At 50.1% G+C, this 57,671-nt stretch carries 45 protein-coding genes (1 of these 45 running past the window's edge); 19 read left to right on the plus strand and 26 right to left on the minus strand.

Annotated features, from left to right (window positions below; all coding sequences use genetic code 11):
• Both ACO0LF_RS24180 and ACO0LF_RS24185 read right to left on the minus strand, forming a co-directional pair.
• On the minus strand, window positions 1-751 hold a 751-nt coding region (locus ACO0LF_RS24180), incomplete at its 3' end, for a DUF4214 domain-containing protein (RefSeq protein ID WP_423018685.1).
• 562 nt (window positions 752-1,313) lie between these two features.
• Window positions 1,314-2,723 (minus strand): FecR family protein, encoded by a 1,410-nt coding sequence (locus ACO0LF_RS24185; RefSeq protein ID WP_423018687.1) that lies wholly within the window; start codon window positions 2,721-2,723, stop codon window positions 1,314-1,316.
• Between the two features lie 457 nt (window positions 2,724-3,180).
• Between ACO0LF_RS24185 and ACO0LF_RS24190 the strand changes: the two genes are divergently transcribed.
• The 5 genes from ACO0LF_RS24190 (at window position 3,181) to ACO0LF_RS24210 (ending at window position 9,984) form a co-directional block, all read left to right on the plus strand.
• Window positions 3,181-5,070 carry a CHASE2 domain-containing protein gene (locus ACO0LF_RS24190; RefSeq protein WP_423018689.1) on the plus strand — a complete coding sequence of 630 codons (1,890 nt, stop codon included), beginning with the start codon at window positions 3,181-3,183 and terminating at the stop codon, window positions 5,068-5,070.
• On the plus strand, window positions 5,067-6,311 hold the full coding sequence (locus ACO0LF_RS24195; protein ID WP_423018691.1) for a tetratricopeptide repeat protein: 1,245 nt from the start codon (window positions 5,067-5,069) through the stop codon (window positions 6,309-6,311). Before ACO0LF_RS24190 ends, ACO0LF_RS24195 begins: the two co-directional genes overlap by 4 nt.
• A 296-nt stretch (window positions 6,312-6,607) precedes the next feature.
• Window positions 6,608-7,414 carry a Crp/Fnr family transcriptional regulator gene (locus ACO0LF_RS24200; RefSeq protein WP_423018693.1) on the plus strand — a complete coding sequence of 269 codons (807 nt, stop codon included), beginning with the start codon at window positions 6,608-6,610 and terminating at the stop codon, window positions 7,412-7,414.
• Window positions 7,415-7,449: 35 nt separating this feature from the next.
• A complete protein-coding gene (locus tag ACO0LF_RS24205; protein WP_423018695.1) occupies window positions 7,450-8,973 on the plus strand; it encodes an MBOAT family O-acyltransferase in 1,524 nt (507 codons plus the stop codon).
• A gap of 12 nt (window positions 8,974-8,985) precedes the next feature.
• Entirely contained in the window at window positions 8,986-9,984 is a 999-nt protein-coding gene (locus tag ACO0LF_RS24210) for a hypothetical protein (RefSeq protein WP_423018697.1), read from the plus strand.
• 25 nt (window positions 9,985-10,009) lie between these two features.
• Here the strand turns inward: ACO0LF_RS24210 and ACO0LF_RS24215 are convergent, their stop codons facing one another.
• A complete protein-coding gene (locus tag ACO0LF_RS24215; protein WP_423018699.1) occupies window positions 10,010-13,375 on the minus strand; it encodes a glycosyltransferase in 3,366 nt (1,121 codons plus the stop codon).
• A gap of 1 nt (window position 13,376) precedes the next feature.
• The gene (locus ACO0LF_RS24220; RefSeq protein WP_423018701.1) at window positions 13,377-14,717 is read right to left on the minus strand and encodes a class I SAM-dependent methyltransferase; all 1,341 of its coding nucleotides are present in this window, start codon (window positions 14,715-14,717) and stop codon (window positions 13,377-13,379) included.
• A gap of 416 nt (window positions 14,718-15,133) precedes the next feature.
• On the opposite strand from ACO0LF_RS24220, the gene ACO0LF_RS24225 reads away from it, so the two are divergent.
• From ACO0LF_RS24225 to ACO0LF_RS24235, 3 genes are read left to right on the plus strand one after another with little or no spacing between them, the layout of a single operon-like run.
• The gene (locus tag ACO0LF_RS24225) at window positions 15,134-16,588 is read left to right on the plus strand and encodes a mannose-1-phosphate guanylyltransferase/mannose-6-phosphate isomerase (protein WP_423018703.1); all 1,455 of its coding nucleotides are present in this window, start codon (window positions 15,134-15,136) and stop codon (window positions 16,586-16,588) included.
• Between the two features lie 23 nt (window positions 16,589-16,611).
• Complete coding sequence (locus ACO0LF_RS24230) at window positions 16,612-17,406, plus strand: ABC transporter permease (protein WP_423006848.1); 795 nt, start codon at window positions 16,612-16,614, stop codon at window positions 17,404-17,406.
• Entirely contained in the window at window positions 17,403-18,647 is a 1,245-nt protein-coding gene (locus ACO0LF_RS24235) for an ABC transporter ATP-binding protein (protein WP_423018705.1), read from the plus strand. Before ACO0LF_RS24230 ends, ACO0LF_RS24235 begins: the two co-directional genes overlap by 4 nt.
• A 25-nt stretch (window positions 18,648-18,672) precedes the next feature.
• Here the strand turns inward: ACO0LF_RS24235 and ACO0LF_RS24240 are convergent, their stop codons facing one another.
• From ACO0LF_RS24240 to ACO0LF_RS24270, 7 genes are all read right to left on the minus strand, one after another.
• A complete protein-coding gene (locus tag ACO0LF_RS24240; RefSeq protein ID WP_423018707.1) occupies window positions 18,673-19,797 on the minus strand; it encodes a glycosyltransferase family 4 protein in 1,125 nt (374 codons plus the stop codon).
• Window positions 19,798-19,808: 11 nt separating this feature from the next.
• A complete protein-coding gene (locus ACO0LF_RS24245) occupies window positions 19,809-20,999 on the minus strand; it encodes a glycosyltransferase family 4 protein (RefSeq protein WP_423018709.1) in 1,191 nt (396 codons plus the stop codon).
• Entirely contained in the window at window positions 20,996-21,928 is a 933-nt protein-coding gene (locus ACO0LF_RS24250; protein WP_423018711.1) for a GDP-mannose 4,6-dehydratase, read from the minus strand. The genes ACO0LF_RS24245 and ACO0LF_RS24250 overlap by 4 nt, the downstream gene beginning before the upstream one ends.
• Window positions 21,912-22,949, minus strand: coding sequence for a GDP-mannose 4,6-dehydratase (gene gmd / locus ACO0LF_RS24255; RefSeq protein ID WP_423018713.1), 1,038 nt, complete (start codon window positions 22,947-22,949; stop codon window positions 21,912-21,914). Before gmd ends, ACO0LF_RS24250 begins: the two co-directional genes overlap by 17 nt.
• 257 nt (window positions 22,950-23,206) lie before the next feature.
• Entirely contained in the window at window positions 23,207-23,875 is a 669-nt protein-coding gene (gene pyrE, locus ACO0LF_RS24260) for an orotate phosphoribosyltransferase (protein ID WP_423018715.1), read from the minus strand.
• 99 nt (window positions 23,876-23,974) lie between these two features.
• Complete coding sequence (locus ACO0LF_RS24265) at window positions 23,975-26,968, minus strand: glycosyltransferase (protein WP_423018717.1); 2,994 nt, start codon at window positions 26,966-26,968, stop codon at window positions 23,975-23,977.
• A gap of 12 nt (window positions 26,969-26,980) precedes the next feature.
• A complete protein-coding gene (locus ACO0LF_RS24270) occupies window positions 26,981-27,364 on the minus strand; it encodes a hypothetical protein (RefSeq protein ID WP_423018719.1) in 384 nt (127 codons plus the stop codon).
• A 137-nt stretch (window positions 27,365-27,501) separates the two neighbouring features.
• Here ACO0LF_RS24270 and ACO0LF_RS24275 point away from each other — a divergent pair, with 137 nt between their 5' ends.
• Complete coding sequence (locus ACO0LF_RS24275; protein WP_423018721.1) at window positions 27,502-28,275, plus strand: exodeoxyribonuclease III; 774 nt, start codon at window positions 27,502-27,504, stop codon at window positions 28,273-28,275.
• A gap of 66 nt (window positions 28,276-28,341) precedes the next feature.
• Here ACO0LF_RS24275 and ACO0LF_RS24280 read toward each other — a convergent pair whose 3' ends face one another.
• The 3 genes from ACO0LF_RS24280 to ACO0LF_RS24290 form a co-directional block, all read right to left on the minus strand.
• On the minus strand, window positions 28,342-30,030 hold the full coding sequence (locus ACO0LF_RS24280; protein ID WP_423018723.1) for a bifunctional metallophosphatase/5'-nucleotidase: 1,689 nt from the start codon (window positions 30,028-30,030) through the stop codon (window positions 28,342-28,344).
• A 110-nt stretch (window positions 30,031-30,140) separates the two neighbouring features.
• The gene (locus ACO0LF_RS24285; protein WP_423018725.1) at window positions 30,141-32,528 is read right to left on the minus strand and encodes a TonB-dependent receptor; all 2,388 of its coding nucleotides are present in this window, start codon (window positions 32,526-32,528) and stop codon (window positions 30,141-30,143) included.
• A gap of 531 nt (window positions 32,529-33,059) precedes the next feature.
• Window positions 33,060-33,962 carry a M48 family metallopeptidase gene (locus tag ACO0LF_RS24290; RefSeq protein WP_423018727.1) on the minus strand — a complete coding sequence of 301 codons (903 nt, stop codon included), beginning with the start codon at window positions 33,960-33,962 and terminating at the stop codon, window positions 33,060-33,062.
• A 241-nt stretch (window positions 33,963-34,203) separates the two neighbouring features.
• Here ACO0LF_RS24290 and ACO0LF_RS24295 point away from each other — a divergent pair, with 241 nt between their 5' ends.
• Window positions 34,204-35,376, plus strand: a complete 1,173-nt coding sequence (locus ACO0LF_RS24295) for an acyltransferase family protein (protein ID WP_423018729.1) — start codon at window positions 34,204-34,206, stop codon at window positions 35,374-35,376.
• Here ACO0LF_RS24295 and metW read toward each other — a convergent pair.
• The 10 genes from metW to ACO0LF_RS24345 all read right to left on the minus strand — a co-directional run bounded on the left by metW (window position 35,335) and on the right by ACO0LF_RS24345 (window position 44,491).
• Window positions 35,335-35,937, minus strand: coding sequence for a methionine biosynthesis protein MetW (metW, locus tag ACO0LF_RS24300; RefSeq protein WP_423018731.1), 603 nt, complete (start codon window positions 35,935-35,937; stop codon window positions 35,335-35,337). The genes ACO0LF_RS24295 and metW overlap by 42 nt on opposite strands.
• On the minus strand, window positions 35,934-37,097 hold the full coding sequence (gene metX / locus ACO0LF_RS24305) for a homoserine O-succinyltransferase MetX (RefSeq protein WP_423018733.1): 1,164 nt from the start codon (window positions 37,095-37,097) through the stop codon (window positions 35,934-35,936). Before metX ends, metW begins: the two co-directional genes overlap by 4 nt.
• A 229-nt stretch (window positions 37,098-37,326) precedes the next feature.
• Window positions 37,327-39,093 carry a phosphoenolpyruvate--protein phosphotransferase gene (gene ptsP / locus ACO0LF_RS24310; protein WP_423018735.1) on the minus strand — a complete coding sequence of 589 codons (1,767 nt, stop codon included), beginning with the start codon at window positions 39,091-39,093 and terminating at the stop codon, window positions 37,327-37,329.
• Window positions 39,094-39,489: 396 nt separating this feature from the next.
• Window positions 39,490-39,759: an HPr family phosphocarrier protein gene (locus tag ACO0LF_RS24315; RefSeq protein WP_110257606.1), complete on the minus strand. Its 270-nt coding sequence runs from the start codon at window positions 39,757-39,759 to the stop codon at window positions 39,490-39,492.
• An 18-nt stretch (window positions 39,760-39,777) separates the two neighbouring features.
• The gene (locus ACO0LF_RS24320; RefSeq protein ID WP_162061204.1) at window positions 39,778-40,185 is read right to left on the minus strand and encodes a PTS sugar transporter subunit IIA; all 408 of its coding nucleotides are present in this window, start codon (window positions 40,183-40,185) and stop codon (window positions 39,778-39,780) included.
• Between the two features lie 117 nt (window positions 40,186-40,302).
• Entirely contained in the window at window positions 40,303-41,247 is a 945-nt protein-coding gene (gene gshB / locus ACO0LF_RS24325; protein ID WP_423018738.1) for a glutathione synthase, read from the minus strand.
• 32 nt (window positions 41,248-41,279) lie between these two features.
• Window positions 41,280-42,578 (minus strand): glutamate--cysteine ligase, encoded by a 1,299-nt coding sequence (gene gshA / locus ACO0LF_RS24330; protein WP_110257603.1) that lies wholly within the window; start codon window positions 42,576-42,578, stop codon window positions 41,280-41,282.
• Window positions 42,579-42,712: 134 nt separating this feature from the next.
• On the minus strand, window positions 42,713-43,015 hold the full coding sequence (locus ACO0LF_RS24335) for an antibiotic biosynthesis monooxygenase family protein (protein ID WP_423018740.1): 303 nt from the start codon (window positions 43,013-43,015) through the stop codon (window positions 42,713-42,715).
• A gap of 61 nt (window positions 43,016-43,076) precedes the next feature.
• Complete coding sequence (locus ACO0LF_RS24340) at window positions 43,077-44,105, minus strand: AI-2E family transporter (protein WP_423018742.1); 1,029 nt, start codon at window positions 44,103-44,105, stop codon at window positions 43,077-43,079.
• On the minus strand, window positions 44,102-44,491 hold the full coding sequence (locus ACO0LF_RS24345; protein ID WP_423018744.1) for an MAPEG family protein: 390 nt from the start codon (window positions 44,489-44,491) through the stop codon (window positions 44,102-44,104). Before ACO0LF_RS24345 ends, ACO0LF_RS24340 begins: the two co-directional genes overlap by 4 nt.
• Window positions 44,492-44,825: 334 nt before the next feature.
• Here ACO0LF_RS24345 and ACO0LF_RS24350 point away from each other — a divergent pair, with 334 nt between their 5' ends.
• Window positions 44,826-45,383, plus strand: coding sequence for a glycine zipper 2TM domain-containing protein (locus ACO0LF_RS24350; protein WP_423018746.1), 558 nt, complete (start codon window positions 44,826-44,828; stop codon window positions 45,381-45,383).
• Between the two features lie 284 nt (window positions 45,384-45,667).
• Window positions 45,668-47,128: a sensor domain-containing diguanylate cyclase gene (locus ACO0LF_RS24355; protein ID WP_423018748.1), complete on the plus strand. Its 1,461-nt coding sequence runs from the start codon at window positions 45,668-45,670 to the stop codon at window positions 47,126-47,128.
• Here ACO0LF_RS24355 and ACO0LF_RS24360 read toward each other — a convergent pair.
• On the minus strand, window positions 47,113-47,949 hold the full coding sequence (locus tag ACO0LF_RS24360) for a Rossmann-like and DUF2520 domain-containing protein (protein ID WP_423018750.1): 837 nt from the start codon (window positions 47,947-47,949) through the stop codon (window positions 47,113-47,115). The genes ACO0LF_RS24355 and ACO0LF_RS24360 overlap by 16 nt on opposite strands.
• A 3-nt stretch (window positions 47,950-47,952) precedes the next feature.
• Entirely contained in the window at window positions 47,953-48,654 is a 702-nt protein-coding gene (locus ACO0LF_RS24365) for a Crp/Fnr family transcriptional regulator (RefSeq protein WP_423018752.1), read from the minus strand.
• Between the two features lie 314 nt (window positions 48,655-48,968).
• Here ACO0LF_RS24365 and ACO0LF_RS24370 point away from each other — a divergent pair, with 314 nt between their 5' ends.
• The 7 genes from ACO0LF_RS24370 to ACO0LF_RS24400 all read left to right on the plus strand — a co-directional run.
• Window positions 48,969-50,921: an AMP-dependent synthetase/ligase gene (locus ACO0LF_RS24370; RefSeq protein WP_423018754.1), complete on the plus strand. Its 1,953-nt coding sequence runs from the start codon at window positions 48,969-48,971 to the stop codon at window positions 50,919-50,921.
• Between the two features lie 12 nt (window positions 50,922-50,933).
• Window positions 50,934-51,722: an ABC transporter ATP-binding protein gene (locus tag ACO0LF_RS24375; protein ID WP_423018756.1), complete on the plus strand. Its 789-nt coding sequence runs from the start codon at window positions 50,934-50,936 to the stop codon at window positions 51,720-51,722.
• 194 nt (window positions 51,723-51,916) lie between these two features.
• Window positions 51,917-52,813 (plus strand): branched-chain amino acid ABC transporter permease, encoded by an 897-nt coding sequence (locus ACO0LF_RS24380; protein ID WP_423018979.1) that lies wholly within the window; start codon window positions 51,917-51,919, stop codon window positions 52,811-52,813.
• A gap of 47 nt (window positions 52,814-52,860) precedes the next feature.
• Window positions 52,861-53,919 carry a branched-chain amino acid ABC transporter permease gene (locus tag ACO0LF_RS24385; RefSeq protein WP_423018758.1) on the plus strand — a complete coding sequence of 353 codons (1,059 nt, stop codon included), beginning with the start codon at window positions 52,861-52,863 and terminating at the stop codon, window positions 53,917-53,919.
• 130 nt (window positions 53,920-54,049) lie between these two features.
• Window positions 54,050-55,351, plus strand: a complete 1,302-nt coding sequence (locus ACO0LF_RS24390; protein WP_423018760.1) for an ABC transporter substrate-binding protein — start codon at window positions 54,050-54,052, stop codon at window positions 55,349-55,351.
• A gap of 72 nt (window positions 55,352-55,423) precedes the next feature.
• On the plus strand, window positions 55,424-56,275 hold the full coding sequence (locus tag ACO0LF_RS24395; RefSeq protein WP_423018762.1) for an ABC transporter ATP-binding protein: 852 nt from the start codon (window positions 55,424-55,426) through the stop codon (window positions 56,273-56,275).
• A 217-nt stretch (window positions 56,276-56,492) separates the two neighbouring features.
• Window positions 56,493-57,671 carry the 5' portion of a phenylacetate--CoA ligase family protein gene (locus tag ACO0LF_RS24400; RefSeq protein ID WP_423018764.1) on the plus strand. It continues 69 nt past the right edge of the window, so the window shows 1,179 of its 1,248 coding nt (coding positions 1-1,179); the start codon lies at window positions 56,493-56,495; its stop codon lies off the right edge, out of view.

The raw sequence follows: 57,671 nt of genomic DNA on the forward strand, positions 1-57,671 counted from the left end.
TGTTTTTCAACGTTGGGGTGATGATAGGCGCGCCGTTGTCATTGGAGTTACCCAATGTAGCTGTCAGTTTGTTGTTGGCTGCAGCGGAGGTGTTGGAGCCTGTCAGTACGTCTTCGTCTTGCAGGGCGTTCACGCGGGCATTGCCTTGTGGTGTGTAGACCAGGCCTGCTGTGAAGTTTTCTGCTGTAGCGATGTCGGTATTGCTTGTCAGTGTGAAGTCTTTTTGACCGCCGCCTTGAACGATGGACAGGATGGTGGCATCTTGTGTCGCGATTTGGGAAGCTTGGGTCGCTGAGTCAACTACTTTGCTCAACCAGTCTTTAGCCAGGTTGGTGTTGGCTGGCAGGGAGTAGGCAACGATTTCGTCTGTTGTGTCTACTGCTGTCGTGAAGGAGGTTGCTGCTGCGACTTTGGAGTCAACGGCGACTTTGTCTGCACCAGTGGCGCCGCCCAGGATGGCGATCGCTGCTTGGCCCATGGTGACTTTGCCACCCAGCAATTGACCTACCCAGTAGTTCAAACCTGCGACGTCGGCTTTGTGGCCAAACAGGTTGTTGTACACGGTGTTGATGGTGTCTTCTGTTGTTTTGCCAGCAAATGCAGTAGCGTATTCTGGTTGCTTGGAGAACAAATCAGCGATCTGACCGATTGTCAGGTTTTGCGCTGCCCAGTAATTCAGACCATTTGGATCTGCTGGACGGTTGAAATAAGCGATGTAAAGCTTTTGGATATCAGCAGCTGTGTTAGCCATTTAGAGAACTCCTAATTTATGATTTAAAAAGTGCGAAGCTTGCTTTTTAGGCACCTACTCGCGTTACGGCAAGCAGATAATCGCAGAAGCACCCAATCGAAGATGTGACCGAAATCACATTTTCAAAAAAAAGCAATACTTAACAACATTTGGCTTTGCTATTCCAAGAATTTTCATTTGTTCTGCAGAAACAGCTTTCAAATGAAAAGCCTAGATATGACTTTGCCAACCTACAATTATACGACTTCCCCCGAAGTAAACCAAAATGAATATTTCGTTACATGAAATTACTAAATTATTTATTAACTTCAATGTGAAATGAGCGTTCTTATACAGATACACAAATGTCAATCAAAGTATTTATATTCCCAATTCTGCTATAGGGAGACTAGAAGTATTGATTACCTGGAGATTCACCCTACATTCTTTGCAAGAAGTAAAGTTTCATAAAAAATAAAGGGCTTCCGAAGAAGCCCTCTTTGATAAGGAAATAAACAATTGCTTACAGCATCAATCAGAATTTATGCATGCGCATCACTATTATCACTTACCCCAAATTACATCATTTCTTATTCCAGTAAGTAACGCCGTATATCATGCGCTTACCATCCTCATCCAGCTTGGATTGAAATACATAGGCCGCCGTACCACCCTTTTCTGCGGTAACCACCCCTTGCACTGACATATTTGCAGTGGGCAAATATTGATTCGCACCAAACAAGACACCATTACTGGTCACAGAACCCTCGCCCCGCAAGGCAAATTTTTCACTGCCTGCGATTACATCAAAACCTGTAGTGAAAGTTGCCTTGGCGAAATCCAACTGCAATTTGCCATTCTCCAGTTTTGCCGGCGTTTCCAGGTTCTTTACATTATCCTTCATTAAAGCCAGACTATCGTTCAGGGCGAAACCCATACTGCCTGTAGTCGGTATCTGCCATTCGGTATTTTTTACCTGGTTTACGCCGTAATAGATATTCATAAAACGCGTGGAGGAATCGTTTTGCTTGCTAATATCAAAATCCGCCTTTTGTCCAAATAATTCGTAATAGCGTCCCCAGATGATGGTATTTACCAGAGGTGCCTGACCACCGGAAGCCCCACTACCTGTGCCTGTGCCAGTACCCGTACCACTCCCAGTATTCGTGCCAGTGCTAGTGCCTGCACCCGCTCCGGCATCAATACCTGTTGACGGTTTATTACCATTGGACGCCAAGCTCTGTTTCACACTACCGGCCTTGTTTGGGTCAAGATTGGGATCCGATACGGCTGGTACATTGGATGAACTATTGACGCTTGCTGCCTTATTACCTGGTTCATCGGGTCTTGGAGGAACCACCGAATCAGGTGAAATACTCGGCGCTGACTGCAAGAGTTGAGGCTTACTTTGTCCTTTGTTGATTTGCAGCAACAAACCTTGTTGACGAGCAAACAACTCCGTTGCACTCAAACCTTCGCACGGCCCACCGCCTTGAGGCGAACAAGCGCCATCAAAACCACTGACCACAACACCGCCCTCAAGCACCACTACCCGCGTCACATCCTGTGTAGTTGATACGATAAAATCCGTGCCGCGTACACCAATGGCAGCAACGGGGGTATTAAAGCGGAAATTTTGCCTGGCCAGCTTGACTGCGCTACCTGAAACACTACGTGCCACCCCAGATATCAATTCAAGCTTGATGCGCGTATTTGAAGGGTCTTGTTTATCTACATGGTAGCTGACTATGCGAGCTTCACTATTAGGGCGCACGATCAATAAGCCATCGTCCATGGTTTTAAGATAAATATAACCATCGCTGCCAGTCTTGATACTGGTATTCTCAGAAATAAGGCTATCAATGACGGCTGCTTTGCCATTGATCTGCACATTTCCCCAGATTGCAGTCACTTTGGCCGCATCCTCTGCAAAAGCCAATGCGGGAAAGGCCAGTATGGATACCAGTATCCATCTGACAAATCTCTCTGACATATTATCTGCTCTTATCTTCATATTTCATCCTTGCCTGCTGATAATATCAGCATAATCCTTCACATCGCAGGCTCACATCGCCTCAGCAAATACTCATTTTCACAGTTAGCATTATCCACTGATAAATAAAAAATATTGTGACGACGGTCACAATTTACAAATTCCAGTTACTATAACATTTTTTTGCTAAGCCATTGATAACAGTAGGATTATGATGAATACGCAAGTATGACTGCCATTAATGAATCATGCTGAGCAAATAAGCATCTGCGTTAATTAATTGGCAAGATCTACTCCAACACCATAATATATGGTATTTAACTTGGGGTAAGATGCATAAAATCCAACATTTTTTTATGTTTCAGCTTATGATGCAGCCGAAATTATTTTGATCAATACGTTTTTTCAATTTGCCTCATTGCACAGTGAATAATCCAACGGACGCTATTAGGCCATCATGAGGCATGCTCTCGGGATTTTTTTGCGTACTCCGGCAAAAACCTATCTTTGGCTGTTGATTGCCACAGTTGCGGTCAGCCTGTGCGCAGTCAATCAATGGTTACCAGAAAACCAGCGTCTGTTCTCAGGTGACGAATGGTTGCGTGACCGTTATACCCAGTTGAGAGCCAGGGACTTGCCAGAAGAGCGTGTCGCCTTGATTGATATTGATGATCATAGCATTTCGGTGCTGGGCGCCACCCCCTGGCCCAGGGAACGTATCGCTGATTTGATAGAGAAACTGATCGTTGAGTTCAATGTTCGCGGCGTTGCCCTGGATATTTATTTTGAAAAGCAACAAGACACCATCGGTGATCAAAGGCTGGCGATGCTGGCAGCCCACGGGCCTGTGGTATTGGCACAAGCTTTTGATTTCCATAAAAATAAATTCACTCCTGCCCGCAATGGTCAATTGATCGGTGGCACTCCGGTCAGCAGCTTTAGCGAAGAGCATCTCGCCCATATGGCAAAGGCAACAGGATTTATTGCCAATCATGCTGGCCTGAATGCAGCAAGATATATAGGAAATATTGGCTTTGTACCCGATCCAGATGGAACTTTACGCCGGATTCCGGCTCAGACGCGCTTTGACAACAAGGTTTACGATGCCTTGTCGCGAGTATTGCAGCAATGCTGTTCAGGAAAAAAGACAGATAAAGTCTATCCAGGCACAAGCCGCTTTTCAGATGTAGATGAAAACGGTTTTGCACGGGTAGATTACAAGCGCACATTGGCCTCGTATGAAGTCATTCCGGCGCTCAGTGTATTGCAAGGAGAAGCGCCGCTAGAGTCATTGCAAGACAAATATATCATTATTGGTTCGTCGTCTTTGAGCCTGGCTGATCGTGTACCAACACCACTACTTTTTTCCACCAGCGGATTTCTGGTGCATGCGCAAGCCTTAAGCACCATGCTCGATGAACAGGAAGGACAGCACTATATAAAATGGCCGGGACGCTGGCTGGCCTTGTTATTTTCTGCGATCACCGCGGGTATGGCCGTATTTATGTTTCCCCGTTTTTCGGCTCTGTCGAATACCCTGATGCTGGGAGGGGGCTCGGTAATTTGGCTGGGCTTGGCTTACCTGATAGTCGACCACGATATGTGGTTCTCACCTGTCAGCCCTTTGATATCGAACTTTTTTTTACTGGCTGTAGCAGTCCCATTTGGTTGGCAGGCAACACAGCAAAAATCACGCAGGCTCCTGGGAACCCTGCAACAATATGTCGCCAAAGCTGTAGTACAAGAATTATTACGCAGTGATTTGAAAGATCCACTGGCTCCGCGCCAATTGCATGTGACGACCTTGATTGCTGATATGGAAGGGTATACCAGCCAGGTTGAAAACCTGCCCATGGAAGAAGCCGCCAGTTTGACGCGGGAATTTCTGGAATGCCTTACCGCACCAGTACTGGCAAAGGGAGGGACACTGGATAAATATACCGGCGACGGCCTGGTGGCATTTTGGGGTGCCCCTCTTCCAGTAGAAAACCATGCAGATCTGGCAGTCGATGCTGCCATAGAAATAGTCAGAAATGTTAGAAAATTAAGTAGCCAATATGAGCAACAAGGGAGAAAAAAGGTTAGAGTCAGAATCGGAATAGAAAGCGGTATCGCCATTGCCGGAGACTTTGGCAGTTCCTTCCGTAGCATCTACACTGCCGTTGGCGATAGTGTGAATACCGCTTCGCGCCTGGAAGATGCTGCCCGTCACTTTCCCTATGACATCATCATAGGGAAAGGCACAGTGGAAAGCTCCAACAGGCACAGCTTCGAACCATTAGGTGAGCGCTTACTTAAGGGCAAGGAAAAACCGACCACAATTTACACAGTTGAGGTTAGCGCATGAAGATAAGACGCAAGCATTTGCGCTTTCTGCCTCTCTTGCTGTTACTGGCATCATTTGCGCATGTCCGCGCTGAAACATCTGCAGAGCAAATCGATAGCGAAAACCTGTACATGGGGGCCTTGAAAGCCATCAGCGAAAAGCGCCATGATGAGGCCAAGGCCATGCTCGCCAATTTAATAGAAAAAATTCCCCAGCACGCAGGTGCCTGGTTGGAATTGGCTATGCTGCAATGTGAACTTGGCAACAAAGCAGAGGCTGATCGCCTGTTTATGAAGATGAAACAAAGTCTGCCTTTGTCTGAAGATCAGATTCATAAACTTGATCTTTTACAACCCAAGGAATGCTACATCAAGCCGCCAGAAAAACATATTTCAGTATCTCTGGAAGTCGGCTATGACACCAATGTCAACCAGGGTGCCAGCAATCCCAACTTTACGCTGGGGAGTGGTGCAAGCCAACAAAACATCATACTATTGCCGGAATACCAACCAAAAGCTGATCGCTATGCCACCATTGCCGTCAATCTGTCCAAAGATATCAGCAAGGATGGGGCACAAGGTTTCACCCAATTACGCGCACGCAGCTACGATACCCTGACCTCGTATAACACCATGGCCTTTGCCCTTGGTGTAGAGCAACCATGGAAATGGCGTGATTTCGCGCTCAAGGGCACAGCGATGGCCAGCGCCCTGACACTGGGTGGCAAACTGTACCAAAAACAGGAAATAGCACAATTACGCCTGACACCACCGATAAGCGCGTCAAGCCCATGGCGTTTCAGCACGATTGCCGCCTACACCAACGTGCAATACCCAACCCTGGCCAATTTTGATGGCCACACGTGGGAATTACGCGGCCTGGCAAGCTATGAAGCAGAAAAATTCGTGCTCCAGGGCGGCATTGCCTATCTGGCGGACCGGGCTCACTCCGATAGACAGGGCGGTCATCGTGAGGGTTACTATGCCAATCTGAGTGTGCGACGCCAATTATTACAGCAAACTGAGCTGGAACTGGGCTGTACCCAGCAATTGTGGCGAAGTGCGACAATTTATTCCCCCAACTTAATCGAAGTGGCAAGACGCCAGGAAATCCAGACATTAAAAGCAGCGCTTAACTGGTATGTCACCAACAATCAGGCCATACAGCTAGAATTCCGCATGACAAATAACAGAGAAAATATATCCCTCCTTCAATACAATGGCAAAACCGTGCAGCTAAACTGGCAGTGGCAAAATTTCTAAGTGAAATAAGGGGAAATCTGCGATTCAGTTCCTGCATTGCCAACAACATGAGGATATTTCAGACATAGTCATGTAGCAAGAAATGCAGCATATGGGATGAAAACGCCAAGAGACCGGTAAAATAGGCGAATCTGAACAAAAACGACACTCAAACCAATGACATCCACGTCTCTGATTTGAATTTTTGTCTGGCCGCCTCCATCTATCATCCAGCATGACACAGGAAAAATTGAGAACGAATGACCCGCTATTGCGCATACCAGCCCACAGGCCAGTCTTCAAAATTGGATTGACCAATGACAGTATCAAATAATGAAGTCGCAGTGATTCACAACAAGGCACCCAGCGCGGAGTCACAAGAGACTTCGCCTGGGCAATTGCAACTCAATATACCGATACAAACCAAGGTACAGGTCAAAGTCAACCAGATCACTGTCAATTTACGCAATATCCCCTTGTTGATGGGACTCAGTGACGAAGACATGGCCAAGGTCAAGGCGGATATGCGTGTACGTCACTTCAACAAGCGTGACGTGGTATTGCAAAAGGGTGGTATCGGTGACAGCCTGCTGTTTTTGCTGTCCGGGCAATTGCAAGTAGTTGACGTGACAGAAGATGGCCGCGCTATCGGATTGCGCATGCTCAAGGAAGGGGACTTTTTTGGTGAAATCGCCATCATCAATGGTACACCACGCTCCGCTTCCGTCGTCGCCCTGAGCAATGTACTAGTAGGTTTTTTACCGAGTGCCACGGCCCTGCATTTGTTTGCACACTCGCCTGCCATGGCAAATATGATGCTGCGTCACCTGGCAGAAAAAATACAGCGCGATTCTGAATTCCGCGCCTTGCTCAGTATCAGCAATACTTCCAGACGTATTTATGCCTTCATTGCCTTGTTCAAGAAAATCATGCCGGGTAATCTGGAAGTGATAGAAAACCTGCCTACCCATCAGGATATCGCCATGATGATCAATACCAGCCGGGAAACCGTCACCCGCGCACTCTTGCATCTGGCCCAGCAAGGCATAGTAGAAAAAGACTTGCACCGACTCATCATCCGTAAGCCTGACGAATTGCAAAAACTGGCTCTGGGCGCCACCTGAATCAGCTCGCCTGATACTGGGCCCACTACTTCATCATGCTATTTAATTCTTTTGGCTTCCTGTTTCTCTTCCTGCCCGTCACACTGGCGATATGGTGGTTATGCCAGAAAAAATTCGGTTTAAGACTGGCCCTGGCCTGGCTGGCCCTGGCTTCCTTAGTGTTTTACGCAGTCTGGGATATACGTTACCTGGTCGTCTTGCTAAGTTCCATCAGCATCAATTTCTGGCTCGGTGGCCGCATCCTGCAGGCCAAACAAGAACATAAAGATAAACTGGCCAGCCATTGGTTAAAAGCAGGCATAGGCTTTAATCTGCTGGTGCTGGGTGGATTTAAATACACTTACTTCTTGCTGGCCAATCTATTCGCCGTATTTCATGCCGCCCCTCCCATAGACCCTATCGTTTTACCGCTGGCCATCTCCTTTGTCACTTTCCAGAAAATCGCTTACCTGGTGGATTGCAGGCGTGGTGATGTGCGCAGACATACTGCGCTCGACTACCTGTTTTTCGTGTCCTTTTTCCCGCAACTGATCGCTGGCCCCATCGTCCATCACAAGCCCTTAATTGCGCAAACCAGGCCAGATGACAATCCCCTTTTTAAGCAAAAAGAAGCCGTCATCACTGGCCTGACATTTCTGGCGCTGGGTTTGTTTAAAAAGACCATATTGGCTGACAGCATGGCACGCTATGCCAGCCCGGTATTTGACTTAGCGAGACAGGCAACACCAGGGGGCGAAGCAGCCTGGCAAGCCATGCTGGCCTATACCCTGCAATTGTATTTTGATTTTTCTGCTTATTCTGATATGGCAATCGGACTGGCACTGATGTTTGGTTTTAAATTGCCCATCAATTTTTTATCCCCTTACAAGGCAGTGTCCATCATCGATTTTTGGCGGCGCTGGCATATGACACTATCGAGCTTCTTGCGCGATTACTTATATATCCCCCTGGGTGGAAATCGCCAGGGTCAATTCAAACGCTATCGCAATCTGTGGTTGACGATGTTACTCGCCGGCATATGGCATGGCGCTGGGTGGAACTTCTTTTTATGGGGAGCCCTGCATGGCAGCATGCTGTTGATCAATCATTTCTGGCAGCATGTTTTACAAGGCAGTACGGTGATCCGCAGGCTTTGGCACAAGCTGCCCAAGATAATCAGTATCGCCTTCACCTTCCTGCTGGTTGCTTTGGCCTGGGTGTTGTTCAGAGCGCCGGATATGACTAGTGCAACGCATATGTATAGCGCCCTGTTGCAACCCATGTCAGGTGCGCACCTGCCAGCGCTGCCATGGCAAAACATCGCACAAGTGGCAGAATCCTTGCTGAGTACTTCAGCAGATGCAGGCTGGCTGTGGGTAGGCATAGGCATGCTCATTGTCTGGTGTTTGCCCAATACGACAGAATTGCTGGCTTATGATCCACTCCCCAATGTCGCCATTCCACCCCTCAGTGAGCGCAGACAGATAATGCTTGGCCTGATCGCCGGTGCAGGTCTGTGGTTTGCCTTGAAATGGATGGCGGTCAGGCCAGCCACAGAATTTTTATATTTTAATTTTTAAGCGAGCCAGAATATGAAAAAATTCTTGTTCGCCACGATGGGCAGTTTCCTGGCACTCAGCATACTGTGGATAATAGGTATCAAATATCAGCTTGGTGTCGCGACCGGCAGTTCACGCTGGGTCTACGATGCTTATCAATTGAAAATACATGCAGCACAAGAGGTCAAAACACCTCGTGTACTTATTGTTGCCGGTTCCAATGCCATGTTCGGCCTGGACTCTGGCATGCTGGAAAATTTCTGGCACAAACCCGTCATCAATCTGGCGGTCAATGCCGGCCTGGGCCTGCCCTATATACTGGACGTGTCGCGTCGCGTCGCCCATCCCGGTGACACCATCTTCATGCCCCTGGAATATGCGCTCTACCTTGACGAAGGCAAAGCCAATGCGCAAGTCATCGACTATGTCATGGCCAGGGATCTTGATTACTGGCGCAGCCTGTCTCGCCTTAGCCAATTGAAGTTTGCAGCAGGCCTGGGGCCTGAGCGCTGGCTGCAAGGCCTGCGGCATTTACCCGATGGACCGGTCACCAGCGGCACCTACGGTGCCCATCACCTGGATGCCAGAGGTGACCAGACGCATTCCAGTCCGGCCGAACGCAGTCCCGGAGATATTGCCTCTGTCAAGGCCGCCAAAGCCTGGGATTATGGGCACAGGGCTGCGACAGAAACCGGTGGCTGGAAACTCATGGAAGACTATGCGCGCTGGGCTAAAGACCAGCATATCTGCCTGATCGCCGTACCTACGGTTTTACTGCATCATGCCAAATACGATAGCGATGCGGAAGACCAGGTTTTTTATGCAAGCTTGCCGCAGCGACTCAACAAGCTGGGGATAACTTATCTGGGAAAACCCCAAGATTTCATGTACCCGGATACCTGGTTTTTCGATACCGACCATCACCTGCAAGACTGGGCCAGGAAAGAACATACCGCCAGCCTGATCAAGCTCCTGCAGTCCCGCACCGATCTCAGCTGTGGACATGAGGGTAAGCTGACAAAAGCTGACTAAATCAGCTCTCGTCATGCATACTCATCTATATTCGCCCGGTATCAGTGTCGAGCGCATTGGCGATGCCGTCGATAACGTTCAGCAGGCGCTGCGACAAAGCTGGCCACTGCCTGGTTTCTGTCCATGCCTTTGCCTGCACTGCCTTTTCTTTCAATACCTGAGTATCTTGTAAAATCGCAGTGATCCCTGCAGCTATCGCATCAGGGTCGGTTCCAGGCAAGACATGCACGGCATCTTTAACATCATCAAAAATCGACAGTGGAGTGACTGCCACGGGACGGCCCGATGCCAAGCCCATGCGTACCGCAGCACTGGATGACTCTTGTGTCTTCTGATAAGGATAGACAATCAGATCAGCCTGTTGCAGCCAGGATTGACTGACTTCATCGGTCAAATATTCAGACAGGAAAGTCACATGTGCTTCCAGATTGGATTCATACATGAGACGACGACACAGATGATATTCGCCTTCCGACAAACCAACCGGATACAGCGAAGTCACCAGCAGCAAATGATACTGCTCGCCGTCTTCCTGTTCACGCAATTTGCCGAAGGCCTTGATCAAGGCTTGTATGCCTTTGTGAGGCAACAGAAAACCATAAGCGGCAATCACGGTTTTCCCTTGCAGATGACGGGCATCGACACGGTTCACTGCATTCGCCAGGGTAGGCATTAATCCCTGCGGGAAAAATAGCAGATTGTCGGTCACACCATATCCCTTGAGCCTGTTCATGTCATCAATGCCATGTACAAACAGGCGATCTGCCAATTGCAATTCCCTGGTGATCGTCGTCAGGGAAATCAAGCCATCATCATGCAGCACATCGGCGGTGGAATGAAAGAAGACATACACTGCTTTACCGGCCTCTTTCATGCGACAGATCAAATCCGCCAATGCCCTCAATGAAAAGAAACCAAAATTATATTGAATGACAATCGCATCCAGTTCTTGCTCTTGTATGTTCAGATGGACGTATTCCAGGTCTTCATCCAAACTCGCATCCCAGGCCCGGATCACGTTATGGCCATCACGCGCAGTTCTTTCAGGGATATGGCTACTCAGATAAACGATTCTGTCAGCAGGAATACTGGCCGTTAAAAATGCAGAATACGAAGCCACACCACAACGCGCATTCCAGGTACTGATCCAGCCTATGCGCGGCTCCTTACGCAACAAGGGCTGCTGCTCCAGTGCCGCGATTGCTGAACGCGATCTGCTGGCCACATCTGACCAGGCATAGTTCGCCGAGATATAGGCATGGGCGGCGGCTGTCCTGGCCGCAATCACCTCTACCGGACTGGTGTGGACTTCTTTCATCAGGCTGGCCAGATGCGCTATATCAGGATTGACCCAGGCTGAATGCATGGTGCTGAAGTGGGAGCCGGATTTGGCAAAATGATAGTCACACAACCACACCCTGCTGGCATCGCAAAAGTCCATTTGTCCGCTCCATGCCGTGGTAATCACCGGCAATTTGAGCAGCATGGCTTCCGCAACAGGCAAGTTAAAACCTTCACCACGGCTAGGTGCCACTACAGCATCACTGATCTCGTACAAACCACGCATTTGCGCCTGCGTATAATCATCCATGATGATATGTACATGCGGAAAATGTGCATCATCTGCCTGCAACGCAGCGAGTTGTGCGACCACATCATTATGCGGGTTAGGAAAGGTCTTGATGACGAGACTGACATCATCGCTATCCCGAAATGCCTGACCATACGCCGCCAGCAAGGCATCTGCTCCCTTGCGTGGGAAGCAGGAAGAGACATGCAAGAAACGATAGGTCTTCACGCTACTCAATACGCTGGCAGGAACAGGGATGGCGGCGTCTCTCAATACATGATCAACACCATTGCCCACGGCCGCAATCGGTATGCGCACGCCATTGTCGCGCAAGACCTTGCCAACAAAGCGCGACACCACCAGAACCAGATCCAGCTTGCGGTTGAACTCATTGACAAAATCCTGAGGAAAACCAGTTTCTTCCCAACCATAAGAATTGACGACCCTGACACGGGCAGGCATATCATCCAGTGTCGGTGGATAGCAATTACGCAAAACCACGTCCGGCATTTGCGTAGCTTGCATAGCCGTCGTTTGCATGCTGGCAAGATCTGGATTGCTAGCCAAAAATTCTGCTGATGCAGGAAAATCCCCGTGACCTTCACGACTACGCAAACCCAGTTGCAGCTCAGGTATATCAAGTGACGCCAGGCCTCGTACCAATTCACGATTGACGATAGCCAGGCTATAACTGGAATCGAAAGGCCCTTCCAGCTGCCACAATGCAGCTTGCGCTTCAGTTGCAAAAACGGGCGCTTGAGGTAGTTGCACACCCAGGTCTTGCAGAAATGCTTGCAGGCTTGCCTGTATCTGCTCACGTGAGAAGCGCTGAATATTTTGCCGCTGGCTGGCAATGATGCGACGACGCAGCGCTGGCTCACTCAATACCATCTGCACATGGGCAGCGCAAGTCGCAGGACTGACACTGGCATCCAGCAAAATACCGGCCTGCCCCATGGTAGCGCTGACACCTTCCGTGGCTCGGGCAATCACGGGCACGTCATGCAGCATAGCCTCGATCAATGGCATGCCAAAACCTTCATGTTCACTCAGGCTGACATAGACATCGGCACTACGGTACAGGGCCAGCAAGTCTTCTTCAGTAACCTTGCCTGTCATTAGCACCTGCCCATCCAGTTTCATGGCCGTGATGCGTGCACGTACTTCTGCCTCATAAGGCAGGCTGGTCACACCGCCTGCCAGTATCAGGCGCACTGGTTGCCTGGATAAATAGCGTAATTCCTCAAACATCTCCAGCAATTGCAATTGATGTTTATGCTCGCATAAGCGGCCGACAAATAAAATATTTTGCGCATCGCGCAAGCTGGCGATGAGCTGGCTGTTATAGCTGTGTTGTTGCCAGCGCCTGACATCCACCAGCAAAGGGATAGTTGTCACCCTGGCGTAATTGGCAGTACGTAATTCAGAACTATTCAATTCTGAATCTCCTATCGCCGCCTCGAAATCCTGCGCCCACGATACCAATTGCCTGGTCCCCAATAAACTCAATTCGGGCAAGCCATTATCTGGCAAAAACTGTGGTGGTGTAATATTGTGATAGACCAGTACCTTGCGCGCCTTGATCTCTTTCAGCCAGGCCGAGTTTTCATAACCCAGGCTATGATGCACCAGCAAAACATCCTCACTGGAGAGCTGCAGTTCCTTGATAGACAAGACTTCATCACGCACCTCGTCTTGTACCAGATCACAATAAATGTCCGATGAAAAACCCATTTCCCGTAACAGCTTACGAGTAAAGAACATGCCATTACTGACGCCGTCACCCCGGCCGCAAGAGGGGCTGAATTGATGTATCTGCATCTTATTTACGACCTATGACTGCATAATCCTGGGGACCAAATAATTCCTTATTCAGCAAGGCTTCGACTTCCGTATCACCATGCAGCAAATGGTCATCTGGATAAGGGTGCAGGCGTAAAATCTCGGTATGTGCAAAGCCGCGCTGCCTTGCCATGAATTCTGCCACTTGCGGAACTATGGGATGCAAATGGGTAGGGTCGAAATAAAAATTGCAGGCACCAACCTTGAGATTTTCTGGATTGGGTGTTTCAAAAATAATCACGCCACCTGGGCACAGGGCATGATGAGCAGCATCAAACAGCGCTATCAATTGCTCAAACGGTAAATGTTCTATGATCTGGAAGCCAGTCACTGCACCCACGCTACCTGCGGGCTGCTCACGCAGATAAGCGATCGCATCAGCATGACGCACCAGAAAACCTTGATCCAGGCAGGCATTCACCATGGAGATATTCATATCCACCCCCATGGCAGGAATACCTTGCTCATCCAGCAATTCCAGCCACTCTCCACGACCACAGCCAACATCAATGACCATTTTGCGGGCGTCTTTGGCTTGCTCGCTGATATGTGACAGATATGGCAGATACGCCTGCAAGCGCTGTTTGATATCTGCACGCGAACCACGGAACAAGGCTTCAAATTCCAGGTAAAATTGATCTTGGTCGAAACTGCTGGCGGGACGCGGTATGACTGTTGCGGCCAGTGTTGCTGGCGCCTGGACCAGGCCATTGTCCGGCCCCTGGTTCGCACTTGCGGACGAGCTACCAGATGCACTCGCAACTTGCAGGCTATTACGCATCATCAAATTGACCGAACGCAATTGCCTTGCGATTTGCAAACGATCCAGTTGCATCAGGCGCTCACCAATATCGAGCGCATCATACTGATCCAGACGCATACCCAGCTTGGGTGCTTCCAATGCTGCGATTCTTTGTTCTTGCAGATGCTGTTGCTGTTGCAAAGCCTGATGCCTATGCAATTGCTCAAGAGATTGCTGGTGTAATTGCAACTCCAGCTGCTGTTGCAAATCAACTAATTTTCCTTGCAAACCGTCGATAGACCATTGTAAACGGGCCAGGGCCTGCTCGGTTTGCACGCGTGTGCGCGGCAGGCGCCATAAGGCATTGCACCATGCCAATGCATAACCCAGTCCTGGTATACGGCGAATTTTTTGTTTCCATCCATTTGCCGATGGCACAGCAAGCGCTTCCTCTACTGGCTGTGGCGTTTGCACAGAGACTGCCGCCTGAGGTGGGATTGCTTCCTGATGCTCTGAATTGACGATAGCCTCACTTGCCCTTGGCTGTTCCACCACCATTTGTTCTGTCTGTTCTGTCATAGTGTGTACAGGATAGGAATGTCTTCTGTGATGCTGTATGACACTGGCCTTTTCAGCTAACTGCTTGCTTTCAGATTCGGATTTATTCTGTATCGCCATATAATCAGGGTAATTTATTCATAATTGGCGGCAAAGGATCAGTTTTTGAACCGCAAAAAGGGGTGGAAGTATAAATGATGATGTAAACTGCGACGGTTTTATTACTGCCAGCAGTATTTCTACAAAATGTCAGTTCCGCTGCAAGTTTCATGTTCTGTCTGCCAGACTATCGAGTAGCTCCCGGATGCCGCAAGTTTAGCCTATTCAGCGCCAGCACACATCCGCCACACTCTGAACGGACAACATAGGCTGCAAATTGCAAAAGATTTATATTTTATAATTATCTGCCAAACGGCAAAGAAAACAAGAAAGTTAACATGTTATTACAGCCCGTCATTCTCTCCGGGGGTTCCGGAACCAGGTTGTGGCCGCTATCGCGTGAAAAACACCCAAAACAATTACTCGCCCTGATAGGCGAAGAAACCATGTTGCAGGCAACAGCCACACGTGTACGGGATTTTTCGGGCAGCATAGGCGTTGCCCAGAAGATGATCGTGGTCTGCAATGAGGAATACCGCTTCATCACGGCAGAACAACTGCGTGTCGCAGGGTTTAGTGATTGCAGCTTGTTACTGGAACCTAGTGGCCGCAATACTGCACCTGCCCTGACACTGGCAGCCTTGTCTGCCGTTGCCAGCGCTGGCGACGCTGTCTTGCTGGTCATGCCAGCCGACCATGTCATCAATGACAAGCAGGGTTTCCATCAAGCCATACAACATGGCCTGCAACAGGCGATGGATGGTGCCATGGTGACTTTTGGTATCGTCCCCGACAGGCCGGAAACTGGCTATGGCTACATACAGACCGGTGAACAATTGCCCGGCACCGCTGTGCTTGAGTTACAAGCCTTTGTAGAAAAGCCGGTACTCGAGGTGGCGCAGCAATATCTCGAAGGTGGACGTCATTTGTGGAATAGCGGCATTTTCATGATGCGCGCCACCACCTGGCTGAAAGCCATTGCTCATTTCCACCCAGCCATGTATGCCGCCTGCCAGCAAGCCATGGACAAGGCAAGTATAGACTGTGACTTTGTGCGGGTAGACAAGGATGCATTCTTGTCCTGCCCTTCAGATTCCATTGATTATGCTGTCATGGAAAAGCTGGCCAAGGATAGCGACTTGTCTATTCCTGGCTATGTCATCCCCCTCAATGCCGGCTGGTCCGACGTCGGTGCCTGGGATGCAGTCTGGCAAGTATCTGACAAGGATGCTAACGGTAACACCACCCATGGCGATGTCCTGCTGGAAGATTCACGCAATTGCCTGGTGATCTCTGACAGCCGCCTGGTCGCCTGCCTGGGGCTGGAAGATGTCATCGTCGTCGAAACGCCGGATGCAGTGCTGGTCACCAATAAAGCCAATACCCAGAACATCAAGCGTGTAGTCACCCGTCTCAAGGATGAAAACTATACCCAGACAGATAACCACCGCAAAGTCTACCGCCCCTGGGGTCATTATGATTCTGTTGATAGCGGTGAACATTTCCAAGTCAAGCGCATCGTCGTTAAACCTGGGGGCCGCCTGTCCATGCAAATGCATAATCACAGGGCCGAACACTGGATAGTTGTCAGTGGCACTGCCCTGGTTACGCGTGGTGAAGACGTCATGACGCTGGTTGCCAATCAGTCCACCTATATTCCTTTGGGCGTCAAGCACAGGCTGGAAAATCCGGGACAGACTGATTTGGAATTAATAGAAGTACAATCTGGTGCCTATCTTGGCGAAGACGACATCGTCCGTTTTGACGATATATATGGTCGTGTCGCAAACTGATACCGCACTAAAGAAAGCAAGATTTGAAAGCTGTACTTATTTCCCTGTGGCATTACCGCCATTTTATCCTGTCGTCCATCAAGGCCGAGTTCTCCGGTCGCTTTGCCCGCAGCAAGCTCGGTGCCTTGTGGATGATTTTGAATCCCCTGGCACAGGCGACCATCTTTGCCATCGTCTTGTCTGAGGTGCTGGCCAGTAAAATGCCAAACACAGACAGCAAATCCGCCTATGCCATTTACCTGATGGCAGGCATGTCCGCCTGGGGTTTGTTTTCCGAAATCATCACACGCTGTACCACGGTATTTATCGACTATTCAAATACCCTGAAAAAGATTGCCTTCCCACGCCTGTGCCTGCCTCTGATCGTCGGTGGCAGCGCCTTGTTGAATCACTTGCTCTTGCTGGCAGCGATCGCGGTGGTCTTTTTGTTCTTTGGCCACATGCCCACGCTGGCCTGGCTGATACTGCCGATAGGCATGCTGCTCATCGTCATGTTTGCTTTTGGTCTGGGTATCGTGCTTGGTTTATTGAATGTGTTTTCACGCGACGTTGGCCAGGTCATGGGCATCGTCCTGCAACTCTGGTTCTGGTTCACGCCCGTGGTGTATCAAAGCAATGCCCTGCCTAAACAATTTACAGCAATGCTGAGTTTGAATCCCATGACCGCACTGGTCAAGATTTACCAAAATGCCATGCTGTACGGTACCACGCCAGTCTGGGCCGATCTGTTGACTCCCTTCCTGCTGTCAGCAGGCTTGTTTATATTTTCTTTTTGGATCTTCCGGCGTGCCAGTGCGGATCTGGTGGATGCGCTATGAGTCAGATTGTATTAAGTGTAGAAGGCGTAGGAAAATGCTATTCCAAGTTTAATGGCTTGCTGGCCAGGCTCATGCACTGGGCTGGCTTGCCAGTCAAACCAGCCTATGAATACTGGGCCAACCGGGATATTAGTTTTCAAGTACCTGCCGGACAAGCTGTTGCCATCATAGGTCAGAATGGCGCAGGTAAAAGTACCCTGCTAAAAATGATTACCGGTACGGTACGACCCACCAAAGGCCATATCGCCGTACATGGCCGTGTCAGTGCCATGCTGGAATTGGGGCTGGGGTTCAACCCGGAATTCTCAGGCAGGCAAAATGCCTACATGGCTGGTGGCCTGATGGGACTCAGTGGTCAGCAACTAGACCAACTCATGCCCGGCATAGAAAGTTTTGCCGAAATTGGTGACTTCTTCGACCAGCCTTTGCGGGTATATTCCAGCGGCATGCAAGCACGCCTGGCCTTCGCAGTGGCTACGGCAGTGCGACCGGATGTGCTGATCGTCGATGAAATCCTGTCGGTTGGTGACAGTTATTTCCAGCATCGCAGTTTTGACCGCATACGCCAGTTCAAGGAACAAGGTACATCGATCATCCTGGTCACTCATGGCATGAGTGAAGTGCGCAGTCTGTGCGATCACGTGATCCTGATCGAAAAAGGCAGCGTGCTCAAGCAAGGCGCGCCAGACGAAGTCGTGGATTTTTACAATGCCATGATCGCTCGCAAGGAAAATGAAAAACTGGAAATCGAACAGCAACGCAATGAGCAAGGCTGGCTGCAAACCCGTTCAGGTACAGGCCAGGCCAGCGTCACCAAACTGAGTCTGCGTGACCAGGATAGCGATCAGGTATTGGCTGCGGCACAGGTAGGCCAAAAAGTGAAACTGGTCGTCGAAGTCCAGTCAAGCAGCAATATCCCTGAACTGGTACTTGGCCTGATGTTGCGTGACAAACAGGGTAGCGTCATCTGGGGGACCAATACCTGGCACACGGGCCAGGTGCAACGTGATATCCAGGTTGGCAACATTTTGGAATTTGTACTGCCATTTGTCTGCACGCTGGGGCCGGGGTCCTACTCGGTAACCACTGCCCTGACCAAGGCTGAGACTCATCTCGAAGAAAACTATGAGTGGTCAGATAATTTGCTGGTTTTTGATGTCATCAATGTCGACCACCCGCAATTCATAGGCAGCAATTGGTTACGTGGTGAGTTCCAGATCAATCAACTGAACGCAAGTTAAACAGCGCTGAGAGCATCAGCATGTTTTATGTAGGCTGGCGCTGATCTATGATTTCTTGATATAGGCGGGCATAATTGCCCGCCATTTTTTCGGCTGTAAATAAGTCCAGATAACGCTGACGGGCATTCTTGCCCATCTCGGCAGCCTGCTGCGGATGTGCCAGTAAATACTCCATGGCTTGACGGAAAGCAGCCGGATCACTGGGGGGTACCACCAGGCCAGTCTGGCCGGCGACATTGATATAGGTCGTACCAGTCCCAATTTCACTGGAAATCATGGGCTTGCCATACATCGCACCTTCCAGCAGAGAAATACCAAATGCCTCAGAGCGCAAGTGTGAAGGAAACGCCAGTGCATAGCAGAGCGTCAGCAGGGCGACCTTGTCCGGTTCTGGCAGGGCGCCGAGGAAATGGACATTCTTCAGTTGCAATTGTTGCGCCTGACGTTTGAGTTCGATTTCTTCCGGGCCGTCACCCACGATGACGATGGGAATGTCAGTGCCCGCCGCCGCTTCCAGCAAGATATGCAAACCCTTGTAATAACGCAGCATGCCAACGAACAGGAAAAAATTCTCACCTACCCGCTGACGCCAATGTGCCAGCAAATCCTCGCTCGGCACCGGATAAATACTGTGGTCCAGACCATAGGTAATCACCTCGGTCTTGTTCTTGTATAAGTCCAGGGTCGGGCTGGTTGCCAGATAATTGGGGGAGGTGGCAACTATGCGGTCGACATCGCGTAAAAACTGATGCTTGAGCGGTGCGTACAGCTTGAGCAGATATTTTTGCCTGACAATATCCGAATGGTAAGTCACCACACTGGGTGTTTTGACACGCCCAAGAAAATGGGCAATATCCATGAAAGGCCAGGGGAAATGGTAATGCACGACATCTGCCTGCCTGGCCAGATCAACAAAGCGTGACAGTGCCGACCAGGAAAAACCGGTAGACGCAATTTCAAAATTCAAATGCGCCCGGTGTACCTTGTGCCCTTCAAACTCTATCAGCGGGCGGTCTGTATCACGAGTCAGTGTCAGCACTTCGTTTTCCACACCCAGACGTGTAGTACCCACCGCCATCTGGCGTATGACTTGCTCAACGCCACCAAAGGTGTCGGGGTAATAAGTACGATAGAAGTGCAGAACTTTCACTGTGCGCGCCCTTATCCGGTCTGAACCATGCGATAAGCAGCGACCGTGTTTTGCACACAGGCTTCCCAATTCAGTTCTGCGGCGCGTTGCAAACCGCGCGCAACGGCCATGGCCCGCCAGTCTTCATCCTGCAAGGCCTTTTGCAAACCATCCCGTATGCTATCCACATCACCAGGCTCAACCAGCATGGCAGCGCCTCCAGCCACTTCTGGCATGGATGAGCAATTGGATGTCAGTACCGGCACACCACTGGCCATGGCCTCGGCTATCGGCAAACCAAAGCCCTCATACCAGGACGGATAAGTAAACAAACGGCAACCAGCATATAAAACCGGCAGCCAATGCTGATCAATAAAGCCCAGGTACTTCAACCAGCCTTCACTCTGCCCTTTGGCAATCTCATCATGAATGTCATCACTCTGCCAGCCCGCACCGCCAGCCAGCACCAAAGGCCAGCGCTGACGTATCTCCATGGGCAGGCTGCGGTAAGCTGCCAGCAAATTATCCAGGTTCTTGCGCGGCTCTATGGTGGAGACAAAAAAGCTATAGCCATTGGGCTTCAGGCCAATTTGCTGCAAGATAGGGGCAGTTTCTTCTGCCGTGTATGGATGAAACAAGTCGTCGACACCCAGAGGAATGGCGACTACCTTTTCCGGCCCCAGGCTGAAATGCTGCATGACTTCCAGCCGTGTGGCCTGTGAATCAGTCAATACCAGGCTCGCCCGCTCCACAGATTGCGGGATGGAGGCATGGGCCCGTTCTATCCTGGTCTTGGGATGCCACTGCGGGTAACGGTAAATGGAAAGATCATGCAAGGTCACCAGGCTGGGCAAATTGCATTTGGGGATAAAATAATTCGGGCTATGAAAAATCGCGTTTGACAAACGGTTCAAGCGTTGCCCGGCCAGCACGGGCATGAGCTTGCCATACCATTGCGAAAAGAAACGCATGCGGCCTAGCTGCTGGCGCAGTCTTGCCTTGTAACTGAAACGCACAGGCTCAAAAGACTTGACGCTCAAGGCAGAATAATCACGTGAACCAGACAAATCATAGTCTGGCAAAGCCCGCCAGAAACCATCTGATAAATATCGTACCGAGTCAATATTTGCCTGGGCTGGCAAACGCGTTGCCAACTCCCAGGCATAGCGACCAATGCCAGCCAGGGGCGGGTTGATCGCTTCTATTGACAGCACGATATTCATGCCGTGGCCTCGTGTCGCAGCATCCATGCCAGCGTATCGCGCAAAGCGATGGGTGGTAACTCACCTATGCAAGCCTGCAAACGACTGGCATCGCCTATCAGCTTATAAACTTCATTGGCACGTACAAAGGCTGGATTGACACTGACCCTGATCTCATAGCCAGCCAGTTCACTGGCCATCTGCAAGACTTCGCGCAGGCTATAAGCCATGCCTGAACAGATATTGAATGTCTCGCCAGCGGGGACTTTTTCCAGCAGGCGCGCATAAGCGATAGCTACCGTGCGTACATCAGAAAAATCCCTGGCGACATCAAGATTACCCAATTCGATGTCACTCGCTTTACGGCGGTAATGATTGATGATTTTAGGCAGCAGGAAATTTTCAGTCTGACCTACGCCCGTGTAATTAAAGGGCCGGGTCACGATGATGGGCAATTTATCCATCCACAAGCGTGCTACATGCTCCATCGCCAGCTTGCTGACAGCATAGTCATTGGCAGGCATGGCAGGTTCAGTTTCAGCCAGCACTTCTGCCCTGGAATTGCCATAGATATTGGCGCTACTCGCCACCAGCACGGCGCGCGGTTTCTTATCCAGCGCTGCCAGTGCTTCCAGCAAATTGCGCGTTCCGACGATATTAACGCGATAGATTTCGTCGACATCGCCATGCACAACCGAAGAGATGGCAGCCAGGTGAGCAACAATATCCGGCTGTATCTCTTGCAGTGCGGCTCGCAAGCCCTGTTTGTCACACAGGTCTACCGCGTAAAGATCCTGGCGCTCCTGGCCTGGTGTTTGCTTGCCATGGGCGGTGCCGAATACCTGATACCCGGCCTTGCTCAATTCCTGCGCCAGATAACGCCCGGTAAAACCTTGAATACCTGTTATCAGGGCGCGTGGAGTAGTCGACATTTCAGAAGGATGCGCCATTCTCATTACGTTGCAAGTCGGCGTCGACCATCATCTGACACAATTCTTCCAGCGTCGTCCTGGGCTCCCAGCCCAGCACATTTTTTGCCTTGGCCGGATCGCCGATCAAAAGCTCAACTTCGGCAGGGCGGTAGAATTTGGGATTCACGCGTACCAGTAATTTGCCGGTTTTTGCGCATGAGGCAGTTTCATTCTCGCCCGTACCCGACCAGTTCAATTTGATGTCTGCCGCCTTGAAAGCCATGGTGACAAAATCACGTACTGTTTCTGTACGATTGGTGGCCAGGACAAAAGTATCTGGCTTATCGGCCTGCAACATGCGCCACATGCCTTCTACATATTCCTTGGCAAAACCCCAGTCGCGCTTGGCATCCATATTGCCGAGTTCAAGTACATCGAGTTTACCCAGCTTGATCTTGGCGACGGAATCAGTAATTTTACGTGTCACGAATTCACGACCACGCAATGGCGATTCATGATTGAACAAAATACCGCTGCAGGCAAAGATGCCATACGATTCACGATAATTGATCGTCATCCAGTGCGCATACAACTTGGCCACGCCATACGGGCTGCGTGGATAAAATGGGGTGGATTCAATTTGCGGTACGGCTTGCACCTTGCCAAACATTTCTGAAGTCGACGCCTGGTAAAAGCGAATTTCAGTATTGACGATGCGGATTGCCTCCAGCAAGTTCAAGGCACCGATGCCCGTGATTTCCGTCGTCGTTAATGGCTGTTCAAAAGACACGCCAACGAAACTTTGTGCTGCCAGGTTATACACCTCAGTTACGCCGGTATTTTGCAACAGACGTATGCTGGCCGATAAATCGGTGAGATCGTATTCAACCAGATGCAATGCCGGGTGCGTGGCAATCCCCAACTCTTCTATGCGCCAAAGATTGACTGAACTGGTACGGCGATAAGTGCCGTAAACGGTATAGCCTTTTTCCAATAGCAGTTGAGCCAGATAAGCTCCGTCCTGACCAGTAATACCAGTGATTAACGCTTTTTTACTCATTCAAGAAAACCTCTTCGCAGCAGCGAACATCAAAATTCTACTTTTAACCAGATATTGGACCGCCAGTTTGAATTTATCTGTGACAGCGGTCACAATCTGTCTACAGTTGAGCAGTATACAATGAGTGCTCGCCGCACTGCGGAAAATTAATGCAAGCGCATGTAAAAGATGGTATTTAAGCAATTCCATCATTCAGGCTCGCACTTCCCACTCAGCCCAGGCTGGTCAAATCATGGCAATACCATTCAATTTTTGTCTTATATAGCACCATAACGCTGACGATATTGCTCCACAGCATCTTTATACTGCGATAATTGGTCGCCATTGTTGGCTATAGACAAATAATCAAATAAATCATTTAAATTGGCAATGGCAGCGACTGGCATGTCATAGGCCAGGCCAACTTCCTGCGCCGCTGAATGGGCGGACAAGGCATCATCCTTGCCAGAGCGCTCCATGCGGTCCAGCGCAATCAAGACTGCGCAAGGAATGGCTCCTGCTGCGCGTATCATTTCCACCGACTCACGTACCGAGGTACCGGCTGAGATCACATCATCGATGATGACGACCTTGCCAGCCAGTGTGGCACCAACGATATTGCCACCCTCGCCATGATCCTTGGCTTCCTTGCGATTATAGGCAAAAGCCACATTGCGTCCCTTGCGCGCCAGCGCCACCGCCGTTGCGGATGCCAGGGTAATCCCCTTATAGGCAGGGCCAAACAACATATCAAATTCTATGCCGGAATCAAGCAAGGTTTGCGCATAGAAATCAGCGATGCGCCCCAGGTTGGCACCATCATTGAACAAGCCAGCATTAAAAAAATAGGGGGAAGTGCGTCCGGCCTTGGTGACAAAACTACCAAATTTCAGTACGCCGGCATCTACCGCGAATTGAATGAATTCCTGCCTCAAACTTGTTGACATATATTTGCCCTAATTTTATCAATGTAAATTTCAACAAAAAACTTGCCATGCATGGCCTGCATGACTCTACATAAGCAAGCATAGCACGCCATAAAATGCCTAATGCTGCAGAATTTTCTGCCACCAGCCACTTGCCAATTTTTCTATTTCCCCGCTGCCTGGGGCCGCCTCGACAGAGATCTCCAGTATAGAAACTCCCATCTCGCCCATCAATTGGGCAATCTGCGTACCGGATTGCTCTTTTATCAATTCCCGCTTGTCGGTCAAGCTGCGCACTTTGACAAACACGTCTGTGCTGCGCAAGTCGATTGCTTCGTCTGGATTGCTCAAAGCTGGCAATTCCAGCATTTGACAAGCGAGTCCGTTGGCATAACGCAGCAAAGCATGCTCTGGCCTTACCAGTTCACAACGCCAGAACCGCGGCGTGCTGGCGATCATTTGTGCCAGCACTGCCTGTAAGACGGGCTCAGGCAAAGCTGCCTGTAGCGCCTGAATATCAAACAAGGCGCGCGCGCAGGCAGGCCTGGCCTGATTGGCGACCAGGTTACTTGCCAATGAGATTAAATCTGCCTCGGTTGCCGGGCCTTCCAGTTTGGCAATGCTGTTCAAAGTTCTTTCAAACCGGCTGGCAGGCGCATTTCTATAAGCCAGTTCGACAAAATCAAAATATTGTCGCCCTACCTTATGTGGCACGTGGTATTGGTGCATATAGGCAATCGCCTTGCTACCCAGTTCTTTTCTGAGCGCTGGAGTAGTCCTGAGTTCCACCATCTTTTCAAGCAAGCTGGTGAGGTCTACCTCGTCATCGAGCTTGATCAGTGCATCACCCGGCAATTCTGCCATGGCACCATTGCTATTGATAATGGTAGGAATACCATAAGCCATGCAGTCCAGCACAGTATACGAAGACTCGCCCCGTGAAAGACCGCGCAATTGCACACCGGCATCAGCGGCATGTAAATAAGTCTGGAATAATTCAGGATCAGCAAAACCGGTAATGATGATGCGGTCTGCAAAACCACGTTCCTTGATATCTTGCAATAACTGCATGCCGTACTTGCCGCCATCGTTTTTACCGACAAAGACCAGATGGCAACGGCGGTCCTTGGCCATGGGGGATTGCAACCAGGCTTCCAGCACCAGATGATTCAACTTGGTTGGCCCCATCAAGCCAAAGGAACACATCAGGAAATCATCTTCACCCAAGCCCAGGCTAGCGCGTGCCGACTGACGTTCCGATTGGTAAGGCAGCTTGCGCATATGGGGAACACGGGTCCAGTTTTCTGTCGCCTGTTCACCGTACCATTGCCTTGCCAGCTTCATGGAAAATTCAGAATGCACGATCACCGCCTGTGCCGCATCGAGCATTTGGTAATTGCAAGGATATTTCCAGATGATCTGACTCAGGTCTTCGGTATTTTTTGTTTCCAGCAGCGCCTGCAAACCATGGGATTCATATAAGGCCTGGGCCCAGACTTGTGGGCGTTCCGCCGTCATATCCAGATGTGCCAGCAATCCGCTCAGGAAAAAATCATGCAAGACGACGATGCCGGGATGACGCGCCAGCATATCCAGCATATAGGTATGATAAGTGGAGTTGCCGAGGTTATACAGCACCCGTTGATAGCGGTCTGCATGCTGTTCAAACCATTGCCATGAACGCACAGGGAAATTGGCGGCCAGCCAGAGGTCACCAATTTCTTGCTGGTCAACGATCAACTCTATGTCGTAATACACGGCCAATTCAGGCAAGAGTTCTGCACTGAAGTCAGCAATGCCGGAACGCTCAGGTGGCAAGGGCGAAAAGTAAGCCAGGCGCGGCTTGATCTGGTCTTGCAACTGGCTGACGAATACCGCCTGCCTGCTACGCTGATATTCATGTTGCGCCTCGAATGCAGTAATGGCAGTTTTTGCTGACGCATCCCAGGAAAATTTCCTGGCTTGTTGCACGCCATGTTCACGCAAACTCTGTAAATAGTTTTCGTCTTTCAGCGCGCTCAGCATTTTTCCGGTAATAGCTTGCTCATCGTAAGGGTTGAACAAGGCATCTTCACGGCCTATCACTTCGGGCAAACTACTGGTGTTGGAGGCAATCACTGGCGCGCCGCAAGACATGGCTTCCAGCGCTGGCAAACCAAAACCCTCATGCCAGGATGGGAAGACAAATAATGTGCAAGCGTGATACAGCAGCGGCAAATCTTCATCAGCGACATAGCCGGTCAGGATCACGTCATTGCTGGCCAGGCCAGCATCCGCTGCCAGTTTTTGCAAGCGTACACGGTCTGCATCCTGGACGCTGCAAACAATGGCCAACTGATAATTCTTGCGTACTTCAGAGGGCAGTTTGGCGAAAGAACGTATCAATGCTTCTACATTTTTTCGCAAATCGATGCCGCCGGTATACATCACATAAGGGCGCTGTAAACCAAAACGATTTTTAATCCCCTGCAAGACCACAGGATCAGGGTCTTGTACATAAAACCTGTCATCCACTGCCGAGGAAATATTCACGATACGTTCAGGCGGCAGATGTAAACACTCCAGACCTTCGCGTCTGGATGAAGCCGAGATTGCCAATAGCAAATCCGCACGCTTGAGTGCCTGGATTTTTCTCAAATACCAGGCCTTTACCTGCGCGTTTTCCAGATAGGGTTTGGCGTTGATCAGGGGGATCAAGTCATACAGGGTAACGGCAGTGGGCTGATACTCGCCATTCAAGCCCACGCTGGTCAGCGCATCATCCGTCAAACCTTCAAACAGGCTGCTGACATGGACAATATCTGGTCGCCATTCTGCCAGGGCTTGTTCGCGCACCAGCTCACCGGCGCGGGTACGCCAGCGGTTGCGATGGTCCAGCTCGCTGACGGGGCCAGGGCTTTTCCAGTAATGGATATGCTGAGGCGCGACCAATTGCTCAAAGGCGAGTCTGACGGGTTCCAGACTATCGGCGAACAAACTGTTTAACAGCAAGTGCACTTCATGGTTGCCAGCATTGCTTGCCATTGCCTGCGCCAGGGCCAGTGAATATCTGCCTATGCCGCGATGACGACTGCCAGTTGACTGGCAGGCCTGTAAATCAATGAGAATACGCATCTGGTAACCTGTTTATTCTTGACGAATTATTTCCGTTTGAAGTTTATTGAAGATGATTTGTGCTTTGGCCGACAGGCGTGAATCATTGAGTTGTTTGGGCGCTTCCGGCGTTTGCTTACCCGCTGAGACGACTTGGGGTGCCAGTCTTGGTTGCATACTCTTTCTGATCCTGCGCTCGATACCAGGAAAATAGACCAATATCCGTAATGCCAGATTTTTAATGCCAGGTATGGCCACTGCACGACGTATCATGCGTCCTGCAAGGCTACGTATACTTTGTTTCGTGTTCTTTATAGCAATTATTTTTCCAACTACATATCTGAATGGTGCCATCACTTTCCAGGAGGTACTGGCATACACTGCATCAAGCTCGGCACGTAATTGCTTTTCATTCATGATGTATCAGGAAAGGGATTCAGGTGGAAAAAGAACGCAAGTATAAACTATGCGGCTTTACAGACCCTGGCAAACTTAATCAGGCTTTTGTATATCTGCTATGCTGAAGCCAATTTTTGACTATTTCTCAAAAAATCATGACTAAAATTATCTCTGCCAATTTAAATGGCATACGCTCAGCTGCAAAAAAAGGCTTTTTTGAATGGATGCAGAAGGAAAATCCTGATGTAGTCTGCGTGCAAGAGCTGAAAGCCCAGGAAACGGACATGACGCCAGACTTCTTGAATCCGCACAAGTATCATGGGCATTTTCACTATGCTGAGAAAAAAGGTTACTCTGGCGTAGGTGTCTATAGCAAAAAAGAACCAGACGCTGTCGTCATTGGCTTTGGCAGCCCTGAATTCGATGCTGAAGGCCGTTATGTGCGCTGTGACTTTGGCAACTTATCGGTAATTTCCCTGTACTGCCCTTCCGGCTCGTCCTCCCCTGAGAGACAGGAAGCCAAGTTCCGTTTCATGGAATTGTTTTACCCGCATCTGCAACAGTTGATCGCCGAAGGCAGGGAAATCATCATCTGTGGCGACTGGAATATCGCCCACAAAGAAATCGATTTGAAAAACTGGAAAAGCAATCAAAAGAATTCCGGCTTTTTACCAGAAGAACGCGCCTGGATGACGCGCCTGTTTGATGAACAGGGCTGGCTGGACGTCTACCGCCATCTGCATCCTGAAACCACAGCCGAGGCTTATACCTGGTGGAGTAACCGCGGCCAGGCCTGGGCCAACAACGTGGGATGGCGTATTGACTACCATGTGGCCACCAGTGGCATAGGTAAGCAGGCGCACACGGCATCGATTTACAAGGAAGCGCGCTTTTCTGATCATGCCCCGTTGATCATTGAGTACAAGTAAGCCTGTTTGCTCCGAGCAAAAAAATACCCGTCAATTGCAGATGGACGGGTATTTTTATTTCCATGACTAGCCGGGCAAACGCTTTACACGATCACGTTTGACTTCAGTCAATTTACTCCCCTGTTCACGCACATAAGCTTCAAGCGCTTCCAGGTCGCGGCCTATTAATTCCTTGTCCTGGGCTTGCTTGAGTACGGCGAAACCGTCACCACCATCGGCCATGAAGCTATTCACGACCACGCTGTATTGCTGGTTCAGGTCCAGCGGTTTGCCCTTGATCTGGACATCTTTCACCCTTTCAGCAACGGCTGCGCGTGGGTCATAGCTATAACTGAGTGTATGGGAGACAAACAATTTTTTAGGGTCATTGACTTCACGACCCAGCCATTGCTGCTGTAGCAGCGTCAGGATTTGTGCGCCTGTCAGCTTCATGCGCACCAGGTTATTACCAAATGGCTGTACCGCATATAAATCACCATACGACACGGCCACCGGACCACTCGCCTTACCCGAAGGCAGGTCACTACGTATGCCACCGGCATTCATAAAGGCGACATCAGCACCACCCGCATGTTGCCCATGATGCAGTTGCGAATCAGCGATGATATTGCCGAGGCTGCTATCAAACACACCGGCTTCACTATTACGCGATAAGGGCGCGCTCAAGGTGACAATAGGACGCTGACGCAAGCCTGCGGTTTGCGCTGCCACCTGATCCACCAGTTGCTTTGCTGCAGGATCGGCCTGCAAGGCTTGCTGGTCGATCAGATGATTGACGGCGACTGCATTGATCACCCGATTGGTCTTGCGGTCTATTGTCAGCGTCGATTCGGTCAGGAAGGAACCGTAGCTGCGCCCCTGTACCACCAGCCTGCCATCGATCTTGCAGGTATAACCCTGATGCGAATGGCCAGAGACGATGAGGCTGATGGCTTTGTCGAGTTTTTTCGTGATCTCGATGATAGGGCCTTGCAAACCCTCACAGCGATAGCTGGGGTCATTCTCTGCGCCCTTGTAGATCGCGCCTTCATGTATCAGCACTACGATGGCGGCAACGCCCTGCTTTTGCAGTTCTGGCACATAGCGGTTGATGGCCGTTGCTTCATCTTCAAATTGCAAATGCTTGACTGCATCACCAGCCACCAGGTTGGGTACATCGGCTGTCACCGCTCCGATAAAGCCTACCTTGACATCACCAACCTGACGTATCACATAAGGTGTCAACCAGGGTTTAACACTCCCCTTTTCATGGATGTTAGCGCCCAGATAGGTAAAGCGTGCACCTTTGAAGTCGGCATAGGCACATCCCGTCGAGGGGCAATCCCCCTTGATTTTACGCATCAGGTCAGCCGTGCCATTGTCAAATTCATGATTGCCGACTGCTGTCACGGACAAGTCCAGGCGATTCAAGGCTTCTATGACAGGCTCATCCTTGAGCAGTGCCGTACCCATAGGCGAAGCACCGATCAAATCACCGGCACCGACGAAAATGCTGCTTCCCACAGCCTGGCGACGTTCTTTGAGTTTGCTCGTCAAATAGGCATAGCCGCCTGCAGGCACGGCGATTTTTTCACCCGGACGAGTCGCCATATACGGCACAGGCTGGTCTGCCTGCAAGTTGCCGTGAAAATCATTGATGCTGAAGATAGTGATATCCGTTGTTGCTGCCTGGTTGGCTGTGTCAGTGCTGGTACTGACACAAGCAGCCAGCAATACGATAGCGATGGATGCACTAATTGTTGTTAACTTTTGCATAGAGAATATTCTTAATTAAAAAAGAATAAGGCCTGCAACAAGTATTCTTGTTGCAGGCCTGAATCAAGTCTGTGTGGTGAGATTCTGCTTCACCACGTCATCCCCTCAGATTAGAAATCTGCTTGGAAAGTGACCGAAGTAAAGCGTGGTGCACCCAGGTAGTAGAACACAGATTTGGCAGCTACACCACCTGGATAAGGCAGTGCATTTGTGACGTTGAAACTCTGAGGGTTACGATACTTTTCATTGGTGATATTGCTAACGCTCAGACGGATCGTTGGTTTTTTCATCCAGCCGCTGTTCGGGAATTGATAACCAGCATCAAAACCCAGCAATGTGTAACTAGGGATGAATTCATCATTCGTCATGGTGGCAAACTGACCGCCTGTGTACTTCATTTTCATACGTGTGTACCAGACGCCTGTTTCATACTGAGCGCTCAGGCCAGCTTTCCATTCTGGTGTCAAAGTCATTGCTTTGCCACTTGTTGGAATATAAACGCCTTTTGCAACTTGCAGGTCGTCCTGGATTTCGCTCTTCGCATAACCGAGAGAACCATAGAAAGACCAGCCGTTGACTGGGGTATTACCCAATTCAACTTCGAAGCCCTTGGTTTTTACTTTACCAACGTTGACTACAGAACTCAAAGTTGTTGTCGGGTCATAGGCAGTTGCCTGACGATCCGTAAAGTTAACGTTGTAAACCGTTGCCGATGCTGTCAGCCTGTCGCTTTGCAGACGATAGCCCAAGTCAAAGTTGTAAGATGTTTCTGGTGGTACTTCTGCATAAGTCAGAGAGCCATCTGTGTTAAGTTTGACGTTATTTGATGTCGAATAAACGAAATTCGGCGGTACCTTCATGTTGCGAGCCAGGCTGGCGAAGAGCTGGTTATTGTTATCGATCTGATAGCGGGCACCCAACTGTGGCAAAACCTTGGTGTAAGTACGCTCTATGTTATACGTCGTGCCAGAATTCGAGCCTTCGTTTGCATAGTTAGTGAAATTACGCTTCATGGTTGGTACACGCAGACCGACATTGATGCTCAATTTATCATTCAACAAACTGATCGTATCTTGCAGAGAGAATTGGTAAGCAGTACTGATCGTTTTCCAGTCACGGCTTTCGAAAGGCGTGCCATCTGGACGGCTGATACGGCCCTCTTTCAACCAGATATCATTTGCATTACCATTGGCATCAACAGCAACCATAGGGCCAAACTGTTCATGCGTTGCACGCTCATACCAGACACCTGCCAGGATTTGGTGGTTGTCGATCGTGTGAACCACAGAAGCGGTCACACCAGGGCGGTTAGTACGGGTCACGCTACTGTTGGCAACAATCACTTTGTCGAGTGTATCGCCGTCGCCATTCAGGTCAACGCCAGCAGTCAGTTTGCCTGTAGCTTGATTCAGGAATGCTGATTCTGATTGCAGACGTTGTTGTACGCCGCCTGTACCATAACCATACCAGTAGTAAGGAATGACTTTAACATCAGTGTTTTCACCAATACGGAATTTGCCTGTGACAGAGAAAATCGCATTTTCAAACGGATTTTTTGTCAACTGGTAGTAAGTATCCGCATTGGCTACAGTAGGATCATTGTCAGCCTTGCCCTTGGTTGGGGTCACATGACCAGCAAACTTGGTTGAATAGTCATAGTAATAACCATTTTTTGCCAGATCAGCCAGATTGAAGGTACTGATATTTTGGTTAATTGCACGGTTATACAACAGAATTGCATTGATGGAATTGAATTTATCAAAATCGATGCGATAACCGGTGTCTATGTGATTACGGTCAGCACCGCCTTCGCCTTTCCATTTGTCTGCTTGCGCATGAGAAGCAGAGATAAAGAAACGGGAAATGCCATCAGCCCACAGGCCAGTGTCGTAACGCAGATAAGTCTTGGACAGTTTCAAACCACCCACAGTTTGCATGACGCGGAAACGTTTTTCCTTGTTTGGGTCGCAAGTAACGATACCAAAGTTACCGCCTGTTGCACCAATTTGCGGCGAGTCAACGTCAGTTGAACCTTGCGTCACAAATTGTGTACAGGTATTTTCCTGATCCACGAATTCTTGTGGGAACACAGAGAAGCTACCAGAGTCATTGACTGGTACGCCATTGATAGTCGCACCGATCTGATCGCTGTTAAAACCACGCAGTGTCAAACCGCCACCAAACAAACCTGTTGCATCATAGTTAAAACTATTCACCGCAGGCATCAATTCCAGCGCTTCATAGGCATTGCCTGTAGGACGCTGTTTGGCCAGTTCTTCAGCAGTGATCGTGCTGCGTGCTTTTGGCGCATTTTCTTGCACCATCAAGCCCATACCGACTTTTTTGCCAGTAATGGTGACGCGATTTGCATCTGGCTGTTCAGTGGATTCTGTCTGCTGCGCATAGGCAGAAGTCATGCTCAGGCATACCAGTTGGCATGCAACTGCAACCATCGACAAACGCGATGGAAATGCGGATGATTTATTTAATTGTTTCATTGAAGCTCCCGAATCATTTTACAAATGGAAATAAAAATTAGTGCAAAACCCCGTTTATCATCTCAAGCCACCGCAACTGCCTGATGACATCCCCTTCACCGCATCTTCTTTGCCAAATTTTTTGGCTTTTTTTTTGTAACTGGTTGTAAATCCACAACAAACACCTGCGATGACATGTCACATTGGAAATAGCGTCGATCACTATTCGTCTGCGCAAACGATTGCTTTTTTGAAAAATAAACTAAATCAAATGACGCAATCGATTGCTATTTCTAAACAAAAAACAGACGGACCTTTTTACAGTGCGTCTATCTCCTAGTGACATCTTTAAACTTGAGCAATTTGCCGGGGCAAATGTCTGCAGATCAGATATTTTGATATGTGAAAATAGTCTAACACATAAAATTTTGAACTTGCAGAGTGTCCCATCCAATTATGAAAGGATGATGACAAAGTGGTTTTAGCAGCAATATTTTGTCACAATTGCGCGACAAATTGCTATTTAAGCATTATTTTTAGTCAGTATTAAGCTTATTTCGCCGAATATCCAATGGGAGATATCCCTTTGACATTGGTTTGATAAGCTGGGAGCGAGTTGATGCTGACTCCTTTGGCTCGCGCATACAGCGGCATCACTTCTGGAAAATGGCGCTCAATTTCAGCAATGCGGGTCTTGCCTGCCGGGTGAGTGGACAGCCATTGTGGTGGCGCGCCTTTGCTGATCATCCCCATTTTTTGCCATAGTGCAACACCGGCACGTGGATCATAGCCAGCCCTGGCAGCAATATCGAGGCCGACGATATCGGCTTCAGTTTCGTCTTCGCGGGAAAAAGCCAGCATACCGAATTTTGCTACGCCGCCAGCAACACCGCCTGCCAGATGAGGATCATAGCCTTTGGCACCAGCCCACAATTCCACGATCTTGACACCCACATTGGCTGCCATGGCCTTGCCGGCGCGCTCGGCGCCATGTTCACGCAGGGCATGAGCAATTTCATGGCCCATGACGATAGCAACCTCATCATCGGTCAATTTCAAACTATCAAGGATGCCGGAATAAAAGGCGATCTTCCCGCCTGGCATGCAATAGGCATTGACCTGCTTGGAAGCAATCAGATTGATTTCCCATTTCCATTGCTTCGAGCGCTCATTCCATTTCAGGGCATGCGGTATCAATTTGTCAGCAATCGCGCGCAAGCGTATGACTTGCGGATGGTTAGACGGGCCCAGTGCATTCTGTTGTTCTGCCGACCGCATGGTTTGTGCATATTGCGTGGCAGCCTGGTTTTCTAGTGCACCGGTAGGTGCCAGTTTGCGCATGATGGACATGCTACCTACCTGTACCCCTTCCTGCTGCTCACGGCTTTGCACATTACCGGCAGCAGTAATCGCAAACAGACTGGAAAGTGCAAAAACAAGGTGGCTCAGTTTCATGGCAAATAAGTGGCTGAATAATATGCAGAATGATAAGCCGAAAATGATGCTTGTTCGCGCTTTTTAAAGATCAGTAACTTTTTAATTTAATGCATTTCAGGATCTTACTAATAGACATCTAAGTCCCACCGAAACACAGTAGCTCACTTGGTAAGAAATAAATTTCTCTGAATAGGATGCATGTATACTTGCCTGCATATCTTCTTTCGATCTGGAAATCGCGTGTTTCATCGATTTCTCCATGTATCCCATGACCCAGCCTTTATCTGCACGTTATCAACACATCGATTTTCTTCGCGGTTTTGCAGCCTTGCTGGTGATTTACCAGCATACGGTGGATTTCGCCATGATGGCACAGCCGAATGTCAGCCTGAACGGACTGGAATCGGGGATCGCCTATTTTTTCACCAAGCAACTGGGCCTGGGTGAAGTGGGCGTCTGCATCTTTCTCATGGTCAGCGGTTTTGTGGTTCCCTTCAGTCTGTCCAGTTATCCGGTAAGACCGGTTTCTACCTTTGTGATACACAGGTTCTTCCGCTTGTATCCAGCCTATTGGTTGTCTGCCATTCTTGGTTTGATTTTTGTCTGGTGGCGTTTTGGCAGCCAGCATGGCGGCAATGAAATTAACTGGCTGATGTTCTTTGCCAACCTCACGATGTTTCATGCCTTTTTCGGCATAGAAAACATCATAGGCTCATACTGGACGTTAACACTGGAACTCTTGTTTTACCTTACTTGCATCTACCTGTTTACCCGCAACAAACTGACGTCGATAAAAAGCATTAGCCTGTTTTTTTTCAGCTTGCTGATACTGCGTGAAGTATTACGCCATGTCCCCTATATTTCGGGTTATCACTGGAATGTCTTCTCTTGCATGCGTTATACCGGCTATATGTTTTTTGGACTTTTATACCGGGAATGGCTGCTCAATGATGACAAGACTGCCGGGAAAAATGCCCTCATCATTCTGGCGCTGACCTATGTGTCCTTCGCTGGCAAGGACATCGTGCGGATGTGGAGCTTGCAGGCCGAGTATCTGAAAACACCGATGACGCAATTCACGGCGATCGCGATCTTTGTATTGGCCACGACCATCTGCAAGATCCACGGGAAGCTGGGCAATTTTTTGGGGAAGATCAGCTACTCCATGTATCTGTTCCACCCGGTCATTTTTTACCCGCTATACACTTATTTCTGGATAGGCTTGCCACCCGCCATACAAGCCCACCCCCACTTGTTTTTCTTGCTGTCGGCAATCTTGACGATATTGTTTTCTTACTTCAGTTATCGCTGGATAGAGAATCCAGCGATCAACTACGGCAAGCAAATCACAAGACAACGCAATGCCCGTCTGTCTGCAACGCCGCATGAATTACTTCTTGCGCAGGCGGAACACGGCCAGGCTACCACGTAAATTGGGTAGCCAGGTTACTGGCCGGCCCTCGTGCAGGGCCACGCATTCCAGTACTTCCAAACCGACTTCATTGGCAAGGTCAGAAAAATCATAGATAGTCGCGCAGCGTACATTCGGTGTGTCATACCATTCATAGGGCAATGATTTTGATACTGGCATCTTGCCGCGCAATAAGGCAGTGCGGTGCGGCCAGTAACCAAAATTGGGGAAAGAGACTATCGCCTCGCGCCCTACCCTGGCGATATCACGCAGCAAGGGTTCGACATGCTTCATCATCTGCAACGAATTTAAACACATGACAGTATCGAAGGCATTGTTTTCAAACATGCCCAGGCCATTTTCCATATCCTGCTGTATTACATTGACCGCGCGCGTGGCGCAAGCGAGGACCTTGTCATCGGCGATTTCTATGCCATAACCGCTGCATTGTTTGTCGCTTTGCAGATAATCCAGCATGACGCCATCACCACAGCCGACGTCGAGTACTTGTGCCTGCGGCTTGATCCAGTGCGCGATGAAAGCCAGGTCTGGGCGCAAGACGTTTAATTCAGAAAAATTCATGCTGCGGCTCCCAATAATTCGGCTTGTAATTCTGCATCGATACGCTGGTAGTAAGCGGCGATCAGATTCAGATAACGCGAGTCATCCAGCAGGAAAGCATCATGGCCATGCGGCGCATCAATTTCTGCATAAGTGACTGTGCGCTTGTTACTGACCAAAGCCTTGACGATTTCACGGCTGCGCTCAGGTGAAAAACGCCAGTCAGTCGTAAACGAAGCGAGCAGGAACTTGGCCTTGGTATGTGCCAGTGCCTTGGCCAGGTCACCATCGGTATGACGGGCCGGATCAAAATAATCGAGCGCCTTGGTGATCAGCAGATAGGTATTCGCATCGAAATAATCAGAGAACTTGTCGCCCTGATAGCGCAGATAAGATTCGATTTCGAAATCCACGCCATAGCCAAACTGATAGTCGCCACCTTTCAGGTCGCGGCCAAATTTTTCTGCCATGTCATCGTCAGACAGATAAGTGATATGGCCTATCATGCGCGCCACCCGCAGGCCGCGACGCGGCACCACATTGTGGGCATAAAAATCGCCACCATGAAAATCAGGATCAGTCAAAATTGCCTGACGTGCCACATCATTGAAGGCAATATTCTGTGCCGAGAGTTTGGGGGTGGAAGCCACCACCACACAATGCCGCAGACGATCTGGATACAAGATACTCCAGGCCAGCGCCTGCATGCCACCGAGTGAGCCCCCCATGACGGCGGCAAATTGCGTGATGCCAAGCCGGTCTGCCAGCCTGACCTGGGCATTGACCCAGTCTTCCACTGTCACGACAGGGAAATCTGCACCATATGGTTTGCCGGTGGCGGGATTGGTGTGCATGGGGCCAGTGGAACCAAAACAGGACCCCAGATTATTGACACCGATGACAAAAAACTTATTGGTATCGACTGGTTTGCCCGGCCCGACCATATTGTCCCACCAGCCCACATTCTTGGGTTCATCGGCATACACGCCAGCCACGTGGTGGGAGGCATTCAGGGCGTGACAGATCAGGACTGCATTGGATTTATCGGCATTCAGGCTGCCATAGGTTTCCACCATCAGGGTGTAGCCCGCAATTGAGGTGCCGTTTTGTAAGGCCAAAGGCTCATCGAATAGAAACGCTTGTGGCGTGACGATGCCAACTGATCCAGGTAAGGATGACATACACTCTTCCATCGGGATTAAACCCGTTATCAAAAAACTCAGGAAGGCTAAAAGGTGGGCTGAATGTGATGGGGGGAAAGCTGCATTCAAGCTCGCTTTAGCCGTATTTATCATTCGGGATATTTTCCGAACCGCGCCCGCAAGCTGATTTTCAAATCGGCGCAATAGATGAAGGATAAACCAAGTCTGGCACCGAGGTCAAACCCCGGTGCCAGGACTGTAAGTATTTTTAATGCAAAGTAGGCAATTGTGCACCCATCGCCGCCAGGGTTTCCCGTATGGTCACCGAGTCATAGCTGCGCAGGATTTTTTTCACATGGCCTTGCAGGGTATCGAGTCGGGTGTTCAGGATCTCTTGCTTGATTTCTGGCAGCAAAGCCGCAGGCATCGATAATTCACGGAAACCCATGCCCGCCAACAGGCGTGTCAGGCGTATATCGCCCGCCATGCCACCACAAATCGAGACTGGTATGCCCGCCCTGTCACCTGCCGTGATGATCATTTGCAAAAGTTGCAAAATCGCCGGGTGCAGATCATCGTATAGATGAGCGACTTCATGATCTGCCCTGTCGATCGCCAGCGTGTACTGGATCAAATCATTGGTACCAACAGACAGGAAATCGAGTTTTTTGACAAACATGGGCAGCGACAAGGCTGCCGCCGGGATTTCTATCATGGCACCTACGGCAATCTCTGCATCAAAGTCCTTGCCTTCCTTGCGCAGCTCGGTCTTGGCCTGTTCTATCATGGCCAGGGTCTGGTCTATTTCAAAACCATGGGCCATCATCGGTATCAGTATCTTGACCTTGCCAAAAGCCGAGGCACGCAAGATGGCGCGCAATTGCGTCAGGAATAATTGCGGCTCAGCCAGGCAATAGCGTATGGCGCGCAAACCCAGCGCCGGATTGAGGATATTGTGCTCGGTCGTGTCCAGCGGTTTGTCAGCACCCACATCCAGCGTGCGTATAGTCACTGGCCTGCCCTTCATGCCTTGTACGGCAGTGCGGTAGGCTTCAAACTGTTCTTCTTCTGTAGGCAGCTTGTGTTGCTGGCCACTGCTTTCCATGAACAAAAACTCTGAGCGGAACAAACCTACTCCACTGGCACCAGCTTCCAGTGCATGGGCGGCATCTTGCGGCAATTCTATATTTGCCAGCAAAGTGATCTCGACACCATCCTGTGTAATAGCCGGTGTTTTCTTGAGTTTGTGGAGTTTTTTCCTGGCCTTGGCCAGTATTGCCTGACGTTCGCGATATTGCTCAAGCACCAGACTGCTAGGTGCAACGATGACTACACCGGCATCACTGTCGATGATGAGCCAGTCATCCTGTTCTATCAGACGTGACGCATTGCCCATGCCAACCACCGCCGGTATCCCCAGGCTGCGCGAAACGATGGCAGTATGGGAATTGTGTCCGCCTTCATCGGTGACGAAGCCCGTAAAAGCCACATCACGGAATTGCATCATGTCAGCCGGTGAAATATCCCTGGCGACGACGATCATATTGGCATTGCGTTCATCGATGCCTTCCGAGCGCACTGCGCTACCAGCAGTACCCGTCAAGACCTTGAGTACGCGCTCTGCCACTTGCTGGATATCGGCCTTGCGTTCACGCAGGTAATCATCTTCGATCTCATCGAACTGGGCAGATAATTCGTCGATCTGGCTGACCAGTGCCCATTCGGCATTGTAGTGACGGGTACGGATGATATCGAGTGGTGCTTCCGAGATCATGGGATCAGACAGGATCAGCACATGCACGTCAATGAAAGCGCCAAGTTCAGTCGGCGCATCTGCTGGCAAATCTGACCAGATCGCCTGTAATTCTTTATGTACCTGGGCAATGGCCAATTGCAATCTCTGCACTTCGGCTTCGATCTGCTCTTGACCTACCAGATAGTGTTGTACATCCAGCGCCGCGGGCCGCAGCAAGTGGGCGCGCCCGATTGCTATACCGCGTGAAACGGGGATGCCTTGCAGTGTAAAAGATGCCATGCTGTGTCCCCCAAAAATACTTTATCTTCGGGCGTTGTCATCTAACCGCCCTGTCTTATTCTGTAGTGTAACAATCCAGTGTACCGATGTAGCGCCAAGCTTAAGACCATATGCAAGGGTATGCATATTTTTGCTGATTCAATCAAAGAAGGACAAGGTAAACGAATAGGGTCAAAACAACAATCAGAAATATGTTGCGATATGTTGCCAATGAGGTTGCCAATGAGGTCGCCGATGATGTTGCCAATAAGCTTACCAACGAGCTTGCGAATGAAACTACCAATGATCTTGCCTTTGTTTCGCAGAGAAATGCCGCTTGCAAAAGCATCATTGTTCATCATCGCAAATGATAGATCATGCTCGATTAACTCTCATTTATTCGCGCTCATTTTCTCTTTATTCACCCTCACCAAACTTGTCATTGATCAGCGCTTGTATGGCATCGAAACAGGCTTGCTCATCGGCCCCATCGGTCTCCAATAACACTTTGCTACCCTTGCCCGCTGCCAGCATCATGACACCCATGATGGACTTGCCATTGACGCGGCGACTATTGCGGGTCAGCCATACTTCTGCCTTGAATTTGCTGGCAGTCTGGGTAAATTTTGCCGATGCGCGTGCATGCAAACCCAGCTTGTTGATGATTTCAATTTCTTGTTGGATCATGCTTCACTTTCTTTCTTATTAATTGGGTGACAGGCGCACACGATTATCGAGACGGATGGCACCATTCTGGCCACCGGCCAAGGCCATCTCCACTACGACATCCAGCACATCACTGCGATAAGTTATCGCCCGCAACAACATGGGCAGGCTGATGCCAGCAATGATGGCCACCCGGTCAGGGTCGCCCAGTTGCCTGCAGCAATTTGAAGGCGTACCGCCCATGACATCGGTGATGACCAGCACGCCGGAACCATCGTCCAGACGCTGCACGGCTTCACGCGCCAGGCGATTGACTTCATCAATATTCTGGTCGGCGATGACATCTATCGCTTCAAAACGCTCGGGCATGCCACGAAATACGTGGGCTGCAGCCTGCATAAAAGCCGTACCCAGAGGTGCATGCGTCATTAAAAGTATGCCAACCATCGTTCTTTAACTCTCTTTTGGCGGCCAGCGCCGGTCGCCATCTTTCATTTATGTAATCTGCGAACGCTAAGCGTAAATTCAAGCTGCGAATTTACGCTGCGAATTTAAGCTGCTAACTCAAGCCGCAATTGCTGTTTCCAGGGCATCAATAAACATGCCAGCGACATTAAAGCCTTTTTGCTGGGTAATTTCCTGGAAGCAGGTAGGGCTGGTCACGTTGACCTCTGTCAAGTTCGCGCCAATAACATCTAATCCTACCAGCAACAGGCCTCTTTGATACAGTTCGGGTGCCAAAGTCTGCGCAATCTCAAGATCACGGGCCGACAATTCCTGCGCCACACCAAGTCCACCTGCCGCCAGGTTGCCCCTGACTTCCCCATTTTGCGGGATACGTGCAAGGGCAAATGGCACGACCTTGCCACCGATCAGCAATATCCTTTTGTCACCATGGACAATTTCCGGGATATAACGCTGCACCATGATGGTACGGCTGCCATTCACCGTCAGCGTCTCAATGACAGAACCCAGATTCATGCCATCTTCACGAATACGGAAAATACCGGTGCCGCCCATGCCATCCAGTGGCTTGAGGATGATGTCCTGATGTTCTTTATGGAAAACGCGGATACGTTGCTCATCGCGCGTCACCAGGGTCGGTGCAGTAAACTGGCTGAACTGGGCGATGCTGAGCTTTTCATTATGATTGCGGATCGCTGCCGGTTTATTGAACACCCGCGCACCCTGCTGCTCTGCCAGTTCCAGCAAATAAGTCGCGTAGATATATTCCATATCAAATGGCGGGTCTTTGCGCTGCAGAACGGCATCAAAAGCACTTAGCGGCAGTGATTCAGGCTCGGCCAGCCTGAACCAGTTCTGGCTATCGCCGGTCAGGGTGATGCGGCTGATATTGGCAATCACCTTGCCACTTTCCAGCGCCATATCATCCGGGCCAAAGGCATAGATCGCATAGCCACGCTTGTCTGCCTCCACCATCATGGCGTAAGTGGAATCCTTATACGTCTTGAAGTGCGACAGTGGGTCGGTCAAGAAAGCGATTTTCATGGATGTGCTCAATATTTTTGGCTAAATAATAATCAATAAACCTCAGGGTTTGGATCTGTCTTTTCCAGTTCCAGTGACGCTGCCAGCAAAGCCAGGCGCGCTACGACACCATACATGTAAAAACGATTTGGTGCTGCCGTACCCGGTTTTGCCTTCATGTCTGGCACTGCATGTTGCTGGGCGAAGGCCAGCGGCACGAAATGCATGCCGGGCGCATTAAGGTTTTCATCGACGCCACGGTCTTCATGCACGCGATAGAAACCACCGACCACATAACGGTCTATCATGTAGACCACAGGCTCAGCCACGGATTCATTGATTTGTTCGAAGGAATAAACCCCTTCCTGCACGATGACATCCCGCACTTCCATGCCATCTTTGATGACTGACATTTTATTGCGCTGCTTGCGATTGAGGTCGCGCACTTCGCTGGAATCATGCACCGTCATGATGCCCATGCCATAAGTCCCGGCATCGGCCTTGACGATGACAAAGGGTTTTTCCTTGATGCCGTATTCCTTGTATTTTTTACGTATCTTGGCGAGTATGGTATCTACCGCAGCCACCAGCGTATCTTCACCGCTGCGGTCATGGAAATTGATATCCTTACACTTGGTAAAGAAGGGGTTCAGCATCCACGGGTCGATATCGACCATCTTGGCGAATTTCTTGACCACTTCATCATAGGCGTGAAAGTGATTGCTCTTGCGACGCAAAGCCCAGCCTGCATGCAGGGGCGGCAGCAAGGTTTGCTCATTGAGCTCTTCCAGTATTGCCGGTATGCCTGCCGACAAATCATTGTTCAACAAGATAGTGCAGGGGTCGAAATTCTTCAGACCCAGGCGACGGCCATTGGCTGAGCGCTCCAGCGGCTCCAGTATCAACTGGCTGCCATCCGGCAAATCGATAGGCGTTGGTTCTGTGATATCTGCCGACAGCGAACCCAGGCGCACATTTAAGCCGGTCTGGCGGAAAATCTGCATCATGCGGGCAATGTTTTGCAAATAAAACACATTGCGGGTATGACTTTCAGGGATTACCAGGAGGTTTTTAGCATCCGGGCAATATTTTTCTATGGCGGCCATAGCCGCTTGCACAGCCAATGGCAGCATCTCTGATGCCAGATTATTAAAACCGCCGGGGAATAAATTGGTATCGACAGGGGCCAGCTTGAAACCGGCATTGCGCAAATCGACAGAGCAATAAAATGGCGGGGTATGCTCCTGCCATTCCAGACGGAACCAGCGTTCTATCGCAGGTGTGGCTTCGAGTATCTTTTTTTCAAGATCGAGCAGGGGGCCGTTGAGAGCGGTGACGAGATGCGGAACCATAAAGACCTTTTGGAGAGCAAGCTGTTGCCAAAATTGAACGCCGACCTCAGCGCCACAGGCAAATCATGACTTGATAAGCTTGGGATGAAATCCCGGTAATCAAGTCGGAATTTCCCCAGGCTACACAAAAAAAATCAGTCCGACTTGGCTAAAAGCTCAAAATGTTCAACCACGGGGGCACTGGCAAAATACGGGCCAACGATGGCACGCCATTCTGCAAAGGCCGCCGACTCGCGAAAATCGACAGTATGATTTTCCAGCGTTGCCCAATGTATCATCAGCAGATAACGCTCTGGCGACTCTATACCCTTTTGCACCTTGAAACCCAGGAAACCCTGGGCATGGCGTATCACTTCATCAAGACCACGCTGTATGGCGATATCAAATTCGGCTTGCTTGCCGGCTTGTATGCGTATATCGGCTAATTCCAAAATCATATTTACCTCAGAATAATAAAAGTATGCATCCTTGCTGCTTATTTGTTGTTCATGTCAGGCCTTAAACCAGACCCCTGTCACTCAATTCTTTCTTGATATAAGCATAAAACACCGGAGCGGCGACGACACCCGGGACACCAAACAGGGTTTCCATAACGAGGATGGCGGTCAGTAATTCCCAGGCTCTGGCATTTACTTGCGCACCGATGATGCGTGCATTCAAAAAGTATTCTGCCTTGTGGATGACGATCATGAATACCAGAGAAGCAATCGCCACATTCAGGGATTGTGATAAACCGACAATCACGATAACGGTATTGGAAATAATATTACCTGCCACAGGTATCAAACCCGCCAGGAAAGTAATGGCGATCATGGTCTTGGTGAGTGGCAGGTGTACGCCAGCCATAGGCAGGATGGCTGCCAGGTAAAACGCCGTAAATACAGTATTGATCAGGGAAATCTGTAGCTGGGCGAAGACGATTTTATGAAAAATCTGACCCAGGTTGCTGATGCGGTGCTGCATGGCCGCAGCAAAGGGTTTGTGATTACTATCGCCGGTGGCATCCCTGAGGGCTATCATGCTGCCTATGATCATGCCGAGCAATAAATGCACGATCAGGTGACCCGCTTCTGGCACTATCTGTTTCGCCTCACCTGCATGCTCACGCAACCAGGAGGTCATCATTTCTCTTAATGCCTCGACATCTTCCGGCAAGTTAGTACTTATCCATTCGGGTAATTGATGACGTGAAGCCTCGATAATATCCGCCAGTTTTTGCAACAGGCTCTGCAAGTTGCCAGCATCACTGCGCAAGAAGGCATGAATTGCCCATCCCAGGATGATGAGCCCGGTAATCAGCAAAAAGGATAAAAAAACCACGGCGATCATGCGCGGTTGCTTGTGTTTGAAACGTAAAGCAATCGCCGGTGCCAATACATGGATGATGGAAAACACCAGCAAGCCGGAAAACAGCGCTACCAGCAAACCGGCCTTTAACACCAGAAACAGGGCAATGCCCATAAGAATATAAGACGCATATACAGAAGGCGTCAGTGCCGGAGTACCTAAGAGAGATTTACCCTTCATTTCAACACCCCGCTCAAGCCAACCACGGCACCCAGCATCAAGGCAATTGCTGCCACGGAAGAAATCAAAAAGCCGGTGGAGCGTTTGCTGGCATCCTTGAGATAAGCCAGGGCGTAGATAATTCGTCCAAATAACCAGACTAGTCCCAGCAGGGCGGCCGGTATGTCACCGCTCCAGATTGCGCATAGCCACAGGGCCGGGAAAAAAAAGACCATTTGCTCCACTGTATTTGCCTGCACCCGCATGGCACGCAAAAATTCAGGGGGGCCATCCATGGCAGGTGCCGGGACCTTGTGCACATTACGCATGCGACCAACTATAATTACATTCCAGATATACATGCAGAGTACGGCAAGTGTCAGCCAGGATGTCCATTGCAAGTGCATAAATTCTCCAGTAGAGATGAGGGGCATGAAAGCCCTAAATGAGGCTGATGATGAAAAGTACAAGAATAGAGTACCAAAAGTACACTGAAACAGACACTTACATTTTCATGTCTTCTTTTTTCAGGCACGGGCGTTATATACACACTAGCGACACACCAGCGACACATTAGCACGCATTAATTACTAATTAGTACTCATAGACAAGCATACATACACACACTATCACAGGACAGATACAAAAATACTCAGAACCCAAGCGCCCGTTTTTATCGCATGTAAACCAGAGGCCTAGGTTATGTTTATCGCAAGATCCATATTGAAAGAGGTAAAAAAAATGAAATTGTCATTCCAAAATTTTTCCAAGGCAGCGTCCTTACTGGCATTTGCTGCTGTGATTCCTGCTGCTTATGCGGCAGATTTTGAAGATTATGCCCGCGTGGTCAGCGTCACCCCGCAAGTTGAACAGGTGAACGTACCACGTCAGGAATGCCGTACCGAATACGAAACCAGCCAACGCAATTACCCACGCCAGCAGCAACAGGCTGAACGCAGCAATGGCGGTGCCATCATAGGTGGCCTGGCCGGTGGTTTGCTGGGTAGCCAGGTCGGCGGCGGTAATGGCCGTATTGCTGCGGCTGCCGTTGGTGCAGTCACAGGTGCGATCGTTGGTGACCGTGTCGATAACAATGGCAATAACGGCAACAATTATAATAACCAGCCTGTCTATGAAAGCCGTCCTGTACGCCAGTGCCGCAATATAGACAGCTGGGAAACCCGTAACAATGGCTATGCCGTGACCTATGAGTACCACAACCGTACTTATACTTCCGTCATGCCTTATGACCCAGGTTCACGCCTGCGTATCCATGTGTCATTGACGCCACGTCCTTGAAAAAATTAAGCTTGATCTCCCCTTCAAATGCCGCTTTTAGCGGCATTTTTTTATTAAAACCAGAAAAATCCCTGCGCAACGCGCAAAATCCTGCCACCCTGTCTACAATATCGATGCAATATTGGCATTTTGCAGACACGCATGCGCAAAAATACAAAAAGAACCCGGCAAAACCGGTTCACGCCTGTGCGCTCGCCATCAAATTGACCAGAATTTGCATGGGTTTATAGTATTATCTTGCGGCAAACCTCACGCTCATACTCCGTCTATCATTCATGCAAACAATGTTAAAAAAATACGGTCTGCTGCTATGGCTATCCCTGATACTGATCGCAGGTTTTGTGTCCACGACCGTGGCATCTTTTGTGGTTTCGCGTGATGCCATACAACAAGGTATTTCCGAGCAAACCCTGCCCATCACTGGCGACAATGTCTATTCTGAAATCCAGAAAGATATCCTGCGCCCGGTTTTTGTCTCTTCGCAGATGGCGCACGATACTTTTTTGCGTGACTGGATCATCAATGGTGAAGAGGACAAGGACCAGATCGTCAAATACCTGAAGGAAATCAAGCAAAAAAACCGTGCGATCTCCAGTTTCCTGGTGTCCGATCAAAGCCACAATTATTATCATGCCGACGGTGTCCTGAAGACCATCAGCGATACCGAGCCGCGTGATCAGTGGTTCTTCCGCGTACGTAGTCTGAAAAGCGATTATGAAACCAATGTCGATGCAGACATGGCTAATCGCGATACCATGACCATTTTCATCAATTACCGCATCCTGGATTATTCTGGCAAGTTTATCGGTGTCACAGGCATAGGCATGACACTGGACACCATGAAAACCCTGATAGACAACTATCAGACGCGCTTTCACAGGAATATTTTTTTCGTTGACCAAAAAGGCAATATTGCCCTGGCTGGCAATAATATGAAAAAAATACGCAGCAATTTAAATGAGATGCCAGGCCTCGCCAGTCTGTCGCAGCAAATTCTGGCTAACCGCAAGAGCGAATCCCAGCATCTCGAATACAAGGCAGATAACGAAACCATACTCGTCAATGCACGTTTCATCCCTGAGCTGGGTTGGCATTTGCTGGTGGAACAGGAAATTGGGGGTGAGATCAAACCCCTGCATAATATCTTCCTCATCAATATCGCCATCAGTGCAGGCATCACCCTGGTCATCCTGACGATTTTGTTACTGACCGTCAGGCGTTACCAAAGGCGCCTGGAAAAATCAGCATCCACCGATACCCTGACAAATTTGCTGAATCGTCAGGCTTTTGATTTTGTCTTCCAGCAAGCCCTGCTCGATAGCGAACGTTCGCGCCAACCCATGTGTGTGGTCTTGCTGGATATCGATTTTTTCAAGAAGGTCAATGACAAGCAAGGTCATCTGGTGGGTGACCATGTGCTCAAGGAAATCGCCCTGATCTCCAAGCGTTCACTGCGTGAAAGCGACATCATATGCCGCTGGGGTGGAGAAGAATTTTTGGTCCTGCTGAAAAATTGTACCCTGGAAAAAGCCACTTCGATTGCCGAGAACCTGCGCAATACCATTGCCAATAATGACTTTTCGCGCACTACTGACCTGACCCGCACCCGCCTGTCGATTACCGTCAGCATGGGCGTGGCCGAATGCAAGGATAAGGAAAGTGAAACCAGCGTATTTGAACGGGCTGACCTGGCGCTGTACCAGGCCAAGGAAAATGGCCGTAACAGCGTTTATTTTTCTGAGTGAGGATTACGCGTAGCCGCCAGGTCTATGGTCGGCTGCGTGAATGCCTGATACAAGTCCCCGGCCTGCAGATCCCAGTCGCTGAGTTTTTTTTGCTGTAAGGCGACGGTCTGCATATCACCGCGCGCAATAGGGCCAGTCAGGGCAGCCTGTGTACCGAGGGCGAAGACGTTCTCCAGGGTCTGCCTTGCCAGCGGTGCCGCCATCTTTTGCGCGATCTCTGCCGGGATGCCTGCCGCCTGGTAAGTGCGCAGGGCGACCTCCATCAAAGTCACCAGATAATTGCTGGCAAACACAGAGCCAGCGTGATACAGCAATTTATTGTCTGCCTGGATGATCACAGTCTCTGCGCCTATGGCTTGCAAGGCAGGTATCAGCAATGCCAGCGCAGCCTCATCCCCTTCCAGGCTGCATATCGTCCCTGCAAATTGTTCTGCCAGCAAATCAACATTGGCAAAACTGCGCACAGGATGGACACTGGCAACAGCCGCACCAGTCTGCCTGGCAAGCTGCAATTCCGTCGATGCCTTGGCCCCACTGCAATGAAAAATGACGCTGCCAGCCTTCAGCAAACCGGCCTCAGCCAGTTGCTGGCAGACACTGGCGATCTGGTCATCACTGACTGTCAGCATGGTGACGTCAGCAGGTTGGAGCTCCGAAATACCATCCACAGCCTGCGCTGCGTCCAGCCAGGCTACTGCATCGCTGGCACTGGCCAGTGTACGATTCAAGACCTGTTGTAGAACAAACTGCTGTTGGCGCTGGAAATTTTTTGCCAGTACCTTGCCCACCTTACCGGCACCAATGAGATTCAGGGTCTTCATGCTTCATTCTTCCGGGAAACGGCGCAAGCCCTCGAGGTTGAGGATAGTAATGCCACCATAATCCACACTCAGCAAGTTTTTCTTTTCCAGCAGTTGCAAAGCCTGGTTGGCTCGCTGGCGCGAAACGCTGGAGATATAACCGATTTCTTCCTGCGATATCTGGATTTGCATACTGCCACCATCTTTCAGACCCGGATTCAGGTAAGGATGAAACATGGCGGCCAGGCAACGGGCGACGCGGGTATCCGGGTCCAGCATGCGGTCATATTCAACCAGGGAGATAAAAAAGCCCAGACGTTCATTCAATTGATGCAAGAGAAAACGGTTAAACGGGATACTGTTATCCAGCAAATAGCTAAAGGTAGTGCGCGACATATAGGCGACGCGGGTGTCGCGCAGTGCCACCACATCATAGCGGCGCGGCTCGGTCTTCAGCAAGGAGCCTTCACCAAACCAGCCACCTGCCAGCATGCAGCTGAAGGTCACGATCTTGCCATCGGGCGAGCTACTGCTCATCTTCAAAAAGCCATCGATGACACCCATCCAGTAATCTACCGTGTCGCCCTTGCGACAGACATAGCCACCGGCAGGAATGAAACGCTCGACGACTTCATCTTCCACCTTTTGCATATGCTCTGCAGAAAGCATGCTGGCCCACAGGGACTTGGCAAACCGCTCTTTAGGGTCGCTGATTTTTTTTGTCATATTTGTGCAACGCACCACAGATAATTGGGTCAATTTTTCAGATTGTCGGTCGAATGACAACCACCACCCCCTGAAGGGTCTACTATCGCTTCAACAAAAAGAATTACGGAGACATTGTAAGCGACTTGCCACCTGCAGCGAAGACTGTAGCAGGCCCGCTGCCAGATAGTGCGCATCTCGCCGCGACAAGGCCTACCGTAAAGATTTCCCTCTGTTGATGCAAGTATTAAGTGTAATTTAGTACGTAAGTATGCAGTAAGCAGGGATGAGGACACTCACAATAAATAAGCCCCCAACAATAGGCTGGCGGAGACATGAAACAAAAAGAAGCAGCGAATTCGACTTTTCCCCGCTTGTTATTACAGCATGGGAAAACACGGCCACAACATCCGGCTTTCCGCGAAAAAGACCTGGGTATCTGGCAAACCTGGAACTGGCAGCAAGTCAATGCCGAGGTGCGCGCCCTCGCCTGCGGCCTGGCGGCGCAAGGCTTTAAACGCGGCATGAACCTCGCCATCATCGGCGACAACCGCCCACGCCTGTACTGGGCCATGGCTGCTGCGCAATGCCTGGGTGGCATCCCTGTGCCCCTGTATCAGGATGCACCGGCTGCCGACATGGCCTATGTACTGGAAAATGCCGAGATCGTCTTCGCCGTCGTCGAAGACCAGGAACAAGTCGACAAACTGCTGGAAATCAAACAGCAGTATGCAGGCATACAACATATCGCCTTTGATGATGACCGCGGCATGCGCCATTATCACCAGCCTGAGCTGACCTCCTATGCTGCCCTGCAAGAATTAGGGCGCGCTTTTGATATCGCCCATCCTGATTTTTTCATGAAAGAAGTGGAACTGGGCCAGCCTGACGATACGGCTGTCATGTTGTATACCTCAGGCACTACCGGCAAACCCAAGGGGGTCTGCCAGTCACACCGCTCTTTCATGACAGCCGCCATGGGCGGCATGGAATTTGATGCACTCACCGCAGGCGAAGATATTTTGTCTTACCTGCCCATGGCCTGGGTAGGTGACCATTTATTTTCCTTCGCCCAGGCCATGGCCGCTGGCTTCACCGTAAATTGCCCGGAATCCAGCGAAACCGTGATGACAGACTTGCGCGAAGTAGGCCCCACTTATTATTTTGCCCCACCGCGTGTGTTTGAAAACATGCTGACCACGGTCATGATACGCATGGAAGATGCGGGTACAATCAAGCGCAAACTGTTTGCCCATTTCATGGACCTGGCGCGCCGTGTTGGTTCTGACATACTCGATGGCAAAGCAGTCAGCGGTATGGACCGCTTGCAATATGCCTTAGGCAATCTGCTGATTTATGGCCCGCTGAAAAACGTGCTTGGCTTATCGCGTGTGCGCGTGGCCTACACTGCCGGTGCCGCTATTGGACCTGACCTGTTCCGCTTTTATCGTTCCATCGGCGTCAATCTCAAGCAGTTATATGGTTCAACTGAAACCTGTGCCTATGTCTGCCTGCAACCTGATGGCAAGATCAAGTTTGATAGCGTAGGCGCTGCCGCACCCGGCGTTGAAGTCAAGCTCGCGCCAAATGGGGAAGTGCTGGTCAGGTCAGATGCCATGCTCACGGGTTACTACAAGCGCCCCGATGCAACGGCAGAAGTCATGGATGAACAGGGTTATTTCCACACCGGTGATGCGGGCATCTTTGACCAGGATGGTCATCTGAAAATCATCGACCGCGCAGCCGATGTAGGCAAGATGAAACAGGGCGATATTTTTGCGCCCAACTACATAGAAAACAAACTCAAGTTCTTCCCCTTCATCAAGGAAGCCGTGGCCTTTGGCCACGAGCGTGACACGGTTTGTGCCTTCATCAATATCGATATGGAAGCGGTCGGCAACTGGTCAGAAAGACGTGGCATAGCCTATTCTGGCTATACCGACCTGGCAGCCAAGGCCGAGACTTATCAATTGATACTGTCGTGCATAGAAAAAGTGAATGCGGATCTCGCCAGTGAAGACTTGATGGCGGGCACGCAGATACACCGCTTTCTGGTGCTGCACAAAGAACTCGATCCCGATGATGATGAGCTGACCCGTACCCGCAAAGTCAGGCGTAAATTCATAGCGGAAAAATATGCGGTATTGATAGATGCCCTGTATTCAGAAAAACGCTCGCAATTCATAGAAACCCTGGTCAAGTTTGAAGATGGCCGCCAGGGCAAAGTCAGTGCCGATTTGCATATCAGCGATGTCAAAACATTTTCTGCCCAAAAGCTGGCTGCATAAGGAAATATATAAATGGCAGACAATAGAAAAATCGGTGAAGTCATCCTGGACTTGCAAGGCATCTCTCTGGCCTTTGGCGGCGTCAAGGCCTTGACGAATATTTCCTTCAACGTCAGGGAACATGAAATACGCGCCATCATAGGCCCGAATGGTGCAGGCAAAAGCTCCATGCTGAATGTTATCAATGGTGTGTATCGTCCACAGCAGGGTGACATTACTTACCGCGGCCAGCATCGCAAGGACATGAATACCTATGCGGCAGCAAAGAGCGGTATCGCCAGGACTTTCCAGAACATCGCCCTGTTTAAAGGTATGAGCGTGCTCGACAATATCATGACGGGCCGCAACCTGAAAATGAAATGCAATTTCCTCATGCAGGCTCTGTACTGGGGCCCCGCCCAAAAAGAAGAAATTGCCCACCGTGAAAAGGTGGAAGAAATTATCGACTTCCTGGAAATCCAGCATATACGCAAGATACCGGTAGGCCGTCTTTCCTACGGCTTGCAAAAACGCGTAGAACTGGGCCGTGCGCTGGCAGCTGAACCCGAGATTTTATTGCTGGATGAACCCATGGCGGGCATGAACGTCGAAGAAAAACAGGACATGAGCCGCTTCATTCTTGACGTCAATGACCAGCTGGGCACTACCATCGTTTTGATTGAACATGATATGGGCGTAGTCATGGATATCTCAGACCGTGTGGTCGTACTCGACTACGGCAAGAAAATCGGTGACGGCACACCTGCGGAAGTGCTGGCGAACCAGGAAGTGATTAATGCTTACCTTGGTGTGGCGCATTGAGGATCGAAATCTTTAAAACCATTAACCACAGAGACACGGAGACACAGAGAAAAGCACTGAGAAAATCAAAGACTGAATGTGAGAGGAATTTCTCATGTTTTTCCTCTGTGTCTCTGTGCCTCTGTGTTGAGAGGTCTCCTTTGATCACCCCAGTCATTCGCGCAAGTTGATGTGAACAAGAGGTTGAAATGAATATCAGTTTTTTCTTTGAAGTGTTTATCGGTGGCTTGTTGTCTGGTGTGATGTATGCACTGGTGGCGCTGGGTTTTGTGTTGATTTACAAAGCCTCTGGTGTCTTCAATTTTGCGCAGGGGGCGATGGTGTTTTTTGCGGCTCTGACCTGTGTAGGCCTGACCGAGAAGTTTGAAATGTCCTTGTGGCTGGCGATACCGTTGACCATGCTGGTGATGGTGGCACTTGGTCTGGCAATTGAGCGCATAGTCTTGCGACCTCTGGTCAACCAGCCTGAGATTACCTTGTTCATGGCCACCATAGGCCTGACTTTTTTTATCGAAGGTCTGGCGCAATTATTGTGGGGTTCACAACCACACAAGCTGACATTGCCTATCGACGATGTGCCGATAGAATATCTGATGGAGAAGTTCAATATCCTGGTATCGCAATTCGATGTGATTGCTGCTTTGATCTGTGCCTTGCTGGTGACTGGTCTGGCCCTGCTATTCTCAAAAACCAAGATAGGCCGGGCCTTGCGTGCGGTGGCAGATGATCACCAGGCGGCGCTCGCAGTGGGTATTCCCTTGCAACAGATCTGGGGCATAGTCTGGGCCGTCGCTGGCTTTGTCGCCCTGGTTGCGGGCTTGCTGTGGGGTGCGCGTAATGGTGTGCAGTTTGCGCTGACCTTTGTGGCCTTGAAAGCCTTGCCGGTATTGATTTTGGGTGGTTTCACTTCCGTCCCCGGTGCAATTGTCGGTGGCCTGATTATCGGTGCATCTGAAAAACTGGCAGAAGTATATATAGGTCCATTGGTTGGTGGCGGCATAGAGGGCTGGTTCCCGTATGTGCTGGCATTGTTATTCCTGCTGGTCAGGCCAGAAGGCTTGTTCGGTGAAAAAATCATACGCCGGATTTAACGTCCTGCAGTTCAGCATAATCAAACGTTATTAGTAGAGGAAGAACAATGTTCTACCGTGAAGCAGGTCAGTTTAAAACAAGCTATCAGGCAGATAACCAGATTTTCCCGATACGGCAAGATCGTATCGGTATCGCCGTCGTCTTGCTTGCCGCATTTGTTGCTGTGCCAGGTCTGGCTACCGACTACGCATTTTCAGCAATCTTTATTCCCTTCCTGATTTTTTCACTGGCGGCACTGGGCTTGAATATCCTGACTGGCTATGCCGGGCAATTGTCGCTGGGTTCGGCAGCCTTCATGGCGGTGGGTGCTTTTGCCTCTTATAACTTTGTCTTGCGCATACCTGGCATTCCGGTCTTGCTGGCTTTTGTGCTGGGTGGTTTATCCGCTGCCATGGTGGGCATCGCCTTTGGTTTGCCCTCATTGCGCATACGCGGTTTTTATCTGGCGGCAGCGACGCTGGCAACCCAATTCTTTGTGGTCTGGTGCCTGACCAAGATACAGTGGTTTACCAACTACAGTTCTTCCGGCGTAATCACGGCGCAAGAGATGGTGATATTCGGTACTGCGATCAATACCCCGGTCAAAAAATACCTGCTGACCCTGACGGTGGTTTGCGTCATGGCCATGCTGGCCAAGAATATGGTGAGATCCAACGTAGGCCGTTCATGGATGGCAGTGCGTGACATGGACGTGGCGGCAGAGGTCATCGGCTTTCGCCTCATGCGCACCAAATTGCTGGCCTTTGCGGTGTCTTCGTTTTACTGCGGTATCGCCGGTGCCCTGTATGCCTATGCCTATCTGGGCACGGTGGAGCCTGAGGCGTATAACCTCGACCTGTCCTTCCGCATCCTGTTCATGATCATCATCGGTGGCGTAGGTTCCATACTCGGTTCTTTCCTGGGTTCGGCTTTTATCATCCTGCTGCCGATAGTCCTGAACCTGATTGCGCATGGCCTGTCTTTGCCGACCAATGTGGCATCGAACCTGGAACTCATGGTATTTGGCGCACTGATTATTTTCTTCCTGATTGTGGAGCCGCATGGCCTGGCGAGGTTGTGGCAGATTACCAAGGAAAAATTACGACTCTGGCCTTTCCCGCATTAAGTGAATACAAGTAGATGAGTACCGTTACTAAAGAGAGTTCATAATAAAGATGCTTCCGCTTGGTAAAAAATTTATACAAAGCGCTAGAAAAGCATCAGACAATATCCATCCAAAACCATAAGGAGACAATATGAAACTGCTTAAATCCCTGCTGATGGCCTCGGCAATCCTGGGGGCCGTCAATGCAGCCCAGGCGAATGATCAATTCATTCCCATTCTGTCCTATCGCGTGGGCCCGTATGCGGCGGGCGGTTCGGGCTTTTACGGCGGTGCGATTGATTACTTCAATCTCGTCAATGCCAAGGGTGGTTTGAATGGCGTCAAGATTTCATGGGAAGAATGCGAGACTGAATACAATGCCTCGCGCGGTGTCGAATGCTATGAGCGTCTGAAAAAAACCCAGGGCGGTGCCTCACTGGTAGAGCCATTGTCCACCGGTATTGCCTACGGCATTCTTGACCGTGTTGCGGAAGATAAAATTCCTTTGACGACGCTGGGCTATGGCCGTTCTGATGCGGCCAATGGCAAGGTCTTCCCTTACGTATTCCCACTGATCACCAGTTACTGGAACCAGGCTGCGGCCATGACCAAATATCTGGGCGACAAATCTGGTGGCCTGGACAAACTCAAGGGCAAGAAAATCGTCCATCTCTACCATGATTCTGCCTTTGGTAAAGAACCTATCCCGGTACTGGAAGCACAGGCCAAGCAATATGGCTTCGAACTCATCAAGATCCCGGTGGCCCATCCCGGCAATGAACAGCAATCGCAATGGCTGCAAATCCGCCAGGCCAATCCTGATTATGTGATCCTGTGGGGCTGGGGTGTCATGAATGCGGTAGCGATCAAGACTGCACAACGCAATGGTTATTCACGCGAAAAAATGCTGGGTGTCTGGTGGGCAGGTTCAGAAGAAGATGCGATCCCCGCTGGCGATGCAGCAAAAGGCTATACCGCGATGACCTTCAATACACCGGGCAATTACCCTGTGCTCGATGAAATCCGCAGCAAGGTGTATGCGGCTGGCAAAGGTAACCTCGGTGACAAGACCCGCGTCGGTTCTGTGTATCACATGCGCGGTGTGACTGCCGCTATCCTGTGGACAGAAGCCATTCTGAAAGCGCAGGAAAAATTCGGCAAGGGCAAGCTCATGACCTCCGAGCAAATCCGCTGGGGTTTTGAAAATCTGAATGTCGATGAAGCACGTCAAAAAGCTTTGGGTGCAATGGGCATGTTCCCGCCAGTCAAAACTTCCTGTGAAGATCATGAAGGTTCCGGTGCTGTCAAGGTACAGCAATGGACAGGTGATAAATGGAAAGCCATCACACCTAACTGGATCACTGGTGATAAGGCTTTGACACGCGCCATGCTGGAAGAGTCTTCCAACAAATATGCGGCTGAGAAAAAAATCACGCCTGCCTGTTTGAAGTAAGCGGTAAGCAGTAAAAGCGGAGGCCAGACTGTGCCTCCGCCCCCTTTGTACAAATCATTGCAGATCAAGATCATGAGCGTTCATAGCATCACGGCAGAAGCGGCAACGGCAGCAGCGACCGACATCGCCTATCTCAGCGTCAACAATATCGAAGTCATCTACGATCATGTGATCCTGGTGTTGAAAGGTATTTCCCTGCAAGTACCGCAAGGGAAAATCGTTGCCTTGCTGGGTGCCAATGGCGCGGGTAAATCAACCACGCTGAAAGCAATATCGACACTGCTGCGTAACGAGCGTGGCGATATTACCAAGGGCGATATTACTTTCCGCGGACAGCGGGTTGATCACCTGACGCCGAATGAACTGGTCAAGCGTGGTCTGTCACAAGTCATGGAAGGCCGCCACTGCTTTGGACATTTGACGGTAGAAGAAAACCTGCTGACCGGGGCCTACACGCGCAGCCTGTCACGCAGTGAACTCAAGGCTGAACTGGAGAAGGTGTATCACTACTTTCCGCGTCTGCGTGAACGCCGTCATTCGCAAGCTGGTTATACCTCAGGTGGTGAACAGCAGATGTGTGCGATAGGCCGCGCCCTGATGGCCAAGCCGTCGATGATCTTGCTGGATGAACCATCGATGGGCATAGCACCGCAACTGGTGGAAGAAATTTTCGAGATTGTCAAAAGTCTCAATGTGCAAGAAAAAGTATCTTTCCTGCTGGCCGAACAAAACACCAATGTCGCCCTGCGTTATGCCGACTTTGGCTACATCCTGGAAAACGGCAGGGTCGTCATGGAAGGTGATGCCAAGGACCTCAGCAGCAATGAAGACGTCAAGGAATTTTATCTTGGGGTTTCAGGCGCAGGCCGCAAGAGCTTCAAGGATATGAAGTTTTATAGAAGACGAAAACGCTGGCTGGCATGAGAACCTGCTTACGATCTTAAGCGCGAGCGCGGTTGTTGCTTATGTGGGGGCTCATGCGCTGCTCAAAATGCTCATGTACTTAAGTACATTCCGCTTTTTGCGCTGCGTATTTGTTACCCTAACCCCGCTGACACTCGCTTGCTACAGATCGTAAACAGGTTCAAAAAAGTCTTAAAAAATGCAACAAAAAATAAATCAACCACTATAGAGCATGCTCATGAGTGACTATCTGGACGCCCTGGAAACCCGCAATCCACAAAGCCGCGAACAAGCGCTGATGAACAAGCTGCCGCAATTGATAGCCCATGCCCAAACTGCAGCAGGCTGGGGCAGGATATTGCAGGGTGTGGATGCGCATGACATCAAGAGCCGCAGCACACTGGCGCAATTGCCGGTGACACGCAAATCCGATCTCAAGGATTTACAAAAAACCCTGCCACCATTTGGTGGCCTGAATACTACGCCGGTGCGCCAGATGGGCCATATCTTCATGTCACCCGGCCCCATCTTTGATCCGGAAGGCCGCGGACAGGACTGGTGGCGTTTTGCCCGCCCCATGCATGCGATAGGCTTGCGGGCTGGTCATCTCTTGCAAAACTGTTTTTCCTATCACTTCACGCCTGCCGCCTTCATGGTGGAAAGTGCCGCAGCCCGCATAGGTTGCGCTGTCATCCCGGCCGGTATAGGGCAAACGGAAATGCAGGTGCAGGCCATGGCAGAATTGCGGCCTGATGCCTATATAGGTACGCCCAGCTTTTTGAAAATCATCCTGGAAAAAGCCCTGGATATGGGCGCTGATATTTCCAGCGTACAGCGCGCCATCGTCGGTGCCGAAGCCCTGCCCCCTTCCCTGCGCAAATGGTTGCAGGAACATGGTGTGGCCCAGGTATTGCAAATTTATGCCTCTGCCGACATAGGCAATATCGCCTATGAAAGCGTGACAGATGGCCAGGTTAATCCCGGCATGATACTGGATGAAGATTTGATACTAGAAATTGTCCGCCCTGGCACAGGTGACCTGGTGGCGGAGGGTGAAGTTGGCGAAGTCGTCATCACTTCCTTTAACCCCGATTACCCACTGATACGTTTTGGTACGGGTGACATGTCGGCGATATTGCCAGGTATTTCACCCTGTGGTCGCACGAACCAGCGCATCAAGGGCTGGATGGGACGGGCGGATCAGACGACCAAGGTCAAGGGCATGTTTGTCCATCCTTCGCAAGTTGCGGAGGTAATCAAGCGTCACCCTGAAATCAGCAAGGCCAGGTTGGTGGTCACTGGCGAAATGGCCAATGATGTCATGAGCCTGCATTGTGAAACTGCGGCTGGCAACTCCATCTTGCAGGCCGCCATTGTCGACAGTTTGCGCGATATCACCAAATTGCGTGGCGACGTG

Source organism: Undibacterium sp. Di27W (assembly GCF_049340345.1).
GTDB lineage: Bacteria > Pseudomonadota > Gammaproteobacteria > Burkholderiales > Burkholderiaceae_D > Undibacterium.

Excerpts from the sequence above, each read along its gene's own strand:
- ACO0LF_RS24250 (WP_423018711.1), bottom strand. The coding sequence starts at position 21,928 with ATGGCGCATCCTTCTGAAATGTCGACTACTCCACGCGCCCTGATAACA.
- ACO0LF_RS24360 (WP_423018750.1), bottom strand. The coding sequence starts at position 47,949 with ATGAAGACCCTGAATCTCATTGGTGCCGGTAAGGTGGGCAAGGTACTG.
- ACO0LF_RS24355 (WP_423018748.1), top strand. The coding sequence starts at position 45,668 with ATGTTAAAAAAATACGGTCTGCTGCTATGGCTATCCCTGATACTGATC.
- ACO0LF_RS24335 (WP_423018740.1), bottom strand. The coding sequence starts at position 43,015 with ATGATTTTGGAATTAGCCGATATACGCATACAAGCCGGCAAGCAAGCC.
- ACO0LF_RS24280 (WP_423018723.1), bottom strand. The coding sequence starts at position 30,030 with ATGCAAAAGTTAACAACAATTAGTGCATCCATCGCTATCGTATTGCTG.
- ACO0LF_RS24370 (WP_423018754.1), top strand. The coding sequence starts at position 48,969 with ATGAAACAAAAAGAAGCAGCGAATTCGACTTTTCCCCGCTTGTTATTA.
- ACO0LF_RS24285 (WP_423018725.1), bottom strand. The coding sequence starts at position 32,528 with ATGAAACAATTAAATAAATCATCCGCATTTCCATCGCGTTTGTCGATG.
- ACO0LF_RS24195 (WP_423018691.1), top strand. The coding sequence starts at position 5,067 with ATGAAGATAAGACGCAAGCATTTGCGCTTTCTGCCTCTCTTGCTGTTA.
- ACO0LF_RS24320 (WP_162061204.1), bottom strand. The coding sequence starts at position 40,185 with ATGGTTGGCATACTTTTAATGACGCATGCACCTCTGGGTACGGCTTTT.
- ACO0LF_RS24345 (WP_423018744.1), bottom strand. The coding sequence starts at position 44,491 with ATGCACTTGCAATGGACATCCTGGCTGACACTTGCCGTACTCTGCATG.
- ACO0LF_RS24390 (WP_423018760.1), top strand. The coding sequence starts at position 54,050 with ATGAAACTGCTTAAATCCCTGCTGATGGCCTCGGCAATCCTGGGGGCC.
- ACO0LF_RS24350 (WP_423018746.1), top strand. The coding sequence starts at position 44,826 with ATGAAATTGTCATTCCAAAATTTTTCCAAGGCAGCGTCCTTACTGGCA.
- gshB (WP_423018738.1), bottom strand. The coding sequence starts at position 41,247 with ATGAAAATCGCTTTCTTGACCGACCCACTGTCGCACTTCAAGACGTAT.
- ACO0LF_RS24295 (WP_423018729.1), top strand. The coding sequence starts at position 34,204 with ATGTATCCCATGACCCAGCCTTTATCTGCACGTTATCAACACATCGAT.
- ACO0LF_RS24185 (WP_423018687.1), bottom strand. The coding sequence starts at position 2,723 with ATGTCAGAGAGATTTGTCAGATGGATACTGGTATCCATACTGGCCTTT.
- gmd (WP_423018713.1), bottom strand. The coding sequence starts at position 22,949 with ATGAGTAAAAAAGCGTTAATCACTGGTATTACTGGTCAGGACGGAGCT.
- ACO0LF_RS24225 (WP_423018703.1), top strand. The coding sequence starts at position 15,134 with ATGTTATTACAGCCCGTCATTCTCTCCGGGGGTTCCGGAACCAGGTTG.
- gshA (WP_110257603.1), bottom strand. The coding sequence starts at position 42,578 with ATGGTTCCGCATCTCGTCACCGCTCTCAACGGCCCCCTGCTCGATCTT.
- ACO0LF_RS24315 (WP_110257606.1), bottom strand. The coding sequence starts at position 39,759 with ATGATCCAACAAGAAATTGAAATCATCAACAAGCTGGGTTTGCATGCA.
- ACO0LF_RS24200 (WP_423018693.1), top strand. The coding sequence starts at position 6,608 with ATGACAGTATCAAATAATGAAGTCGCAGTGATTCACAACAAGGCACCC.
- ACO0LF_RS24340 (WP_423018742.1), bottom strand. The coding sequence starts at position 44,105 with ATGAAGGGTAAATCTCTCTTAGGTACTCCGGCACTGACGCCTTCTGTA.
- ACO0LF_RS24265 (WP_423018717.1), bottom strand. The coding sequence starts at position 26,968 with ATGCGTATTCTCATTGATTTACAGGCCTGCCAGTCAACTGGCAGTCGT.
- ACO0LF_RS24375 (WP_423018756.1), top strand. The coding sequence starts at position 50,934 with ATGGCAGACAATAGAAAAATCGGTGAAGTCATCCTGGACTTGCAAGGC.
- ACO0LF_RS24290 (WP_423018727.1), bottom strand. The coding sequence starts at position 33,962 with ATGAAACTGAGCCACCTTGTTTTTGCACTTTCCAGTCTGTTTGCGATT.
- ACO0LF_RS24270 (WP_423018719.1), bottom strand. The coding sequence starts at position 27,364 with ATGAATGAAAAGCAATTACGTGCCGAGCTTGATGCAGTGTATGCCAGT.
- ACO0LF_RS24210 (WP_423018697.1), top strand. The coding sequence starts at position 8,986 with ATGAAAAAATTCTTGTTCGCCACGATGGGCAGTTTCCTGGCACTCAGC.
- ACO0LF_RS24205 (WP_423018695.1), top strand. The coding sequence starts at position 7,450 with ATGCTATTTAATTCTTTTGGCTTCCTGTTTCTCTTCCTGCCCGTCACA.
- ACO0LF_RS24365 (WP_423018752.1), bottom strand. The coding sequence starts at position 48,654 with ATGACAAAAAAAATCAGCGACCCTAAAGAGCGGTTTGCCAAGTCCCTG.
- metW (WP_423018731.1), bottom strand. The coding sequence starts at position 35,937 with ATGAATTTTTCTGAATTAAACGTCTTGCGCCCAGACCTGGCTTTCATC.
- ACO0LF_RS24385 (WP_423018758.1), top strand. The coding sequence starts at position 52,861 with ATGTTCTACCGTGAAGCAGGTCAGTTTAAAACAAGCTATCAGGCAGAT.
- ACO0LF_RS24190 (WP_423018689.1), top strand. The coding sequence starts at position 3,181 with ATGAGGCATGCTCTCGGGATTTTTTTGCGTACTCCGGCAAAAACCTAT.
- ACO0LF_RS24215 (WP_423018699.1), bottom strand. The coding sequence starts at position 13,375 with ATGCAGATACATCAATTCAGCCCCTCTTGCGGCCGGGGTGACGGCGTC.
- ACO0LF_RS24220 (WP_423018701.1), bottom strand. The coding sequence starts at position 14,717 with ATGACAGAACAGACAGAACAAATGGTGGTGGAACAGCCAAGGGCAAGT.
- ACO0LF_RS24395 (WP_423018762.1), top strand. The coding sequence starts at position 55,424 with ATGAGCGTTCATAGCATCACGGCAGAAGCGGCAACGGCAGCAGCGACC.
- pyrE (WP_423018715.1), bottom strand. The coding sequence starts at position 23,875 with ATGTCAACAAGTTTGAGGCAGGAATTCATTCAATTCGCGGTAGATGCC.
- metX (WP_423018733.1), bottom strand. The coding sequence starts at position 37,097 with ATGTCATCCTTACCTGGATCAGTTGGCATCGTCACGCCACAAGCGTTT.
- ptsP (WP_423018735.1), bottom strand. The coding sequence starts at position 39,093 with ATGGCATCTTTTACACTGCAAGGCATCCCCGTTTCACGCGGTATAGCA.
- ACO0LF_RS24245 (WP_423018709.1), bottom strand. The coding sequence starts at position 20,999 with ATGAATATCGTGCTGTCAATAGAAGCGATCAACCCGCCCCTGGCTGGC.
- ACO0LF_RS24235 (WP_423018705.1), top strand. The coding sequence starts at position 17,403 with ATGAGTCAGATTGTATTAAGTGTAGAAGGCGTAGGAAAATGCTATTCC.
- ACO0LF_RS24275 (WP_423018721.1), top strand. The coding sequence starts at position 27,502 with ATGACTAAAATTATCTCTGCCAATTTAAATGGCATACGCTCAGCTGCA.